The following is a 56030-nucleotide window of genomic DNA, read 5'->3' as shown; positions in this document are numbered from 1 at the left end:
GAGTTGCTGGTGTTCGTCCTGCAGGCGATCGATATGCTCTGCGGCAAGCTTTCGTTTTTTCTGCCCCCACAACGGCCCCAGAGCCCGCAAGGCGTTAAGGATAATCACCACGTCGATGCCCTCCTGCACCACGGCGCCAATCAGCGGCGGCAAGTAACCGATGGCCGCCACCGCCATGGCCAGCAACGACATCCCCATGCCGACCAACACACCCTGGCGAGCGATGTAGCGGGTGCGTCGGGCAATGTCCAGCGCCTCGACCAGACGGTCCAGACGATCCACCAACAGCACAACACCAGCGGCTTGTGCAGAAGCAGTGGCACCGCTGGCCCCCATGGCCACGCCGACATTCGCCGCCGCCAGCGCGGGGGCGTCGTTAATGCCATCGCCGACCATCAATGTGCTAGTGCGCAGGCAACCTTGCTGTACAGCACGCACTTTATCCTCAGGGGTCAACCCGGCACGCAGCTCGTCAATCCCGGCAGACAGCGCAATCATCTCGGCGGTTTCCAGGCGATCGCCTGTGAGCATGACGATCTTTTCGATGCCCCTATTGCGCAGTCGACGCAGAGTCTGTGGAGTTTCGCGCCGAACCTTGTCCGAGAAAACCAGCAGGCCCGCGAGTTTGCCATCCACGTCGATGAAGCTTCCACTGCACGCCAGGTAATCCATGTGGCGCAGCATGGCGGCGGCCCAGTCAGTTTCAGGGGTGTCTTTGTGAGCAAAAGACAACGTGCCGAAACGCACCTGCACGCCATCGACCTGCCCACAAAGTCCAGAGCCTGGGTTTTCTTCTACGTCCTGTGGGACGCTGAGAGGCAATTGACGCTGATGCGCCGCTTCAACAATTGCCTGGGAGACAGGATGCGTCGAGGCCTGCGCGAGTGAAGCAGCCAGGCCAAGCAAATATTGCGGATCGGCCAGCCCATTCACCTCAACCGACTGCAGACGGGCGTGGCCGCTGGTCAGCGTGCCGGTCTTGTCGAGGAACACCTGCTTGACTCCGGCCAACGCTTCCAGGGTCACGCCGTCCTTGATCAGGATCCCGCGCCGCGCGGCTCTCGAAATACCCGACATGAAGGAGATCGGTACCGCCAGAATCAAAGGACAAGGTGTGGCCACCACCAGAACCGCCAGCGCTCGCAAAGGATCACCACTCAAATGCCAAGCGAATCCGGCAAGCAACAACGTCAATGGGATGAAGAACAATGCATAGCGGTCGGCCAGGCGCACGAAAGGTGCGCGCGAACGACGTGCCTCCTCGGCCAGCCGCACGATGCCGGCATAGGTACTCTGCGCGGCCGTTCGCGTAGCGATTAGCAGGATGGGCGCACCGACATTGGAAACGCCGCTGGGCAGTTGCTCGCCCTCTCGACGGGTGACGGGCAACGACTCACCACTGAGCGCCGATTCGTCGAGAATGGCCGCAGGACTCAGCAGGCGACCATCGACCGGTATCACCTCTCCCAACCGCACCAGCAATGTTTGATTTAGCTGGACCTGCTCAACGGGGATCTCGCGCAAGCCACCCTCCTCCTGCAACCAGGCAAAACGTGGCGCCCGGTCGATGAGCGCACGAAGCTCGCGGTCGGCGCGTTGCTTGGTGAAAAATTCCAGGGTGCGTCCGGTCGCCAGCATCAAGGCAATCACCGCCGCCACCAGTGTCTGCTCAAAGACCAAGGCGGCAGTGATCGACAGCAGCGCGATCAGGTCGACACCGGCCTCGCGCCGGGCCAGGCGCCTGACGATTTCAACGAGCAGCACTGCGGACATCACCAGACTTCCTGCGGCCCAGCACCTCGAGGCCCAATCAGGTGCTTGCGCAACATACGCAATGCCGCCGGCCAGCAGCGTCAGTGCGGTGAGCAGCAACAGAACGGGGTCCAGCCACTTACTGAGCATCGAAGTGAGTTCCTTAAAAAAGCGATTTGCAGGCCTCGCCGTAAAAACATCTGTCGCTCATCGAGGTTGAGCTTAGGACTTGAATGTCTTTCGTGTCCGCCGGGGCGCCGCAATTTCGGCGTTGGATACAACAGAAGTCACGGTGGTGCCCGTGCAAACCAGGTGTTTGCCTTCTTTCTGATCTAAATCAATCAGGCGTTGGACGGACATGTAGAAATTAGAGTCAGCATTCGCACCATCGCCTTCGATGAGTGCAGAAACTCTCGTTTCGTGGAGGCTCCCATGGCTACGCACCTGCAAGGCACCCAGCCGGTCATCCCGCCGACTGCCCACCCACTTGCAGGCAGTTTGCGAAAGGTGGAACCCAAACGCTTGTCCTTGAGCCTGCTGATTGCCCTGGTGGTCGGTTCGATGATTGGCAGCGGCATTTTCAGCCTGCCGCAAAACATGGCGGCCAGCGCGGGTGCCGGGGCGATCCTGATTGGTTGGCTGATCACCGGCGTCGGCATGCTGTCGCTGGCACTGGTCTATCAGACCTTGTCCAACCGCCAACCGGCGCTGGACAACGGCGTGTTCGCCTACGCCCGCGCCTTGGGTGGCGAATACCTCAGCTTCAATTCAGCCTGGGGCTACTGGATCAGCGCCTGGATCGGCAACGTCAGCTACCTGGTGATTTTGTTCGCGGCCCTGAGTTATTTCTTCCCGCTGTTCGGTGAAGGCAATAACAAAGCAGCGATTGCCGGCGCGTCCGTGGTGTTGTGGTCGTTGCACTGGATGATCCTCAGAGGGATGCGCACCGCGGCCCGGGCCAACGCGTTGACCACGGTAGCCAAGATCGTACCGTTGCTGCTGTTTATCGGTCTGGTGATCGCGGCCTTCCAGCGTGAAACCTTCACTGTCGATTTCTGGGGCTCGCCCGCGCTGGGCAGCACCCTCGATCAAGTGAAAAGCACCATGCTGGTCACCGTTTGGGTGTTCATCGGGATCGAAGGCGCCAACGTGTTCTCCGCCCGCGCCGCAGAACGCGCCAATGTCGGCCGCGCCACGGTCATCGGCTTTGTCATCACCCTGTTGCTGTTGATTGCCGTGTCGTTGCTCTCGCTGGGCATTCTCAGACAACCTGAACTGGCCGCCCTGAAAAACCCTTCGATGGCCGGTGTGCTTCAGGCTGCCGCCGGGCCGTGGGGCGCGGTGCTGATCAGCATCGGCTTGATCATTTCGGTGGGTGGCGCCCTGCTCGCCTGGACGCTGCTGGCGGCGGAATCGGTGTTCACACCGGCCAAGGAAAAGGTCATGCCAGGCGCGCTTGCCGTGGAAAACACCCAAGGTGTACCGGCCAATGCGCTGTGGATCACCAACGGCTGCATTCAACTGTTCCTGTTACTGACGTTGTATTCGAGCGCCAGTTACCTCGCGCTGATTTCCCTGGCCACCTCAATGATTCTGCTGCCGTACCTGTTCAGCGGTCTGTATGCGCTGAAACTGACCTGGCAGGGCCAGACCTATGCCGGCCACCGCGCCCTGCAACTACGCGATATGGCCATCGCCTCGGTCGCCACGCTGTATTGCCTGTGGCTGCTGTATGCCGCCGGGCCTAAATACATGTTGCTCAGCGCTTTGCTCTACGCCCCCGGTTCATTGATTTACCTGGTCACTATGAAGACTCGTCAGGGGCAACCGCTCAGCGGCCCCGAGACGGGACTGTTGATCATCATCTGGGTGGCGGCGGCCTTCGCCGGCTGGATGTTGTGGTCCGGGACACTGTCCTTGTAGGGGCCAGTGTGGCGTGTTTGTTCTGTCGTGGTGGGCCGCCAAACGGGTGTTTGCGATCCATCTCTATTACCCAAGAGGAGGAATCAAAATGAGCAACAGCGAAAAAAAAGTGCCGGTTCATAGCGACGACAAAGCCAGTCAGCATCCAGTGGTAACAGACCTCTGGCGCCCCTTGGAAAAACTTCGGCAACAGGTCGATCACCTGTTCGAAGACTTCAATCGCGGCTCTGGGCTGTCGCCATTCGGTCGCGGGCTGTTCGATGTCGAGCCGCTCTGGCGTCGGGAACTGATCGCTCACAGCCTGCCTGCCGTGGACATCACCGAGAAAGACAAAAGCTTCGAAATCACAGCTGAGCTGCCCGGCATGGATCAGAAAAACATTGAGATCAAACTGTCCAACGGCAGCCTGATCATCAAAGGTGAAAAGAAAGAGGACAAGGAGGAAAAAAGGAAGGGCTATCACCTCAGCGAGCGACACTACGGTTCCTTCGAGCGGGTGTTCAACCTGCCCAAAGGGGTCGATGCCGATAAGATCGACGCGAGTTTCAGCAAAGGCGTGCTGAGCATCTCGCTGCCGAAAAAGCCCGAAGCCATGAAAGCGGATAAGGTCGTGCCGATCAAAGGCGAGTGAACCCCAGACCGCCCTGCCCCTTGCCGGGAAACCGGCGGGGGCTTTTTTTTCATTGAATCAGCCGATCTTGCGACCTTGTCATTGGTTTCAGTTCAAGCTCATTACAGACACCTCGGAGACCACTATTTTTTGGCCCCGAGTGTCGCCATGTAATGAGCGACAGATTCGGCATCCGCATCAGACAGTGCGTGAGCAATCTGCTTCGTCAGGTCACCCCGGGGACGCTGGTTGGCTTGTTGAAAAACCTTGATCTGGCGAATCATATAATCGGCATGTTGACCCGCCAGGCGGGGAATCTCGCCACTGCCCTGACCGTCAGCACCATGGCACGAACTGCACTGCGCGATGCCCGCACCAGGCGAGCCCTGGCGAAAGATCAATTCACCGCGGGCATCAGGCGTGTCGGCATCCGCCTTCATGGGGCTCTGACTTGAAAAATAGTCGGCCAGCTCGGCAATCTGGGTCTCTGTCAGATGGGTAAAACCCCACATGTACTGAGTCCCGGCTTTATCGTTGCGTGCATGGCTCTTGAAGTCAGCCAGCTGCAACTTCAGGTACTCTTTTTGCTGCCCGGCCAACTTGGGAAACGTTGGCGAGATGGATTCCCCTGTCAGCCCATGGCATTGGGCGCAAACCTGGTCCGCCATGGCGATACCGGACATGGGCGAGGTTGTTTGCGATGTCTCTTCGCTCGTACGGGTACAGCCCATGAGCGCTGCTACGCAGAGGGCAAGAGTAAGATGTGATCGGTTGAAAGAACTCTTCATGCCAAATGCTTCCATGATCTACGCCCCTGTGTTCAGCGGATCAATACGCGTCCTTCACTTACCGTTCAATGCCCTGCCCTGATGACCGCCCTAGGCTGGAGCCTAGCTAGACGCAGACCATTTACAAGGTCAAAGGAAAATGAGCCTTCCAAGCCTGCATTCGGAATAACGCCCATCGCGTCAGGTCATATTCAGCAGCCAACGAATACTGGATCCCGGTACCTACGCTTAAGGCATCGCGCTCTTTATTGACGAATCTCAATTGTTCGTCTGGTTCAAGGTGTAGGAATAATCAAACAGGTGACGAAGCGACACAAAGGTTTGCGCAAACACAATGTGTCGAGCCCCTGCCGATTGATTTCGGGCGGTTGAGCGCAAGCGCAATACCGCTGGCGGTAACCCACCCTTATGGGGATGACGGTCATGAACACACCCTCCCAAGACATGCTGGATAAACTGTATGGCTCACCTCGGCACATTGACCAGGCCGCCATCGCACCTCTTCTGCGCCAATACGCTGAGCCTCTGCCGGCGCTGGATTCATCCGCGTTTGGTGAAATGTTCGATCGCTACGCGGATGCGCGCGTGGTGATGATCGGTGAGGCCAGTCATGGCACCAGTGATTTTTATCGAACCCGGGCGGCGATTACCCAAAGGCTGATCGAGCGGCACGGGTTCAATATCGTGGCGGTTGAAGCAGACTGGCCGGACGCCGGCCACGTCGACCAGTACGTCCGGGGGTTGGCGCATTCCGCGTGGAAGCGCCACATTTTCAGCCGGTTCCCGACCTGGATGTGGCGCAACAGCGAGGTAAAGGCATTCACCCACTGGCTGCATCAGTACAATCACCAGCACGCCGCTGACCGTCGCGTTGAGTTTCGCGGCCTGGATGTCTATAGCTTGCGCAACTCCATTCATGAAGTGCTGGCCTATTTGGACCGGGTCGACCCGCCTCTGGCCCATGAAGCCCGGCGGCGCTATGGCTGCTTGACCCCGTGGCAGGATGATCCCGCGCTGTATGGCCACTTCGTCGAACGTGGCGGTGTGATGCCCTGTGAACAAGCGGTGATCGAACAGCTCAACGCCATGCTGGCCGAACAACTGGCGGGGCTCATCCAGAACGACGAGGCGTTCTTCAATGCGGCGCAAAACGCCCGCGTGGTGCAGGCGGCGGAGCAGTATTACCGGGCGATTTATCGAGGGTCGACCGCCTCGTGGAACCTGCGTGACCGGCACATGTTCGACACACTACGGGCCCTCCTTGAGCACCGGGGCCCGCAAGCCAAAGCTGTGGTCTGGGCGCACAATTCTCATATCGGCAACGCGGCCGCCACGGAAATGGGCTGGAAGGGCCAATTCAACATCGGTCAGCTGTGCCGCAGCGCCTATGGACGCGATGTCGTTCTGATCGGTATGAGCACCGACCGTGGCCAGGTGGCTGCGGCCGATGACTGGGACGGTGACATGCTGATCAAGGACATCCGGCCCTCTCGCCCGGACAGTTGGGAGCATCAGTTCCTCAAGGCGGGTGTGCCGGCGTCATTGACCGACTGGCGAGACCCAACGCGCAAAGAGCTGCGCCGGGTGTTGTCCAAACCGTTGCTGGAACGGGCCATCGGGGTGATTTACCGCCCCGAAACCGAGCGTGGCAGTCACTACTTCGAAGCAATGCTGGCCGAACAGTTCGATGCCATGATCTGGATTGAACAGACCCAACCCGTAACAGCACTGGCGCTGCCGAAAAGCCAGAAACTCGAACCGGAAGACGAAACCTATCCGTTTGGCGTGTGAGGCCGATCAAGCGTTTTCAGTCGGGGCCGTGCAGATGCTTCTCGAACCAGTCGCCAGCGAGTCTGGCGACTTCCTCAAGGGCCCCCGGTTCTTCAAAAAGATGGGTAGCGCCCGCCACGATCTCCAGATGCTGCTCACACCGCAAGGCATGACAGCTTTGGTCATTCAGTTCGAGTACCACCGGGTCCTGGGCGCCAACGATCTGCAGAGTGGGCGCCCTCACCTGCGACAATGCCGCACCCGCCAGGTCGGTACGCCCTCCTCGGCTAACCACCGCATGCACCACCTCCGGGCGCACGGCCGCCGCCAACAACGCCGCCGCCGCACCGGTGCTGGCGCCGAACAGACCGATTCGTAGCGAGTGCAATTCCACGTCGCGACCGACCCAGTCGATGACCTCCACCAGTCGCCTGGCGAGCAAGGCGATATCGAAACGTAGCTCCCGGGTGAGGTTGTCCAGGCGTTGCTCTGGCTCCGTGAGCAGGTCGAACAGCAGCGACGCCAGCCCCCTGCTGGCCAGCGACTCTGCAACATACTGATTACGCGGGCTTGTACGACCACTGCCGCTGCCATGCACGAAGACCACCAGAGCGCTGGCGTTGGTCGGCAGACGCAAATCGGCTGATAACTCAACGTCCCTCAGGTCCAGCTGTCGATATTGCGACTCAGTCATCGACGTTCCCCTGAGTCGAGGCGCTGGTGGCAGACTCTCGCTGCCAGGACCGCATCAATAAATCTATGACCTCTTCGTCTGAAGTCTGGGGAAATCTCAAGTACCAATAACCGATCGACATCATCCACTCGGGAATCAGTGGGCAGATCACCTCATTGACTTCACTGCGCAGTGCCTCCACCGTTTCCAGCGGCGCAACCGGCACGGCGACGACGATGCGAGACGGTGCTTGTATCCGCACGGCGTGGATTGCCGCCATCATCGAGGCCCCGGTTGCCAGGCCATCGTCGATCAGGATCACCACCTGATCCTTCAGTCGCACGGGAGGGCGGGTTCCGCGGTACACCTGCTCACGACGCAACAGCTCCTGTGTTTCGCGCGCGAGCACGGCATCGAACGCGGCCGGGGTAATGGGGTGCGCCCGCAAGGCGTCTTCATTAATGATTTGTATACCACCACTGGCAATGGCGCCCATGGCGAACTCCGGCTGGGACGGAACGCCCAGCTTTCGGACCAGCATCAGGTCCAGGCGCACGTCCAGGGCCTTGGCCACTTCATAGGCGACCGGAACGCCGCCACGGGGCAAGGCGAGGACGATGACATCGGGTCGATGGGCGTATTTGAGCAACGGTTCCACCAGACGTCGACCGGCTTCTGCCCGGTCCTCCAATGTGGTTTGCAATGAGGGGCTTTGACTCATGAAAAACCTCCTCAGGCAATGACGCCTGTCGTTTCGTTACAACATGGCCTTGTCCGTTCTAGACCGCCAGAACACTGCAAGGCACCTGGTACAGAATATGTTCGGTCGTGCTGCCCAGCAGCTTCTCCAGGCCGTGGTACTGGACTCTGCCCATCACGATCACATCCACCTGCTGCTCGTTGGCAAAATCGCTCAACGCCGAGACCGGGTGTCCGAGAACGAAATGCCGGCGGTCAGAGGGTACGCCGTACAGACCGGCCAGTTTGATGAACGATTGTTCCTCGGTTGTGCGCAACTCTTTGGTGATGTCTGAAAGCGCGAGACCACCCATGTCCGCCAGATACACCCCCGAAAGATCGCAGGCATACAGCAGGTGCAACTCGGCATCACACTGCAACGCCAGGTTGGTGGCTTGTTGAATGATCCGCTCATTCAGTTCGCTGTTTGCAGGCTCGGTGCCCGAAGCGTCAACCGCCGCCACGACCTTGCGTGGCAAGGCATGACCGCCGCCGCCCACCAGATAGACCGGTATCGGGCAGTGGCGCAACAAATGCCAGTCCAGCGGGGTGAAGAATGCGCGTTTGAGCGCTGATTCGTGCTGCACTTCCTTGATCAACAGGTCGGGCTGCAGTTCCTTGACGTGATCCAGGATGTCTTGCTCCATGTCATCAGCCCAAGCCACCTCGGTGGTCACCTCGATCCCTCTGCCACGCAGAAGTTTGGACTGGTCCTCCAGCCAATCGCGATGGTCCTGCAGGTAACGCGCCCGAGCCTTTTCCCGGTCGCCTTCTTCGAGCAGCGACAACAGTTTCAACGCAGGAATCAACGTCGCAATATGCAAACGTGCACCGCTGGCCTTGGCGAGCGCTGCTGCATGGTCGATTGCCGGAGAATGGCGCAGGGCCAGGTGGATGATGAGTAACAACTGTTGATACTGGCTCATGGTCTGACTCCAGGCAGAGGGCTTCAACGCCTGCCGTTGGCCTCGTAGGGCTCAGCCGTTGCGTCCACGCCGGACCAAGCACCAGCGTTGATTCAGGTTGCTCCTCTGGAAAGTGCCTGACGTTGATAAATATCAACTACCGGCGTGAGCCCCCGTAAGAGGAGCAGCCTTTCATTCCACCGTACTTGATCACTATCAATCGGAGCGGGCCTTACCTTCTCACACTGCCGAAAAGTCCGCAGATGGCGTAGAGGCGAGAGTGAACAACCTGCAAAACGAGGTCATTGCCTTTCTCTCCAGACCGTCCAGCTATGGCACGTCAAACCAGCCAGTGGAGCGTATCGAGACCCCACACTCTTCGATGGCATCGAGTTCAGTGAGCGGCTTGCCTGCATTGATGTGCTCTACGACCTGGCTTTTGTGCTGATGGACCTGCAACACCATGGCCTGAACAGGTTAGGTGCGCGTCTGTTGTCCCGTTACATCAACCACTGCGTTTGGAAGGAAGATTGCAAACCCTTGGCGTTTTTCCTTTCTTTGCGGGCTGCCACGCGCTGCTTCTCCCTCGCGGGTGCAGCGCTACGTCATGCCGATCCGGCCAAGCGATACGAAAAAAAAGAAAAAGCTGTGCAATTGATGCACCAGGCACTGAATTACCTGCACGGCGAAAACCCGCAGCTCAGTCACCTGGCGTTGATCGAGACGTCCTCGTATACGTGAGCGTTACCCCTTTCACAGCCATCACTCAGGGAACGGTGGCTGGCCAGGTGATTCCTTTTCCGGAATATCAGTCATGGTCGCCTCGGTCAGCAGCAAGATACTGGCGACTGAAACAGCATTTTCGAGGGCAATACGCACCACCTTGGTCGGATCAATGATGCCGGCTTCATACATGTCGACATAGCAATTGGCGGACGCATCGAAGCCAATGTTCCCAGGTTCCGCAAGCATCCGTGCAACCACGACGCCGGCATCCACTGCCGAATTTTCAGCGATGAGTCTGGCCGGCGCTTCCAGCGCCCGGCGAAGAATCTGCAAGCCGGTCCTGGCATCACCCTCATAGCGGGCCTCTTCGGCGGCGATAATCGGGACGGCCTTGAGCAGCGCAAGACCCCCCCCCGGAACAATGCCTTCGGCGATCGCCGCCCGGGTCGCTGAGATAGCATCATCCAGTGCATCCTTGCGCGCCTTCATTTCGGCTTCGGAAGGCGCTCCGACCCGGATCACCGCGACACCACCAGACAGCCTGGCCAGTCGTTCCTGGAGCTTTTCACGGTCGTAGTCGCTGGTGGTGCTGTCTACTTGCGCACGGATCTGCTGCAAACGCGCCTCAATGGCCTCGTGTGTACCGGCGCCCCCGATCAGCGCCGTGCTGTCTTTTTGCACCACGACTCGATGTGCACGTCCCAACTGGTTCAGTTCCACCTGTTCGAGGGTGACGCCCAGGTCGTTGGAAACCACCGTTGCCCCGGTCAGAACGGCCATGTCCTGAAGCATTTCCTTGCGCCGATCCCCAAAGCCTGGCGCCTTGATTGCCACCGCTCGCAGAACACCTCTTATCTGGTTGACGACCAGCGTGGTCAACGCCTCACCTTCGATGTCGTCTGCGATCAACACCAGCGGTTGCCCGCTTTTGGCAACGAGTTCGAGCAAGGGCAGTAAGTCTTTGAGTGCACCGATCTTATGGTCACAGAGCAACAAGTAGGCGTCATCGAGTTCGACCTGCATCTTCTCGGCATCGGTGACGAAATAGGGTGAGACATAACCCCGGTCAAACCGCATGCCTTCCATGACTTCGACCACTGTTTCGGTGGTCTTGGACTCCTCGACACTGACGACGCCTTCAACGCCGACCTTTTCCAGGGCGTCTGCCACCAGCTGACCGATGACGGCATCGTTATGCGCCGACAGCGTGGCGACCTGGGCCTTTTCCTTGGGCGTGCTGACCGGGCGCGACTGGGCGGCGAGGGATTCCACGACCAACAACAGCCCACGATCCAGGCCGCGCTTGAGGTCGATCGCACTGGCACCCGCAACGACGTTGCGGATGCCATCGGCCAGGATTGCATGGGCCAGCACCGTTGACGTACTGGTCCCGTCCCCTACCGCATCGCCTGTGCGCTCGGCCGCCTGACGCAGCATTTGCGCGCCCAGGTTTTCCTCGGGGTCGAGCAGGTCAATGCGTTTGGCGATCGTGACACCATCATTGCAAACCGTCGGATTGCCCCACTTATTCTGGATCAATACCGATTTTGATTTCGGCCCCAGCGTCACGCGCACGGCATCCGCCAACTGTGTGGCGCCACTCAGGATTTTCTCGCGAGCTGCAGCACGAAACACGATTTTAGTGTGAGCCATCAGGGTGCTCTCCTGGCCAGTTTTACAACAAGTACGTTTTCTCAGCTTCTATGAACTGGCCCGTGCGACGTTGACTTTTATCAACAAACTCACAACGCCACCGCGCCCCAAATCGCCCAAAGAATGCGCGCACCCTCGGGATGACCGACTGTCAGTTCACGTCCCGGAATTGACAACGATCAATTCGCGCAGCAAGAAACCGAGTCCAAATGACGGTGTGTGTTCAGCAGGCTGAAAGGAGAAGGGATCTGTTTTTCGGTCACGGTTTCACGGTTATAGGTGAGTTTTTTTCCCATTTGATGCGCGAGGAAAAAAGCCATGGACAAGTTTCAGCAAAGTCAAAAAAGCAAGCTGTTCAAAACATCCACTCATGATCCGTATTGCTTGCAGCGGGTTGCGGGTTGAGGGTTCAGCCATCTGCCCGCAGTGTGACGCGGTCTATCAAGCCGGGAACCGGGCTTGGAAACACCCTGAAAAACGACTGGACACGTGACGAATAGAACCGGGCGCGGTTGTCTCAATATGGAAAGTTGAGGGGGACCAGGACACCCAGCTCACCTTCTTGTGCTTCCAGAAGGAGTACGACCATGGTCATCAATGAATCAGCCATGCCGCATTCAGCCAACCTTGAATCGAGCAGCCGCAGCAGGGCGTTGTTTTTTGAAGCCGACCGTTTGAACGATCAAGCCTACGCACTGTTGAACGAGCCCGTTTCGACGCAAACCATCCATAAGTTTTCTGACGCGAAAAAACGGGCGGATGAAAAATACCGACAAGCCTGGCAGGAATGGTTGCATACCAGGGACAAGAACAACCGATGACAGCACGTGAATGCTTGTGCCACGCCCTCCCCATCATCCAGAGACAGGCGTGACGGATCTGCGATGGCGCTTCGAACGCTGACGACGGTAGAAAATACGCTTCACACATTCAGCTGACACCATGTACACCAGGCTGATCGTCAACACCGGCAAAGTGGCGGCCATCGGCTCATTGGCCGACATTGAAGGCCTCGTCAACGGCGCCGCTGGCACTCAGGTCAGTACAGCCGAGGAAGGTATCCGTTTTCACTCACCTCAAGACGGCTTCCATCCCCGCTCGCCAGGACCGGTTTACTGGGTCAGCTCAACACTGTCGCGATACTCCGGCACCGAGACCGACCACCCCAGCTCCAGGCTGATACGTCGACGCAGCACATCCGAGGCATTGGGTTCGCCGTGCACCACGTAAGTGTGTTTCGGCGGCTGCTTGAACCCGCGCAGCCATTGCATGATTTCATCGGCGTCGGCGTGCGCGGACAGGGTTTCCATCGGCACCACCTCAGCCCTGATCGGCACATCCTTGCCGTGAATGCGCACCGAAGGCGCGCCCGCGACAATTTGCGCGCCACGGGTACCGCCGGCCTGGAAACCAGGTACGAGTAACGTATTGATCGGGTTGGGGGCCAGCGCCTTGAGGTGGTGGATCACACGCCCCCCCGTGGCCATGCCGCTGGCAGCAATAATCACCGCCGGGGTGCGCTGCTGATCCAGCTTGATCGAGTCTGCGGTGGTGCGCACGAACTGCGCGATGTGACACATGCCTTCGCATTCTTCGGGGGACAAACGGTGCTCGCTGCGAAAACGCTGGTACAAACTTGTGACGTCGGTGGCCATCGGGCTGTTGAGATAGATCGGCACATCGGGAATCGCGTGTCGTTGTTTCAGCCGATACAGGTGGTACATCAACAGTTGGGCGCGCCCTACTGCGAACGACGGAACCAAGGTGATGCCATGACGCAGCGTGGTGCGGGTGATGACTTCAGCCAATTGCGCCTCCGGCGACTCGACTGGATGCTTGCGATCACCATAGGTCGATTCCACGAGCAGATAATCAGCCTGCTCGACGGTTTCTGGCGCGAACATCAATGGATCATCCGGCCGCCCCAGATCCCCTGAACAGACCAGCGTGATGCCATCGGCGATCACCTCCACCGTAGCCGCGCCCAATATATGCCCCGCGCAACGAAGCTGGATGGTCATGCCTGGGACAATTTCGACCCTGTGATGCAACTCCACGGGCCGTAACAGTTTCAGTGCCCGTTCGGCATCTTGCTCGGTATAAAGCGGCAACGCCGGGTTGTGCCGGGAGAAACCATGCCGGTTGGCGAACTCGGCGGCCTCTTCCTGCAAGCGGCCGCTGTCCAATAGCAGAATCCTCACCAGTTCACAGGTGGCGGGCGTGGCATACACCGGCCCACGGTAACCGCTACGCACCAAGACGGGCAGGTAGCCGCTGTGATCCAGATGGGCATGGGTCAGGACGATAGCGTCGAGGTTCTCAACCGGAAGCTGGAACGGGTCCCAGTTATGCAACCGCAGTTGTTTATAGCCCTGGAACAGGCCGCAATCGATCAGTACGTGTTGGTCGCGGTGTTCCAGCAGGTATTTGCTGCCGGTGACCGTGCCTGCTGCACCGAGAAATGTCATTCGCATGGCCGCCTCCTTGAACATTCATGGGAGCGCTATTGATCGCTCCTTTTGGCGCAAGAGCCGTTGATTTTTATCAACGACGGGTGCGACCGGGTCGTCGTTTCAGTCAACCCAAGGCAATGGCTTGACGATCGTCAAGCTGCACGGGGCCCTGTTCAGTACGCTCTCGGCAGTACTGCCGATCAACCTGTCGATCCCGTGGTGATAGACCGTACCCAGCACCACCATGTCGAATGCATTCTGTTGGGCGAAAAGTCCGATCACCTTGTGGGGAATGCCGGTCAGTAGATGCTGGCATTTTTTTTCAATGCCATAGCGTTCGACAAGTACCTCAAAAGCTTCCTCCTGGGCATCGTTGACTGCGTCTCTCAAACTGTCATCCAGACTCGGTGTCGGCACACTCCTCGTCGCGTCGCCCATCACCGACCAGTTGTTGACATTCAACACGTGCAAGGCGGCGTCACAGGAGGCCGCCAACGTTGAGGCGAGGTCGAGAATCCGGTCATTGAGCCCTTGGGTCAGTTCCTCCAGATGGGACAGATCGATGGTCGCGAGAATTTTCAACGGTTTGGGATTTTTGGCTTCAGTAACCAGATGCAAGGGGGCCGGACAGTTGCGCAGCAACAGCCAGTCCAGAGGACGATGGAATGCGCGATCGAGTGCCGGTACGTGCTGGGTGTCTTTGATCACCAGATCCGCATGGAAGTCATTGACGTACTCAAGGATATTCGCCGGGGTGGATTTGGCCCAGACAACCTCTGTGGTTACCGGCAACCCGATGCATCGTTGAAACCGGGCTTGTTGCTCCAGCCAGTGTCGATGCACCTGCAAGTAGCCCTCCCGTGCCTGGGCCATCGCATCGTGATCAAACAGCCCGGCCACCGCCAGCGCCTGCACATAGTCGAACGCGACGATGTGCAACAAGGCTCCAGTGGTACAGGCCAGTGCATGCGCCCGGTCAAACGCCGGGGTGCGGGTCATTTCGGTGGGGGCAATCAATAGGATACGTTTAAGTTTCAACATCATAGACCTCGTCCTTGGAACGCGTTACCTGGCGGACTGCAAACCCGACTTCCTGTCAGGAATTCGTACAATCGCTCGTTACTTGCGAGTCGCCTTATTGGTCATCCGACTGGCGCGCACCTTCTCTTCATCGGCCGTGCGTAGCGCCTGACTGGCCGTTGCCTGCGCCTGTTCCGCCTTCATGTAGGCCTCATCGGCCCTGAGCCTCGCCGTTGCGGCATTGTTTTCGGCGGCCTCCAATCGGGCGTCGAATTCCTGAGTGCGCTGATGACTGCAACCGGCAGTCGCTGCCAACAGAACGCTCAGCAATACAAAGGGCAAGCGCTTATTCATGACTTTTTCCTCTTGGTCTATCTCAACTGGAAAAGCTTCAGATCGTTGCCCCAAGTATCTGACTCCATCACCTGCACACTCTGATTTTTGTCAACTAATGGCCCGCTGGCGATTAATGAGGAACTCACTGAAGCCTTGTTGATTTAGCTCAATGTCTTGGCGCCGTTCGGGCGTAAAAAAAACCAACCGGGCGCGTGCGACCCATCAATTGCGCATCAAACAGAGGACACCGTCATGAGCGACTTGAGTCTGCGTAAGACCATTTTGGAAGAGCTTGAATTCAAGCCTGAAATCGACGCTGCCCACATTGGCGTTGCCGTGGACAATGGCGTTGTCACCCTCTCCGGTCACGTCAACAGCTATGCACAGAAAGTCAGTGCAGAGCGCGCGGTAAAAGGCATCAAAGGGGTGCGCGCTGTGGCCGAAGAAATCCAGGTCAGGCTGGAGAAAGGGGCCGGCACAGCGGACGACACCATCGCGAGCCGCGCCTTGAACATCATCAAATGGAGTGCCGACGTTCCCGACGGTGAGATTAAAGTTATCGTGCAGAACGGGCGGATCACCCTTGAAGGCGAAGTGGACTGGCAGTACCAGAAAGAAGCCGCCGAGCGCGCTGTGCGCAAGTTGTCCGGCGTCGTCGGTGTGGACAATCGACTCACCCTCGTCCCCCGAGTGGATGTGGTCGATATCCAGCATCGCATTGAAGAAGCCCTCAAGCGCAACGCCGAAGTCGACGCCAAGGAGATTCACGTCAGGGTCGATGGGGATGTGGTGAGGCTGGAAGGCAAAGTTCATTTGTGGCGCGAGCGCCGAATAGCGGAACGGGCGGCCTGGTCGGTGCCCGGGGTGAGGGAGGTGGAGGACCGTTTGCTGCTTGCTTGAGCCGATCACCCGGGAACCTGCGATCTGCCTGTTCGACCCATGCCTCCTTTCTGAGCGAAGGTCATGAAAAAAAATCACCAATGGAACCTGTCTTACTTCGCGATCGCGTTTGTCGTACTCACCCTCGTTCAATTTCTGTTTATTGATCGTCGTGTCGTGCAGAGCATTCCATACAGTCAGTTTCTGCAATTGCTGAACGAGCAAAAGGTCAGCGATTTACGGGTCGAGAAGGATCAGATCAGCGGCAAACTGCAGGAACCCATTGACGGGCACAACCTGTTCTCCACCGTGCGGGTCGATCCGGCGCTGGCGACGGATCTCGCGCAATCGGGTGTCGGCTTTACCGGGGTTAACGAAAATACCTTTTTGAATGGACTGCTGGGCTGGCTGCTGCCGTTTTTCCTGATCATGGTGATCTGGCATTTTCTGTTTCGCGCCATGGCGGAAAAACAAGGCATAGGCGGGTTGATGAACATCGGCAAGTCTCGGGCCAAGGTGTTCGTCCAGCGCGATACCGGGGTGACCTTCGCCGATGTCGCGGGTATCGATGAAGCCAAGGCCGAATTGGTAGAAATCGTCTCTTTTCTCAAGGACAAGGCCAAATACGCACGCTTGGGGGCGCACATTCCCAAGGGCACGTTGTTGGTCGGTCCGCCGGGAACCGGCAAAACCCTGGTGGCCAAAGCCATCGCGGGTGAAGCCGGTGTGCCGTTTTTCTCGATCTCTGGATCGGAATTTGTCGAAATGTTCGTTGGCGTGGGTGCCGCCCGTGTGCACGACTTGTTCGAGCAAGCGCGGCAGGCGGCGCCCTGCATCATCTTCATCGACGAACTGGATGCGCTGGGCAAAATGCGAGGCGTTGGCACATTTGGCGGCAATGACGAAAAGGAGCAAACCCTCAACCAGTTACTGGCAGAACTGGACGGATTCGATCCCCGTGAGGGCGTTGTATTACTGGCCGCGACCAATCGGCCAGAGATCCTGGACCCGGCGCTGCTGCGAGCCGGCCGGATCGACCGTCAGGTGCTGATTGATCGCCCGGACCGTAAAGGCCGGCAAGCGATCCTCAAGGTCCATCTTCAAAAAATCACTGTGGAGCCGGGGCTGGATGGCGAGCGTATTGCCGACATCACCACGGGCTTCACGGGCGCTGATCTGGCAAACCTGGTCAACGAAGCGGCAATCGTGGCCACTCGTCGTGGCGCCGAAGCGGTCAGCCTGAATGACTTCACGGCGGCAGTGGAACGTATCGTCGCGGGGGTTGAACGCAAGAGCAGCGTGCTACATCCCGACGAGCGCCAGGTAGTGGCGTATCACGAAATGGGGCATGCCCTGGCCGCCAGTAGCCTGCCCGCCATGGACCCCGTCCATAAAGTCTCAATTGTGCCCCGCTCCATTGGCTCTCTGGGCTATACGCTGCAGCGACCGACCGAAGATCACTTCCTCATCAGTTGCCAAATGCTCAAGGACCGGATCGTGGTGCTGATGGCCGGACGCGCCGCCGAATACCTTGCTTATGGCCAGATTTCTACCGGGGCTGCCGATGACCTGGCCCGCGCCACTGATATCGCCCGACAATTGATCACCCGGTTTGGCATGAGTACCGAACTCGGACAGTCGGTGCTGGAGCGGCAAAGCGCGACTTATCTGGGCGAACGTATGCAGGGCGTTGGCGAGAAAGACTATTCGGAACAAACGGCCAGGGAAGTTGACCTGGGTATTCGTGCCCTGCTCGATGAAGCCTTTGGGCGGGCAAAGGCCCTGCTCGCCAGTCGCCGTGGAGATCTGGACGCTGGTGCACACCTGTTGGTGGAGAAAGAAACCCTGACGCCCGAAGAGTTTCCACCGCTCATGCCGATCAAACCCGCCCCGCTATCCACCCCACTGACCGTGACGCCACCCTGAGGAGCGTGTCCTGTTGTCACCCCTTAGTGCGGAACACCGCGCATCCGCTACCGCCGGAGGTTCGCCATGCTGGCAGTCACCTTGATCAACACACTGGTGGTCATCATCGCCGTGGTGATCCACTACGAATGCCTGTTACGTCTGAACGATTGGCTGCCGCGGCTCAAGCTTTGGAGCCGTTTCAGGATTGTCGTCGGGGTGTTCGGCGCCCTGCTGGCCCACGCGTTAGAAGTCTGGTGCTTCGCGCTGGTCTATTACCTGATGGTGCGCTCCGGCGAATGGGGCGGCCTGACCGGCAACTTCGATGGTTCGCTGCTGGACTGCGTCTATTTTTCCTTCACGACCTACACGACGATCGGTTTCGGCGATATTTCACCCGTGGGTAATCTCAAGTACCTGACCGGCCTGGAAGCGCTGACTGGTCTAGTGCTCATAACCTGGACGGCCTCGTTTCTATTTCTCGAAATGCAGAAATACTGGAAGAGCAAATAGCACGCGCAGGCATCGGACGCTCTCTGCCAGATCCGCCTGGCGGTCTGGCATAAACGGCCTGAGTCTCTTCAGACTCAGACCGCCAGGACGCTGCAAGGCACCTGATACAAAATATGCTCGGTTGTGCTGCCCAGAAGCTTGTCCACTCCATGGGACTGGACTTTGCCCATCACAATCACATCCACTTGATGATCGTGGGCGAACTCGCTCAGCGCCGTGACGGGGTTTCCTAAAATGAAATGTCGATGATCAGAGGCCACACCATACCGGCCGGCCAACTTGAGGAAAGACTTCTCCAGGTCTCGGCGTAGCGCTTTGGTGAGGTCAGCCAGCGTCAGCCCTCCCATGTCCGCCAGAAAGGCGGCGGAAATGTCGCAGGCGTACAGCAAATGCAACTCGGCATTACATTGCATGGCCAAAGCGGTAGCTTGCTGGATAATCCGCTCGTTCAACTCGTTGTCTGGCCCTTCGGTGTCCGACACTTCGACCGCCGCCACAATTTTACGCGGCAACACGAAGCCGCTTCCGCTCACCAGATAAACCGGTACCGGACAGTGGCGCAACAAATGCCAATCCAGAGGCGTGAAAAAGGCGCGCTTGAGCGCTGATTCATGCTGAACTTCCTTGATCAAAAGATCGGGTTGCATTTCCAAGACGTGATCAAGAATGTCCTGCCGCAGGTCATCAGCCCAATCCACCTCTGCGGTCACGTCCAGCCCCCTGCCACGCAGATTAGTTGTCTGAGCGTTCAGCCAATCGCGATGGTCCTGCAGGTAACGCTCCCGAGCCTTTTCCCGTTCGCCCTGTTCGAGCAGCGACAACATTTTCAACGAAGGAATCCAGGCAGCAATGTGCAAACTCGCGCCGCTGGCCTTGGCCAGAGCGGCAGCATGGTTGATTGCCTGGGAATGGCGCAGGGCCGGGTTGATGATCAGTAACAACCGCTGATACTGGCTCATGATCTGTCTCCAGTCAGGTGGGTATTCGGCGCCGCGCGGCCCTGTCGGACCTCAGCGACCCGCCACTGGCGTCCATTGCCAGTTCAGTACTTCGGGCATGTCCTGCCCGTGCTCAATGAGGTAAAGCTTGTGTTTCTCCATGGTCGACCAATAGCGCGACCGTGCGGTTTGCAGCTGATCGTGCAACCGGGGCACGCGCTCGATGACGTCCAGCGCCAATTGATAGCGATCCAGGTTGTTGATCACCGCCATGTCGAACGGTGTTGTGGTCGCGCCCTCCTCCTTGAAGCCACGGACGTGGAAATTCTCGTGATTGTTGCGTTTGTACAACAGTCGGTGGATCAGTGCAGGGTAGCCATGGAAGGCGAAGATCACCGGTTTGTCGACGGTAAACAATTCATCGAACGCACTGTCCGGTAAGCCATGGGGATGCTGGTAAGAGGGCTGCAGCACCATCAAGTCCATGACATTGACCACCCTCACCCGCAGATCCGGCACGTACTCACGCAACAGGGTCACGGCGGCCAGGGTTTCCAGGGTCGGGACGTCACCGGCGCAGGCCATGACCACGTCCGGGTCTTGATCATCCTGGCACGCCCAGTCCCATCGACCGATGCCCGTCTGGCAATGACCGATGGCGGCATCGATATCCAGCCACTGCCATTCCGGTTGCTTGCCGGCGACGATGACATTGATGTAGTTGCGGCTGCGCAAGCAGTGATCGGCGACCGATAGCAGGCAATTGGCATCGGGCGGCAGGTAGATCCGCACCACGTCCGACTTTTTATTCGCCACCAGATCGATGAACCCCGGGTCCTGGTGGGAGAAACCGTTATGGTCCTGGCGCCAGACATGGGACGTCAGCAAATAATTGAGCGAAGCCACGGGTTTTCGCCACGGCACCTCGGCAGCGGTTTTCAGCCATTTGGCATGCTGATTGACCATCGAATCGACGATATGAATGAACGCCTCGTAACAGGACAGCAAACCATGGCGGCCTGTCAGCAAATAGCCTTCGAGCCAACCCTCGCACACCTGTTCACTGAGGATTTCCATCACTCGGCCATCGGCTGCCAGGTTGAGATCATCGGGCTCCAGCGGTTCCATCCATGCCTTGGCACTGACCTCATAGACTGCATCCAGTCGGTTTGAAGCGGTTTCATCCGGGCCGAACAGACGAAAGTTGCTGGCACCCAGACTGTTTTTCATCACGTCGCGCAAAAACGTACCCAACACCCGTGTGGCCTCGGCGCGCAGGCTGCCAGGCACCTCGAGTTTCACCGCATAGTCGGCAAATCGCGGCAGGCCCAGCGGCTGCAATAACAACCCTCCGTTAGCGTGGGGATTGGCGCTCATGCGCCGGTGCCCGGTGGGGGCCAACGCGGCGATCTCTGGCAGCAAGGCGCCATTGGCATCAAACAGTTCGTCGGGACGATAGCTTTTGAGCCATTCCTCCAATTGCCGCAGATGAATCGGCTGCTGGAAATCGGCCAGCGGCACTTGATGCGCGCGCCAGGTGCCTTCGACGCGATGGCCATCGACGAATTTCGGGCCGGTCCAGCCTTTGGGCGTGCGCAATATCAGCATTGGCCAAAGCGGACGTTCTGGCGCTCCGGACTGCCGAGACTGGCGCGCTTCGCGCTGAATCTCGCGGATTTTCAGCACCATCGTATCCAGAGTCCGGGCCAGGGCCTGGTGCACCTGCGCCGGATCATCGCCTTCAACAAAATACGGATCGTAACCATAGCCATACATCAGCGCTGACAGTTCATCCTCACTGATTCTGGACAGCACCGTGGGGTTGGCGATTTTGTAGCCGTTGAGGTGCAGTATCGGCAATACCGCCCCGTCACGCACCGGGTTGAGGAATTTGTTGGAATGCCAACTGGCGGCCAGCGTACCGGTTTCGGCCTCGCCATCACCGATCACGCAGGCGACGATCAGGTCAGGGTTATCAAACGCGGCCCCGTAGGCATGGGCCAGGCTATAGCCCAGTTCGCCGCCTTCATGGATCGAGCCCGGAATCTGCGCCGAGACATGGCTGGAGATCCCGTATGGCCAGGAAAACTGCCGAAACAGGCGAACCAGACCGTTGGTGTTGCGTTCCACCGATGGACAAAATTCGGTATAGGTGCCTTCCAGGTAGGTCTGCGCGACAACCGCTGGCCCACCATGACCGGGACCGGCGACGAAGAGCATGTTCAAGTCGTACTGGTTGATCAGTCGATTGAGGTGCGTGTAGATCAGGTTAAGCCCCGGCGTCGTGCCCCAATGACCCAGCAACCGCGGTTTGATGTGCGCCAGGGTTAGCGGTTGCTTCAGCAGCGGGTTGTCCTTGAGGTAAATCTGCCCGACGGCCAGATAATTGGAGGCCCGCCAATAGGCATCCAGCCCTTCCAGTTGCTCATCACTCAGAAAATCGCTCATGAAGTTCTCCCCAACGGTCCGACCTACCGATAGTCATTCGTGGATTCTGGGAGTCTGAAACGCTCAAGACTTGATTTACATCAAGTCTCACCGCCGCCGATCAAGTTGAATGGCGTGGGACGCTATGAACATCGACCCACAGGATGCGGGTTTTCCCCGTTCGTCGATTACCCCGGCAAACGCCCGAATGAGGTGCGCGCCCCAAAGCCCCCCATCTATGCTTAGAACATCCCTAGATGGCGTCCCCTCTCATGCCTGAAACTCGCCCACTTCAAGTTCATTACCTCAAGGCCGCGTGCTCCAACTGCAGCGTGTTGGAGTTGTGCCTGCCGATTGGCTTGAGCGGCGCGGAAGTCGAGCGACTGGATACGCTGATCGTGCAGCGCTTCAAGGTTAAAAAGGGGGCCGCGTTGTACCGCACAGGTGATCCATTGCGCTCGCTGTACGCCGTGCGTATCGGCTCGTTCAAAACCAGTGTGCTCTCGGTGGATGGTCGTGAACAGGTCACGGGTTTTCACATACCCGGCGAGATGCTCGGTCTGGACGCCATCAGCGCCGATGAGCATGCCTGCAATGCGTTTGCCCTTGAGGACAGCGAAGTCTGCCCCATCCACTTTGCGCAACTGGAGAAACTCGCGCAAAGCCTGCCGTCGCTGCAACACAACCTTAACAGGCTCCTGAGCCGTGAAATCGTGCGTGATCACAGCATGTTGATGCTCATGGGCAATATGAACTCGGATGAGCGGCTGGCGGCTTTTCTGCTGAACCTGTCGCAACGTTTCAGTATCCGTGGCTATTCCTCCAAGGAATTCGTGCTGAAAATGCGTCGTGAAGAAATCGGCTCCTACCTGGGGCTGCGACTGGAAACCATCTGCCGTGGTATTGCGCACCTGCGGGATCAGGGACTGGTAGAAATATCGGGCCGAGACGTCAAAATCCAGAACATGGAAGGGCTCAAGCAACTGGTCGCGGGCTGTCATCGCTCCCCACGCTGACACCCGCACGTCTGGAGAATCCTCATGCGTGCCATGGTTCTGCATATTCCCGGCCAGCCGTTGCAACGGGAAGAGCGCCCCATCCCGACACCCGGCCCATACCAACTGCTAATCAAAGTCCTGGCTTGCGGCGTGTGCCGCACCGACCTGCACCTGGTGGACGGTGAATTACCACAAGCGGTACTGCCGCGGGTGCCGGGACATGAAATCATCGGTGAAGTCACCGCAGTGGGCGCCGAAGTTACACCCGACTGGATCGGCCAGCGGGTGGGCGTTCCCTGGCTTGGCTGGACCTGCGGCCAGTGCCTGTTCTGCCGCTCGGGCCGGGAGAATCTGTGTGATCAAGCGCAGTTCACCGGTTGTCATCTGGACGGTGGTTACGCCGAATACACCGTTGCCGACAGGCGTTTCTGTTTCCCTATTCCCGAGGTGCTCTCGGACATTCAAGCGGCACCGCTGCTGTGTGCCGGGCTGATCGGCTTTCGGGCCCTGCAAATGGCCAAAGGCGCACGCCACCTGGGCCTTTATGGTTTCGGGGCAGCGGCACATTTGGCCATTCAGGTGGCGCGCGGTCGAGGGCAGCAGGTGTATGCCTTCACCCGACCGGATGACAACGAAGGTCAGGCCTATGCCCGATCACTGGGCGCCCAATGGGCCGGCCCTTCGGATCAGCCTCCGCCACACCTGCTCGATGCCAGCCTGATTTTCGCCCCCGTAGGCGCGCTGGTGCCGGCGGCGCTGGCCGTCACAGTCAAGGGCGGCTGTGTGATTTGCGCCGGTATTCATATGAGCGATATCCCCGCTTTTCCTTACCGCCTGCTGTGGGGCGAGCGCAGCGTCCGTTCGGTGGCCAACCTGACCCGCGAAGACGGCACGAGGTTTTTTGAAGAGTTGCAGCGCACTCCCGTGCACTGCGACATCACCCGTTTTGCTCTGGACGACGCCAATCAGGCACTGGCGTACTTGAGGGCAGGTCGGTTCAATGGCGCGATCGTGCTCACTCCCTGATGCGCGACCTGACCGCCAGAATACTGCCCGGCACCGAATACAGCGCCCGTTCGGTATTGCTGCCGATCAAGCGGTCGATCCCCACCCGGTGCACCGTGCCCATCACCACCACATCGGCCAGGTATTGCTCGACAAACTCACTGATCACCGGCACCGGCAGGCCCATGACGAAATGCCGACGCTCCGGTGGAACGCCGTAACGATCGGCCAGGGTGACGAAGGCCAGATGCAGGGATTCACGCAGCTCCTCAACGTAGTCCACGCTCCAGCCACCGCCGACCAGCGGCGCATCGCCATTGAAGGCTGGCGACAAGTCATAGGCGTAAAGCAGGTGCAGCGGCGCGTCGCATTGCAAGGCCAGTGCGTTGGCGGTCTGAATGATCGTGTCGTTCAGGCCACTGATCTGGGTTGAGGGGTCGAACGGGTCCACCGCGGCGACGACCCGGTGCGGCAAACCGTAACGGGCCTGATTGACCAGGTGCACGGGGATCGGGCATTCGCGCAGCAAGTGGCAATCGAGCGGAGTGATGAACACCCGCTTGAGCGCTGGCTCCAGGGTGACATCCTTGATCAGCAGGTCGGGCTTGAGGTCTTCGACCGCGTTCAATATATCCAGCAGCGGATGGGTCGTGAACACGACTTTGACCGTCACCTCCAGCCCCAGGCCACTGAGTCGCTCGAGCTCTTCGGCCTCCCAGCGGCGATAGCGGCGCAGATAGCGCTGATACCCTGCGTCGTCGATTTTCTCTTCCCACACATGCACGATCGGCGCGGGTTCGACAAAAGCACGCACCTCCAGCACGGCGCCACTCGCCTTGGCCAGCGCGACGGCACGCAGCATGGCTGGGGACTGATGCAGGGTTTGGTCGGCGATCAGCAACAAACGTTGATATTGACCCATCACACACCTCAGCTCGACACCGGTCATTAAGCGCCGGAGGTTCCAAGATGCGCTCGTTGCCCCCTCCCCCAGGTTGATTTACATCAAACACGCGTAAATGAATGCCACGTTACGTCTCTCTGATCCAGATCAGATTCTGACGCCGGCGGCAGCGTAGAAAGGAACGAACCGCGGAATTTGTCACCGCGCGCCAATCTTTCAAACCGGATGGAGGACCACCCCATGCTCACTGTCAAAGACCACAATGATCGGGCCGCTGCCGCCTACGCCGCGGTGACCGGACAATACTGGATTGAAGCGCTCAAGGATGGTCGTCACGTGCTGATCCGGCCGCTGGCGGAAAAAGACCGCGAGCGTGAATACGCTTTTATCAAACGGCTGTCACCCGAGTCCCGGCACATGCGTTTTCTTGGGCAAATCAACGAGCCCGGCGCCGCCATGCTCAATCAGTTGATGGACACCGACAACAAACAGCGCATGGCCTATATCGCGCTAGTCCACGAAAACGGCCAGTTGATCGAGATTGGCGTCAGCCGCTATGCGGCCACAGCCGAACATGAATGTGAATGCGCCGTAACGGTCGCCGATGAATGGAAGCACCTGGGGCTTGGCACGTTACTGATGGAGCATCTGATCAAGTCCGCCCGCAAGAACGGTTTTCGTCAGATGTATTCGGTGGACGCCTCCAGCAACGCGCAGATGCGCGACCTGGCCAAGGCCTTGGGTTTCGAGAGGCATAATGATCCTGATGACAGCCGTCAGGTCATTCATCGTCTTTACCTGTAAAAAAATCGCCCCGCAATGTTCCGGCCAACGGTTCATTGCGGGGCGATTCAAGCGCTCAGGATTGCAGCATCTTGCCCGGTTTTATCGCCAGCACACTGCATGGCGCCCGATGCAGGAGTTGTTCGGCGGTGGTCCCCAGTAGCTTGTTCAACCCCTTGTGCTGCACCGTCCCCATTACGATGACATCGGTGCGGTGGTCGGTGGCGAAATCACAAATACTCGACACTGGTGCGCCCTCGATGAAGTGCCGACATTCCGGTGGCACGCCGTGACGCTCTGCCAGGGCCGCAAATGCCTCGGCCTGAGCCACGCCCAACGCTTCATAAACCCCGACGGCCAGCGGCAGCGCACCGAATCCCATGTCCTGCGCATACACGGCCGTCCAGTCAAAGGCATGCAGCAGTTCCAGCCGGGCATCGCACTGTTCAGCCAGCTTGGTCGCAGCGTCGATAATCTGGTCGTTGAACACATGGTCCTGGTCTTCGCTGCGCAACACATCGACGATGGCCAGCACGTTGCGGGGGCGTGGGTTGAGGGCATTGGTCACCAGATGCACCGGCACCGGACAATCGCGCAGCAACTGCCAGTCCAGCGGCGTAAAAAACACCCGTTTCAATGCCGATTCTTCCTGGGCATCCTTGACGATCAGCGCCAGCGGCATCTCGTTGACGAAGTGCAGGATTTCCTCATAAGGATGTTGTACCCACACCACCTCACTGGTGACCTCGACCCCGTGTTTGTTCATCAGGCCGGCTTGCTCCGCGAGCCATTGCCGATGGGTTTGCAAATACCCGTCCCGGGCCAGGCTGATTTGTTCAGGGGCGAACAGGCCAGCCACCGCCAGGGCCTGCAAATAATCGAACGCCACAATATGCAACGGCAGTTGCATGGCGAGCGCCAACGCGGCGGCCCGGTCGAACGCGGGCGTGCGAGTCATGGCTGAGGGGGCTATTAACAGTAAACGCTGAATCTGCGACATGGGGCACCTCGGCACGCGGCCATCTGGATGAAGTGAACAGGCATCCAGATTGAGCGTTCCTGTCTGGGACGACTTGATCTTTATCAGGAACTAACCGCATGTCGGACGGTTTTTTCCGTTCCCCGCCTGTTTGACAAAAATCAATCCTGCCTCCCCGGCCAGCGGCAGGATGAGCCTAAGGTTTCACTGCCCAAACGCACCGTTGCCATTGAGCGCAAGCGTTTCTGGATTACCCACGGGAGATTTGTCATGTCTGAGCAATTACGTTTGATGCTGGTCGTCTCGCCCTTGATGGAAAACAGCCCCGCGTTCGACCGGGCCGCAGCGTTGGCCAAGGCTTCGGGTGCGGCACTGCATATTGTGGCGTTCGACTACCTGGAAGGGTTGGCAACGGCCGGCATGGTCAACGAACAAGCGCTGGAGCAGATGCGACTCGGGTATGTCGAGCGCCATCGCCAATGGCTGGAAGAGCAGGCCCGTCCCTTACGAAAAATCGGAGTGCACGTCACCACTGAAGTGATCTGGGTGGAAAGACCCTTGCAGGAAATCCTCATTCACCTCAAAGAACAGCCGATGACCGCACTGATCAAGGCACTCGAATACGAATCGCTGCTATCACGCCTGATGTTCACGCCCCTCGATATCCATTTACTGCGCGAATGCCCCGTGCCTTTGCATTTTGTCAGTCACGTGCGGCACCCCCTGCCACGCAAGATTGTCGCCGCAGTTGACCCTTTCCATCGCGATAACCAATACGAAGGTTTCAACGACCGGATTCTGCGCGAGGCCGCAAAACTGGCGAGCGCCTGTAACGCGACGCTGGATGTGATCTATGCCCATGACCTGTCTTCCATCAGCACCGACGAATTCGGCTTCGACAACGCCTCTGCATTCTTTTCCTCAGGTACCGCCAAGACGCTGTTCGATGCACAAAGCGATGCCTTCCGCGAGCTGGCCGAGCGCAATGGTGTTCCTCCGGAGAACCAGCACGTGATCATGGGCAATCCGGCCAAGGTTCTCTCCAGTTACGCGGATGCCTATGACATCGACGTCATCGTCATGGGCCGGGTCGGCCATCGGGGCATTGGTCGATTGGTCGGCAGTACGGTGGAACATCTGCTGTACAAAATGCCGTGCAGCGTATGGGTGATTTCACCGGAAGAACTGGCTGAGTGAAAGAAGCCCACGAATCAGAAAGAACGAGATGCGGGGCCGCAAATGGATGGGTGCGAGGTATTTTCTGACGCGAAAGCTGGCCGGGTTAAGTTCAACCGAAGGCGTAATGCTGTTCACTTAAGCGCGGCGCTCACATTTGTGGCGAGGGGATTTATCCCCTCGCCACAGGCTCTAGCTCGACTGAAGAATGTCTTAAGTGAACAGCATTGAACCGAAGGCGGGGCTTTTGATCGGGCTGGCGTCACTTCATATCGGTTACATCGCGGTATGGAAAATCTGCTCGATCTCGTCCTGATTGGCAGGACGCGGATTGGTAAAGCCGCAGGCATCCTTCATGGCATTGGTTGCCAGGATCGGGATGTCGTCGGCCTTGGCGCCCAGTTCGGCGAGGCCGCTCGGAATACCGACATCCGAAGACAGTTTACGGATGGCGGTGATGGCCGCGGCGGCGCCATTTTCCGCATCCAGATGCTGGGTGTCGACCCCCATTGCATTGGCGATGTCTTTAAACCGGGCCGGGCATACGCTGGCGTTGAAGCTGGCGACATGGGGCAGCAGGATCGCATTACAGACGCCGTGAGGCAGGTCGTAGAAACCACCCAGTTGGTGCGCCATGGCGTGGACATAACCCAGCGAAGCATTGTTGAAGGCCATGCCGGCAAGAAATTGCGCGTAAGCCATATTTTCCCGGGCGGTCATGTCGTCACCCTGGGCAACGGCAGTGCGCAGGTTGGCCGAGATCAATTCCACGGCCTTGAGTGCGCAGGCATCAGTGATCGGCGTTGCCGCAGTCGACACGTAAGCTTCGATAGCGTGGGTCAGCGCGTCCATGCCGGTGGCGGCGGTCAGGCCTTTGGGCATGCCTGCCATCAGCGAAGGATCGTTGACCGACAACAGTGGGGTGACGTTACGGTCGACGATGGCCATTTTCACGTGCCGGACTTCGTCGGTAATGATGCAGAAACGGGTCATTTCACTCGCCGTGCCAGCGGTGGTATTGATCGCGATCAACGGCATCTGTGGCTTGGCGGATTGATCCACGCCTTCGTAATCACTGATGTGCCCGCCGTTGGTGGCGCACAGGGCAATGCCCTTGGCGCAGTCATGGGGTGAACCGCCGCCCAGGGAAATAATGAAATCACAGTCGCTGCGCCCCAGCAGCTCAAGACCTTTCTCGACATTGCTGACCGTCGGATTCGGTTTGGCGCCATCAAACAGGGTGGAGTTGATGTCCTGCTGGTCCAGAAGGCTGGCTACCTTGGCGGCCACGCCGGCTTTGGCCAGGCCTGCATCAGTGACGATCAAGGCTTTACGGAAACCATATTTGCGGATGGCGAGCATCGCTTCGTCGAGACTGCCAATGCCCATCATGTTCACGGATGGAATGAAGAAAGTGCTGCTCATGATAAATCCTCTTTTACTCTGGAAACCCGGAAATCAGGTGAGGTCTTCTACTCATATCGCAGGCTGTGAGGCGGGTCTGATTGTCGTCATTGACGAGCTCAGCGGGAGACGTGCTGCATCAAGTGTTCAGGCGAACAGTGTTTTAAGATGCAGAGGTGGATGGGCCATCGCAGCCGGTATCTTTTGATCATGGGATTGAGCCTAAACCTGTGACGCCAGACTGGAATGATCCTTTAGCTTTCATTGGCACCTCCTTTAGTACTGAGAGGTCATGCGCACCGCCAAGTCCGGCGCGAGATCTGTGGAAGCCGGGCTTGCCCCAATGTCAGTCGGTTAAGGATGTTCAGGTGAACTTCACACCTGTGGCGAGGAAGCTTGCTCCCGCTGGGGCGCGCAGCGGCGTTTCTTGGCTTTGCGAGATTGGGTAGATGACTTGGTCGGACGCATGCGGATCAATCGACAGGCTGAAATCGGCCAAGAGCAGACTGTGGACAGGTAGCCGCTGATGTCTCTACGCTGGTCGATCCAGTGACAGCACAGCGGTAAAAAGGAGTAGGCATGTTGGAAGTTGTCATTGATCGAGATAGCGTGCATGCAGGAGACGATATGCACAGTCATGAAACGTCAATTAACGTCGAAGCCACCGCAACGCTAAGTGTGTTGTTAGATAAGGTGCAAACCTTGGGCTACTTGCCAGGCATCAGGGGTGGCGAGGCTACCTGGATAATTTGTACGTCTGAAAACCCAATAGGCGTTTTAGCTCAGCAATGGTCAGAGCCAAAACTGACGGTGCCCGCCGACAGTATGGTAAGTGAATATTTCGCAGGCATCGAACCTCGCCTTTTGTTCAGATATTGGTGCCAGAAAAATCCAGATCAGGTTTTCGACCATATCAAGGTCGGTAATGAGCCACCTCCAGTTTATTAGTGGTCAATGGCAACCCTAGCTGTAGTCCTGGACTCGAGGTCCGCTTGGGGTCGTTTTCAGTCGGTCACGACAGGCAGAAAACGGCCAAGAGCCGCCAGTCGACTTCCCTTAAATAAGCGCTAAGCAAGGTAAATTTCGCGATGAAAAGCTGGATAGCTAATACGAAAATTAATGCCCTGTTAGGGGCTAGCTCTCAAAAAATTGATGGCGTGAAGGTTAGGCGGACCCTTATAGAGTACTGCGACAGGTATCAAAAGATTTATCCTTTTGCAATTCTGGAAGAGCCACTTGAACTCCTGAAAAACAATGTAAATTCAGATGATAAATATAGGGAAATGCGAGCACTGCTTAGGGTTGCGACTGAAGAATACTGCATTAGTTTAAACGAGATAGCCGATGCTCTTCTTGACCTGATAGACACTCGTGTCCTTACTACGGACCAAGCAAAAAAAATTATCAATCACGTTTTCGAAGCATTTTCCTGCAATGAAAGCCCCGAAGATTTCATTCCAAGAGAGGATGCCTATTTGTGCAAAAATCTGTTTGCGATTACCTCCAACTAGCAAATGGTTGAAACCGCTCGCCTTGCTCGCTAGGACGGGCCCGATTGGGGTGACTAGTTACTCGCCTCGGGACATTTTTGGGCCTTTGATGACCGGCCGCTTCTGGCCGTAAACACCCTTTCGCGAAGGGCTGCTATGGGTCGATTTCGGCAAGAATCATATGCGCTTCAGGACAGCTTACAGTCACTTGCACTCATCACGACTGATGTAACCGGCATCATGTCTCGGCCTAAATAGTTATAGCGGTAGGTTCCGCCAAGTCTCATAACGCGCAAAATCTGCGGTTGGGTACAAATTGCGGCCAGTGTCGACCTGAAATACTGGTAGGTTTTAAGCGTGTTGAATTCAGCCGCATCCGCTTTTACCAATCGCACCCAATAGGTGAACTGTCTCCCGGAGCCGGAAACGTCGTACAGTTCCATCCCATCATTCAGCTTTTCCGGGAGCTTGGCCTTCATCGGTCCAATAGCCTTGTAAAAGATCTGCGCAAACAGATCATCCAGCGTCATGCCCGAGGCCGCTAACTCGTCCAGCAGGGGCTGAGTACTAGCATCCGCGGCAGCGCCTTCTGGCATTTTTGTCTTAACAGACTCGACTTTCGGCACCACAGCGGCACATCCCGTAACCATCAATGACATGGCAACTGCCACGATGCGAATTATCCTGGGCAATTTTTTCACAATCCTTGAAATTCAAAGTGCATGATCTTATCGCAAACGGCCATTAGCCATCACGCTGAGCGAGTATGAAAGCGGGATGGGCTTTCTGTTTTTGCGTCAGCTCAGCCTTGGGCGACCGGCAGAAATGGGTCGATTTCGGTCGGTCGTGACAGACAGAAAACGGCCAAAAGCTGAAGTAGCCTGTTTGGGGGGCAGACATTCAAGATCTGGCCTAACCCGGCGCTACGCGGTTTTTTAGTCCGGCGCCCATATCGATCAATACGTTAAGACCCGGGCTTTAGATGCGTCTAAGTGTCAGCGAAACATCTTCCCTCGTTTCCGCGACCCCAAATACTCCAACGGTAGCGTGGCGTCTTAAGCGCAAGAGCCAGCGATCCGTCGCGATGGAATTTGTGCGACTTCGCACATTACTCGGTTTTCTGATCTGGCTCAAAGTATCTACCGTCCCTGGGCGTAGTGTTTGCAATAACGTTTCGTAAACACGCCTGAAATGGGGTGCTCATCCTTCACGTTTTTCAGTGTGTTTTTGAGATGTTTTTGCCTTTTTCATACTTCAAAGGGTGTCCGATGAAAACCTCATATTTCGTAGCAACGACAATCCTCGCCGCAGGCTTGTCTGCCGTTGCATCTCCTGCCAACTCGCAGACACTCGAAAAAGTTGCCGATAATAACAAAATCACCGTGTCTTACCGGGAGGCATCGGTACCTTTCAGCTACTTGATCAGTCCTACCGAAGCCGTGGGTTTCTCAGTCGATTTAACCGATGCCATCGTTGATGATGTGCGCAGGAAGCTCGACAAACCGAACTTAGAAGTGGCTTACATTCCTGTGTCTTCGCAAACCCGCATTCCGTTGCTTGTCAACGGCACATACGATCTGGAGTGCGGTTCGACCACCAACAACGCTGCGCGTGGCAAGGACGTGGCTTTTGCAATTAGCCATTTCTACACCGGCACGCGCCTGTTGACCAAGAAGACCTCAGGCATAAAGAACTACGCCGATCTCGCAAAAAAGACTGTCGCCAGCACGGTCGGCAGCACGAACGAGAAGGTCCTCCGCCAATACAGTACCGACAACAATTTAGATGTACAGGTCGTCTTGGGTAAAGACTATGACGACTCCTTGGCGCTGGTTGAAAATGATCGTGCCGTAGCGTTTGCCATGGACGATATCCTGCTTTATGGCCTCATGGCGAACTCCAAAAATCCCGGTTCGCTCGAAGTCGTGGGTGATGCGCTGCAAGTCGAACCCTATGGCTGCATGCTTCGCAAAGATGATCCCGAGTTCAAGCAATTGGTCGATGGCACCATAACCCGTCTCATGGAGTCGGGCGAATTCGCAAGGCTATACACCAAGTGGTTTGAATCACCGATTCCTCCAAAAGGAACGAATCTGAATATGCCGATGAGCGAGCAGCTCAAAGCCAATCTCAAGGCGCGCAGTGACAAACCAGTGCTGTAAAGCTTAACGAGTAACTGAGCAAATGACATATAGAAGAAAAAGGACTCCGCTAGGAGGTATGGATCACGATTGATTACTCCGCCGGAGTACGTACATGGATTGCCTGATATGTGGAAACAAGCTTGCTCGTATTGCGTCTTCTGGCGTATGGATGGAGTTTCATTGTCCTGAGTGTGGTTCCGGTCGCGTAACCATGGAGCTTCTTAGCTTAATGATGCTGATGCGAGCTCGGTTTGATGTGTCGCTGAGCCGAAAATGGCTTGCAGAACAACGGAAGTTCGACCCGCTCCCTATTATGCAAACCTCAGATCTCCCATTTTTGACAATCCACTGACTTACTGACTCATTCACTGAGTGCTGTTGGCCGTATTCCGCTTGTGACCAAGGCCGCAGTCGGCCATGAGCGGACATTGACCTGGGACTGCTACCGGCCAGAGCAGTCATTCGTGTTGGCGTTCAATAACGACGCTTTTATCTATGACGCCGCAAAACCGAATAGATTTATCCAGCTGGCGAGACGCTCATTTTCACTATGAGTGCCAAACGAATGCAGATGAGCTACTACAATCCTTAGAACTCCGGGGCCTGACAGAAAGCGAACGAATGTGGATGAAACACAAACTCTACCTCGTCTGGCTGATTCGGTTCGCATCCGCTTCGCTCATCATCGTAACCTGCGGTGCAGGCGCAGAAGATCTCGAACCAAGGTCCTACGCCAATACGCCGGTCGGTATCAATTTCCTGCTCATGGGCTATAGCGATCTGCATGGCAACGTAACGGCCAACCCCTCAATCCCGCTTCAGGACGCCAAGCTCAACATCAAGACGGTCGTGTTTGCCTTTGCCAGGTCCCTGGACGTCTGGGGCCGCTCCGGGAAGTTCGATATTGTCGTGCCTGAGGCAAGATTGACCGGCTCCGCCCTGTTCGACGGTGAACTCAAGGAGCGTAATGTGACCGGGTTGATCGATCCGAGATTCCGCTTCTCGGTCAACCTGTATGGCGCCCCGGCGCTGTCCCTGGCTGAATTCCCCGGCTATCAACAGGATGTGATTATCGGCACCAGCCTGGCGATCACGCCCCCCCTCGGGCAGTACGACGAGAACAAGCTGGTAAATCTGGGTAACAATCGCTGGTCATTCAAACCCGAGCTCGGGATTTCCAAGCGCCTGGGGCCAGTGACCCTGGAATTATCCGGCGCGGGCACCTTTTACACCGACAATAATGAGTTCCTCGGCAACCACACACTCTCCCAGAACCCGATTTACCAGGTACAGGGGCATCTAATCTATGCCTTTAACAATGGAGTTTGGGTTGCGCTGGATACGACCTACTTCACTGGCGGAAGTAGTTCAGTCGATGGAGTCGGTAATCACGACTACCAGGAAAACACACGTTACGGATGCACTCTGACGCTGCCATTGGACCGAAACCATTCACTAAAGCTGAGTGCGAGTAATGGCGGACATACCCGCACGGGCAGCGAATACGACGCCATTGGAATAGTCTGGCAGTATCGCTTCGGCGGCGGGTTGTGAAACTTGGGACTTGCTTTAAATACCCTTCATTGATCCGAGCTTTCCCAACGTCATAAGTCGTTGACGGCAGGGGTAGTCACCCAGCCGGCCTCCAAGCCTCCGGGCAGCATTTGCCCAACTTCTTCTCCAACCTCCGAGTCAATCAGCTTGTTTAGCTTGGCGTTCATGGTCATGAGGAGTCGGCGTTATTTGTCGGATCCAGCGCGAGGATTAGCTCGGCAGCATTACCGAATGTGGCATTGAGTAGCCCACCCACGCTCTCGCCCAGATGTGCGGCCAATTGCTCGGTGGCGCATCCCAGCCAGCCTGCCAGCGGCAAGATGGCGAGCGCACGTCAAGTAACCGACCTGATGATGCCAGCCACTCGACAGAAGTCGAAAATCAATCCCGAGCAATCTTGTCATTTACCAAGGCTTAGGGCAGGGTCGATACCACTGAGATCTCTGTCAAAGGAGTCACCCCATGTCAAAGCTATATCCCAGTATCGATCCCGAGGGGCTGGTCGAGTACTCAGTGGTCTACACCGACCGCTCGCTCAACCACATGTCGCAGTCATTTCAAGACGTGATGAAGAACATTTCCAGGACTCTGAAACAGGTCTACAACGCCCAGGCTGTTGCGGTGGTCCCGGGCAGCGGCACATTCGGCATGGAAGCGGTGGCGCGACAGTTTGCCACCGACCAGCAATGCCTGGTGATACGCAACGGCTGGTTCAGTTATCGCTGGAGCCAGATCCTTGAGATGGGCAACATCCCGGCGGCCACCACGGTGCTGAAAGCCCGACCGGTCGACACGGGTCGCCAGGCTGCCTACGCCCCACCCCCTCTGGACGAAGTGCTGGCAGCCATTCAGGCGCAGAAGCCGCAGATTGTCTTCGCTCCCCACGTTGAAACCTCATCAGGGATTATCCTGCCCGACGAGTACCTGCGGGCCGTCGGCGACGCCGTGCATGCGGTAGGTGGCCTGTTCGTGCTGGACTGCATCGCCTCAGGCACGCTTTGGGTTGATATGCACAAATGCGCAGTCGACCTGCTGATCAGCGCACCGCAGAAAGGCTGGAGCGCCTCCCCTTGCTGCGCCCTGGTGATGCTCAGCTCTTTGGCCCTCGAGCGCATCGAACACACGCATAGCAGCAGCTTCGCCTGCGACCTGAAAAAGTGGCTTCAGATCATGCAGGCCTACGAACAGGGCGGACATGCCTACCATGCGACCATGCCCAGCGATGCCCTCGCGCGATTCAACGAAGTGATGAAAGAGACGCAAGCCTACGGTTTCGACAAGGTCCGCGGCGAACAACAGGCTCTGGGCGATCGGGTGCGCGCAATGTTGACCGGCAAAGGCATCAAAAGCGTGGCCGCAGCCGGCTTTCAGGCCCCTGGCGTGGTGGTGAGCTACACCGATGATGCCGACATCAAGAGCGGTAAGAAATTTGCCAACCACGGCCTGCAGATCGCCGCCGGAGTGCCGTTGCAATGCGACGAGCCGGCCGACTTCCAGACCTTCCGCATCGGTCTGTTCGGGCTCGAAAAGCTGCACAATATCGAGCGCACGGTCAGCACCCTCGAACAGGCACTGGACGAGGTGATGGTTAACTAAGCCCTCATCTTGCCCGCAGCACGTGCGCCCTTCAGCGCTATCAGAAAAGGTTTCCAACGAAGCCTTTCACGGGGCGTGATGATTGGCGGCTGTATGACTTGGATCGACCCAAAGCTGACGATGGCGACAGGCAGAAATCGATCAGATAGCGACCACGCCCCCTGACTACCCCATCCCAGTCCTCCCTCAACGTGGAGCACAAAAAACCGGCCAAAAGGACACTCAGAAACTCAACCGTGCACCAGGTAGGCTCCTGACGGAACCCGATATCGCAGCTTCTTGCATTTGCCGGGTTTGGGCTGATGCCCGGGCGGGCGATCAGGAAACCAGATTCGGCATTTCCCCGGAGGCGGCCAATGGCCGCGGGGAATCTCAATCTCATCGTACGCGGGCTCTGGCACGACGGAAGCCACTGGCAATTCTCCTTCGGGCCCTGGCCCGCCAGCCGTCGGCGAATCCGATACCCTCTGCGCCTGTGCGCTAGCGAAGTTGCCAGCGTTGGCTTGTTCAGCAGCGGCCATTTCTGCCTCGCGGCGCTTTTGGACCTCCTCTTTGAGCCCCTCCTGGACTGCGACCAGGTCCTCTTTGGCGTTGGGTGAAGTACTTGAAGCCTTGGCCTGCTGCGCCGCCTGGATCAATTGGAAGTTGCGGTTGCGTAACTCGACGTTGCGACCAACCCGCATGTTCGAGCGCGCCGCCAACGTTTCAGCCTGCTCGTACTGCCCCTGCTGAAGACGCAACACACCAAGGTAATGCAGCGTCGCGGGATTGTTCGGCTGGATATGCAGGGCACGTTCCAGCGTGGCAGCGGCTTGGTCCAACTGGCCATTTTCATACTGCCCAGAGGCGGTTTCGATTAGCGTGGTTGATGCGCTGTTACTTTGCGAGGGCGCCTTTCGCTCGGCAGCAACCGAGCAAAGCGACACGACGGCGCAGAACGCCAGGATAAGACCCGGCAGAAAACTCTTGGTTGGCATCAAGGGGCGGACTCGGCGGATCTAGGACGGCACTGCCGCAAAGCAGGCCACCAGCGCTGCTCGGCGTCGCCGATACAGGGCCCCTGTTGACCTGGCCATTACCCCGAAGTTCCCGCTGCAACGGGCACATCGGCACCGGATCTTCTCATGCGGATTGTCTGCGCCAGGTGCCAGGTGATGTGCCGAACTGGCGTTTAAATGCGCGGCTGAACGCTGCTTCGGATTCGTAGCCCACTGCAAAGCCGATTTGCGCCACATTCCCGCGACCTTCGCGCAGGTGTTGAGCCGCCACGTGCATACGCCAAAGCGTCAGGTATTGCATCGGTGGCTGTCCGACCAATGCCGTGAATCGCTCCGCGAATACCGAGCGCGACATGCCCACTTCAAGCGCCAGGGCTTCTGCCGTCCAGCCCTCGGTTGGACGAGCATGGAGCAGCGCCAATGCGCGCCCGATATGCGGATCTCGCAAACCCGCCAGCCACCCGCGCCGTTCAGCGGGGAGGTTCGCGACATACTGGCTGACGGCTTCGACGAACAGCAACTCGGATAGCTTGGCGATGACCGTTGCCGAGCCGACGCGCCCCGCCGCGATCTCACTGACAGCGAAACGGAATGAGCTTTCAATCCAGGCCCCCGAAGCCGTCGTGCGGACATCTAGCTTCAATAAGGATGGCAGCGACGAAAGCAACGGACTGAACGGTGTTTCAGAGCCGAGGAATCCGCACAATAACTGTGTGATCTCGCCGCCCCCGCCGTACTTGATTCGTGAAATGCCGCCGACTTCCGGCGGCTGAATAACTTCGCGCGCCGACATGGGCGCAATGCTCAGATCACTGCCAAAAGTATGAACGTCATTGCGAGGCAGCAGAATGAGTTCGCCTGCCCGCACGTCGAGGGTGGCGCCATCGTCGATTCGCAACTGCATGTGCCCCGCCGCGACAAAATGCGACGCAATGACATGTCGAGGTGCCGCCAGGAACGGTTTGCAATCGTCTGCAGAGATTCTTCCGCTGATGCACCAGGGCGCAGTGAGCTCCGCCTCGAGGAAGACCCCTCCAGACAGCCGAATCACACGCAAGACATCAGAAAGCGCATCCAACAATTGCCAGCCCTCCTTTCCGGAGTCCGGAGCATGTAATCAGGCGCACTGGTCATTCGCCGCCTGAACTGCGAGGCCTAGATTAGCACCAACGTGGACTCAGTGATCGAGACGCTCCCCAGACACTTCACCAATGGTCATTGCCCCCGCGTTAACCGTAATTGGCCCATTCCAACTCGACCACGCAAGCCGGAGATCAATATGAACACCGCAGCTACCCTACCCCGCTCAGATTCAGGCAACGCCGACCGTTATGCTCAAATCGTCAGATCATCGAAGAAAGCGGAATGGCAGATCGATCGTGATTTGCTACAGGACCGTAGCTTCGACTTCTCGCGAAAATTCTTGCCCGACGGACTATCGCGGATCGACCGCCTGACCTTTCTCACCGCGGACGAGGCGCGCCTGCTCAGCCAGATTCAGGGCCGAACCTATGCGTATATCTTTGGCCTGGTCGAGCGTTTTATCAGTGCCAAAATGCTCGATCAAGGCCGGGCCCATGTGTTTGACGATCAGCTCGCACTCGAAGCGCTGGTGCGCTTTTCCAACGATGAGATCAAGCATCAGGAACTGTTCCGGCGCATTGAGACGATGATGAGTACGCAATTGCCGGCGGGATATCGTCAGGTTGCCGATCCAAACGATGTGGCGCGCGCGGTACTGGCGGCCAGCACCTGGTCGGTGCTGGCGCTGACCTGCCATATCGAGCTGTTTGTTCAGACGCACTACGTGCAAAGCATCGCCCCGCGCGAGGAGTTGTGCCCACTGTTCAAGGATGTCTTCAAATTTCACTGGAAGGATGAAAGCCGGCACGTCGTACTCGATGAACTGGAGTGGGAGGCGGAGCACGCGAAACTCTCCCCGGCCGACCGCGACCAGGCAGTGACCGATCTGATTGCGCTGGTGGCCGCCGTCGACGCCATCCTGCAGGCACAATCGGCATCCGATGCCGACTACTTCATTCGAAATGCGTCACGATCGTTCAGTGTCGATGAGACAGCGCAAATCAACGCCTGCGTGCTGAGCGCCTACCGCTGGCAATACATCATCTCGGGCGTGCAGCACCCACACTTTGGCCAGCTGCTTACGCGCATGACAACACCTACACAGATGTCCAGGATTCAGACCGCACTGGCACCCATCATGAGCAATTGATCGACAGGTGGCGACCGACCGCGCGTCGGTCGCACAACGCTGGGATGACGTACTGAAAATGATTGATTGAGGATGGCAGCCATGACGATTCCGATGTGGATGCTGCTTGGATTTGCAACCTGGACTTTACTGTTGTTGATGGCAACCGTCGGGGTGTATCGCTGGGTCAGAATCTTGTTCTCGAGTGTTCCGATTGCTTCTTTCCGAAGCGATCAGCTCGAAGGCGAGGATTGGTATCGGCGCGGGACACGAGCACACGCGAACTGTGTGGAGAATCTGCCTGTCTTTGGCGTCATCGTGTTGGTGATTTCAGCCCTGGGTGTCGACGGCCTTGCGGTGAACTACTTGTCCATCATCGTACTGATCGCTCGTGTGTGCCAGTCGCTGGTTCACGTATCCCATGTGCAAACCGATACGTTCGTGGCGGTTCGATTTACCTTCTTTTGCGTGCAGTTGGTCTGTTTTCTCGCACTCATTGTGATAGCCGCTTGTTACGGCGCCTGAATACTCAAATAGAGGGATGAATTCAGGCCTGGTCCTGCCAATCAACATTTCGTTCGGACGCGCCCCTGGCAAGTCAGAGGTTAGATTCGATCCAGACTATCTTCGGCGCGACCGGTTGAAAACGGCTGTCGATTCACGCCCCGCCGGCGACAAGTCTCACTCTGTGGCAGTCAGACGGTCCAAGTTTTCGACCGCTTGATGAGCGAACATCAATTGGCATCAGAGACTGTCCGGATTCGTTGTCCAACAGCACAGAACGTGTCTCTTGCGGCTTGAACAGGAAGCGTTCGCCCCACTGCCTCATACTGACCACAACCGGAAAGATCTCCCGTCCTTTGTCCGTTAGGACGTACTCCTTGTAGGCGCTTCCATCCGACGCCGGTCGAACGTCGAATACACCGACTTCAACCAACGTTTTTAGTCGCGATGCCAGAATATTTTTGGCCACGCCCAAGCTCTTTTGAAACTCGCTGAATCGGCGAATGTCGTCAAATGCGTCGCGGATAATCATGAGCGACCAGCGATCCCCAATTGCCTCCAGTGTTCTTGCTACCGGGCATTCGCTGCTTTGCGGTGAAGTGCCTTTGACCATCGTATTTACCTTTTGAATAAGGGTGCCAAGTCTGTCGATAAATCTGGATCAATGTGGTTGCAAATTGAAACCTAGCTCAGCAATAATTAAAACCAGTTCTTAATTGAAACCAGTTTAACGCCATGGAGGCGTGCATGACAGCAGATGCCGACTCAACCACCGAACGTTTCTCCAGGCGGCCTTCGGGATTGCCGCATACGGATATCGGAGAAAGCAGCAGGATCGACCGGTCTCCGGGGCTTTCTTCCTCGCTCACGTTATTGTTTTCCGTCACCTGCGCACTTGCAGTAGCCAACGTTTATTTTGCCCAACCCTTGCTCGCCTCAATGGCTGAGAGCCTGGGCGTCACCTCAGGATTGATCGGGGTCGTGGTGACGGCCACTCAGGTTGGATACGCGCTGGGGTTGCTGTTCATCGTACCGCTGGGCGATATGGTCAACCGTAAACGGCTGATTTTGACTCAAGTGACGCTGTCTGCAATTGCGCTGGCGGCAGTCGGCGCATCACAGCAATGGCTGGCCCTGCTGGGAGCCATGAGCATGATGGGCTTACTGGCAGTGGTCGTTCAGGTGCTTGTGGCATATGCCGCCGTGTTGGCAACGCCATCACAACGTGGACAGGCAGTGGGAACCGTAACCAGCGGAGTTGTCCTGGGCATTCTTCTGGCGCGGTTTACCTCTGGGCTGATCGCAGATCTAGCGGGCTGGCGCGCCGTTTATTTCGTTTCATCAGGATTGATGCTGACCATCGCGGCGGTGCTCTGGAAATTGCTTCCTGCCGCAGTGTCGCCGCGCAATCAACACGCCTACCAAGCTCTCATCCGGTCGTTCTTCAAGCTGTTCATGACCGAGCCGGTTTTGCGTATCAGGGGCCTGTTGGCCTTACTGATCTTTGCCGCTTTTTCCGTGCTATGGACATCCATGGTGCTGCCGTTGAGCGCTCCGCCGCTGTCGCTTTCACACACTGCCATCGGCATGTTCGGCTTGGCTGGCGTCGCCGGTGCCCTTGCTGCCAGAAGAGCCGGTCGCTGGGCCGATCAAGGTTTGGGACAAAGAGTCACCGGCATTTCGCTGGGGCTCCTGACGCTTTCCTGGTTGCCCATCACTTTTGCCGAGACGTCCCTGATAGCACTGCTCTGCGGAGTGGTCTTGCTCGACTTCGCGGTGCAAGCAGTACACGTCACCAACCAGAGCCTCATTTTTGCTGCTCGACCCGACGCCCAAAGTCGCATGGTCGGCGCATACATGTGCTTCTACTCGGTCGGTAGCGCGCTGGGGGCGGCAGCCGCGACCCAGGTTTATGCGCTCTGGGGCTGGATGGCAGTAAGCCTGCTGGGCGCCTTGATCAGCGCTACAGCTTTGGCGCTGTGGGTTCTCACAAGACATTTCTCAACGACCATTCAAGGAAGATCAGTATGAAAGCCGGGCACCTGCTACTCGCAATCTTGATTACTGCCATATGGGGCGTGAATTTCTCGGTTATCAAACTGGGCCTCACCACCGTTGACCCGCTCATTCTTGCTGGCATTCGCTTCACGCTTTGCGCACTTCCAGCGATCTTTTTCATTCCGAAACCTGATGTGCAGTGGCGCTACATCATTGGTTACGGTCTGGTCTTCGGTATCGGACTTTGGGGCATCGTTAACCTTGGCATCAAGTCTGGTCTTTCAGCAGGCATCGCTTCGTTGGTGCTTCAGTTCAGCGCGTTTTTCACCATCCTGCTGGGCTCATGGATTTTCAAGGAAGCGATTTCCCGCTACCAACTTGCGGGTATAGGTATCGCCTCCTGTGGCTTGTTGAGCATCATCTCAATTGTTGATGGGACAGTAACGACGGCCGGGCTGATCCTGGTGCTGCTGGGAGCGGTCGCCTGGAGTGTGGCCAACGTGATCAACAAAAAGGCCAAGACCACCCAGGTCTTCGCTTTCCTGGTGTGGTCCAGCGCGTTTTCGCCCATCCCTCTTTTCGCGCTTGATTACGCTGTTAACGGCTCGACGGGTTACAGCGCATTGGTGAATCAACTCGACTACCGCGCCGTCCTGTCGATCCTGTTCCAGGTATACCCCAATACACTGTTCGGCTACTGGGTGTGGAATTCACTTCTGAAACGATATCCAGTGTCTACCGTCGCGCCATTGTCGTTATTGGTGCCGGTATTCGGCCTGCTCGGTTCAGTCATGATTTTTAATGAGACCCTGTCACTTAACAAAATCGTTGCAGTCGTTTTCATCGTGTCGGGTCTTGGCGTCGGCTTATACGGACAGCGCGTCCTCAGTACGTTGTTCAAGCGATCTGGCCGATGCCCATCGTGATGTAACAGCACGGGCTGGAGACCTTCTGAACACTGCAGAAGGGACATCGAGATAACAAACCTCTAAGGGTGCCGAATACTGAAGCCATTGGCTATTTAAGCAGCGGCTCCCTAGAACTTTTCCCTATTAATCTGTCTATGTGGATAGGCACATTCGTTCGGTAAGCGCGAACCCGCAGGCTTCGCGCAGCCAGATGGCCACACGTCCAATTGTCAATCAGAGGTTGCCTTCTCTCATGAAATTCCATGACCCACGGATGGTGCTCTTCGCCCTGTTCGCGTTCGCGGCAGTTGGCTCGGCATCAGCAACACAGATGAAGACCTCAACCCCTGTTTTCCCAACTGAAGTCGCAGCCGTTCAGGCTCCTGTCCAGGCCGCCGGCAACCCTTGGCCGACCTTGGCCAGTATGGCCGGAAAGCAGCCAGGGTCGTTGCTTGCCCATGACGACCGATACTGGCATGACGGCCGCTGGCACAATCGCAGAGACGATTGGCGCCGAGACGACTGGCGCAGAGATAATTGGCGTAGAGAGCAAGCCCGCCGAGAAGCTGAACGTCGCGATTGGGAGCGCCACCAGGATCGGGCCATGCGGCACCGCTACGAGGACGATCACCGCTACTATCGTCGCTAGTGCGAAGCCACGGGAATCCAGACTCGCTCATCCCGCCGCCCTGCCATACTGTTCAACATGACTCGTGCAACCTTCCGCTTCTACGAGGAGCTCAACGATTTCCTGCCGGCCGAACGGCGGCGGCAGTCCTTCACCTGCGAGTGCGCGCGAGGGGCGACGGTCAAGCACATGATCGAGGCGCTCGGGATCCCGCACACGGAGGTCGAGCTGGTGCTGCTCAACGGCGAGTCGGTGGGCCTGGAGCGGATGATCTTCGACGGTGACCGGCTGGCGGTGTATCCCAAGTTCGAAGCGCTGGACATCAGCCCGCTGCTCAAGGTTCGTGCGCAACCTTTACGGGTGCTGCGCTTCGTCGCTGATGCGCACCTGGGCGGGCTGGCCAGCCTGCTGCGCATGAGCGGCTTCGACACCCTCTACGACAATGGCTTCGAGGATGGCGAGATCGCCGAGATCGCTGCGCAGCAAGGACGCATCGTACTGACTCGCGACCGCGAACTGCTCAAGCGGCGGATCATCAGCCACGGCTGTTACGTGCATGCCCTGAAACCGTCGCTGCAGCTGCGCGAATTGTACGAACGCCTCGACCTGGCGCGTAGCGCGCGGCCATTCAGCCTGTGCCTTCATTGCAACCTGCCGCTGCACGAGATCAGCCCGGAACTGGCCCGGTTGCAGGTGCCGCCACGCGTGGGCGCCCTCTATTCGCACTTCCTGCGCTGCGACGCCTGCCAACGGATTTACTGGGAGGGTTCGCACTGGCGCGGCATGTGTGCCCTGCTGGCACCTCTGCTGAACCGATAACCGAGCGCATGGGATCGGCTGCGGGAAAAGCGCCTCACAAACCCTGGATCAGCCTCAAGCCAGCAGTTCGGTGATCCACCGGGCCTGCCGGGCGATGTCTTGCACTTTCTCCTCGGGCACGGCCTGCCGCGCATGGGCGAATTGGGTCAGGGTCTTCTGCTTCTCGCGCAGGATGCGCTGCCACTTGATCAGGAACGCCGGGCTGCGCGCCTGCATCTGCAGCGGGCCGAAGTAAAGCTCCTCGGCGGTGTACATCACCGGCCCGGCGCGCTCGGCGACGATGATTTCGTAGTCGAAGCGATTTTCCCGCAGCAGTTCCTCGCAAAGGATGCGGTAGCCATTCTCCATCAGCCATTGGCGCAGTGGCTGCTCGCCGCCGTTGGGCTGCAGAATCAGGCGTTCCTGGCCGCTCAGGCGCGCCTTGCCGCTGTCGAGGATGTCGCGGATCGTCTCGCCGCCCATGCCGCAGATACTGATCGCGGTGATCCCGTCTCCCGGCTCGATCGCCGCCAGGCCACTGGCCAGGCGCACGCTGATCCGCTGGTCCAGGCCGTTTTCGCGCACGGTGCGTTCGGCCGAGTGGAACGGCGTCAAGGCCACCTCGCCGGCCACCGCCGCCGCGATGGCGCCACGGCGCATCAACGCCACCGGCAGGTAGCCGTGATCCGAGCCGATATCGGCCAGGCGCGCATCTGCGGGCACATGCGCCGCCACGCGCTCCAGGCGCTGGGACAATGTCTGTTCGTTCAACTGCAGTTCCTTTTCACCACGAACGTCCGGCACCGTTGGCCAGATCGGGACGCGATTCTGTCGAGCAACGCCGTGCATTTCAAATTTATATGACCAGGGCCATGACTCGCATCAGCCAGCACAAAAAAAGCCCCGCCACCGAAAGCGGTGCGGGGCAAAAAATTGGTTGGTTGCGGCCAACCAAAGGAGCTCGATGAAAAGCGTCTACGGGCAGAGTCAGATGCAATCCTGTGCGGCGCGCTCAAAACTCGAAGGCAGGAAGTTCGAGGCCAGCAAATGCCGCTCGTAGATGAACACCTTGCCGCCGCTCCCGGCCTTGTAGGCTTCCAGCACGTTGTCCGCCGAGACTTTGCTCGGCACCACGATCCGGTAGCTGCGCTGGGTCTGCGAGACAGTCGGGTTCAACGCTTTGCCCTGCAATTTCGGTACGACACAGTCGGCGAATTGCGCAGGGGTCTTGTTGGTCTGCAAGGTCAGGGTCGGATCGTTCGGCGCGGAGGCACAACCGGCGAACAACAAAGAGGCAAACGCCATGACGGGCGCGAATAAAGGACGCATCGGTTTCATCCTGAAAATAAAGTTCGATGGCGGCGATTTTCCGCTGATTGCCGACAAAGAAGAACTTGCGTTTCGTAATGGTCACTATTACTTCTAGCAATAGTTGCGCGCCGTGTAGACGGACCCACACTCAATCACGACTGGAAATAATTAATGAGGATCTCTCCTTGAGAACTTTTGACCTGATCCGCGACGCCGTTTTGCCCGACTTCCGTGAGCGGGTGGCCGAGTACCTGATCCAGTACGAAACCGTACTGTTGTGCGAAAACGCACCCGACCCGGAGCTTGCGCGGGCCACTGCCAATCAGTTGCGGGGGTATCTGCGGGGATTGAACACCACACGGGTGTTGGGCATGGCGGATTGGGAGGAGCTGGATCGGCGAGTGGTGAACACGTGGCTTTAGCGCCCGACCAGCGAAGTTTCCAACAACGCCTCCAAACTCATCGGCTTGGCAAAATAATAACCCTGGGCCTGCCCTGCACCCATCTCGCGCAGCAAGACCAGCGTCGCTTCATCTTCGACCCCTTCGGCCACCACGCTGAGGTCCAGCGATTCGGCCATCCGCACAATCGCCCGGACGATCGCGCGACTGCGTGGACTGGTGGTCAGTTCGAGGATGAACGACTTGTCGATCTTCAAGCCGCTGAAGCGGTATTGATGCACATAGCTCAGGGATGAAAATCCTGCACCGAAGTCATCGAGTACCACCGACATGCCGTTGTCGGCCAATTGCTGCATGGTCAGTCGGGCAATGGCTGGCTCAGCCACCAGCGCACCTTCGGTCAACTCCAGGCAGATCCGTGATGGCTCGACCCGGTGCCGGGCCAACAGCGCAAGCACATCGCTGGCGAAGTCCGGACGCGCCATGCTGTAACTGGAGCAATTGACGTGCACCGCAGGCCAATTGGCGTGCTGGGGCTGTGCGAGGATCACTGCAATGCTGTTGAGCATGTACAGGTCCAGTCGACCGATCAGACGCAAACCTTCGACATCCGGCAAAAACTCGCCCGGCGCGATCACCCGGCCGCCCGGTTGATGCCAGCGGATCAGCGCTTCAAGGGCCAACAGTTCGCCGCTTTCGACGCTGACAATCGGCTGGAAATACGGCAGCAGTTCGTCGGTACGTTTGAGCGCGTTGCGTAAGGCCCCTTCCCGCTCAACCTGGTCCGAGACCTCACGGCGCACTTCCTGATTGAACACCGCGTAGCTGTCACGCCCGGCACTCTTGACCCGGTACATCGCCGCATCGGCGTCGCGCAGCAAGTCGGCTGGTTCGTGATGGAACTGACTGTCGGCGCTGACAATACCGATACTGCAGGACGAAAACACTTCATGACCATTGATGGAAAACGGCAGGTCGAACGCCACCAGGATCCGTTCGGCGATTTCGATCACCACGTCCAGCGGCGCCTCGGGGACGAGCACTGAAAACTCATCGCCGCCCAGGCGCGCCAGCATGTCGGTGTCGCGCAGACACCCGCGTAAACGGTGGGCGGCCTGCATCAGCAGCAGGTCGCCAAAATGATGACCGAGGCTGTCGTTCACCATCTTGAAACGGTCGAGGTCGATGAACATCACCGCCAGGTGCCCGCCTTCGCTGCCGAACCGCGACCAGGCCAGATTGAGGCGCTGTTGCAGGTAGGTACGATTCGGTAGCCCGGTCAGCGCATCGTGGGAGTTTTCGTGTTGCAACTTGGCATTGGCGTGATCGAGCTCGCGAGTGCGGTTCTGCACCCTGGCTTCCAGCATGAGGTTGGCAGCATGGATCGCTTCGGCGGCGGTGCGTCGCGACAACGCGGTGTCGATGTGCCGCGACACGAATGTCAGCAGTTCCTGGTCCCGCAGGGTATAGCGCACCTGCGAGGTATAACTTTGCACCGCCAGCACGCCACGCACCACATCGCCATCGAACAATGGAATGCCCAGCCAGGAATAGGCTTTGACAGACTCATGGGCCATTGCGATTTCACCGTGCGCAGCCAATCGGTCAGCTTCGCCTGCATCAATCAGGCAAGGTCGGCGCTGACGGATAACGTACTCGGTCAAGCCCCGGCGCCCACGCCGCGCCTCCGGGCAGGTTGTCTGCCGCTCATCGACGTAATACGGAAAGGTCACTTCACTGGTCGCGTCGTCGAACAGTGCAATGTAGAAGTTCCGCGCGAACAGCAGATCACCGACGATGCCATGCAACGTTTGAAACAACTCAGCCATGTCGCCAGGCTGGCTCGACAGTTCAGCGATCTGGAACAGCGCGCTCTGCAGATGTTCGGCGCGCTGTCGTTCTGCCACTTCCTGCCTCAATGCATCGTTGACGGCTGAAAGCTCCAGGGTGCGACGCATCACCGTCTCTTCCAGATCCTCGCGGTGCAGAATCCGGTCCAGCGCCATGGCCACGTGGCGGGCCACCACCAGAAACAACGCGCGGTCTTCAGCGCTGTAAGTACGAGAAACGTCGTAGACCTGCATCGCAAGCATGCCAAACACGTCATCCGAGGCATTTTTCAACGGTGCGCCCATCCAGAACTCGGGACGATCACCCACGCAGTAGAAACGATTCTCGGCCTGAGCCGCGAGAATGCCGGCGGCGTCGATCAGCAACGGCTGGCCACTGGTCAATACCTGGCCGGTCAACGACAAGTGCGAAGGGTCAAGGTATTCGTAATGCTGGGACTCCACGGCATCAACGTCGATGATGTCGACGTAATACGGGTAGTCAATCTTTCCACTGTGCGGGTCATACAGTGCGAGATAAAAGTTCTCGGCGTCGATCAGACTAGCCAGCAGCTGGTGAACCCCCACCAGAAACACTGACCGGTCGCGGGTCGAACTGGCCAGGTAGGTAATTTCATACAACACACGCTGAGTAATCTGCGCACGGGCCAGGGTATTGGTCTGTACCTCAATGCCCAGGCGCTGGGCAAACTCGGCGAGCGCCGGCTCCGCGGCATTGTTGGCTGGCGCGAGTAGCCAACCCAGCACCGTTTCGCCTCTGCCGGTCGGCCAGCGGTGCAGGTGCCGGGTCAGGCAAAAGGCTTCAAATTCTTCATTCGCAACGATTGACGGCCACTGCACCCTCGGGTCGCCCTGCCCGACCAAATGCATTTGTTCGCCGGCGCGGTAAACCACCCACGCGGTGGTATGGGCCCAATTACGCGCTGAATCCAGTAAATGTTCGAGGGTGTTCTCGTTACCAGCGCAGGCCATTGCGACCGTATCCCACTTCCCGTCGGGTTGAGATGCGACAACGTCGCAATCGTTCGATTGCCGCGGGGAGTGTGTCAATGGACAAAAACTCATCAGCGCTCCCAGAGCCAGAACTGGCGATACTCACTTACTGAACGCAAACAATGTGCCAGTGATCCTCCCGTTTAAAGCGTATAGAGGTTTTTTTCAATAGTTTTATTCGCTAAGTGCCAACAAGGGACGGACAACGAGTGACTCGTTACTTGTTGTACTGGTCGCTGATCGCCGTGCAGTTTCAGACGCGGATTTCGCTGGTCGGCATCACGTCGATCCGCGCCACGGGTCCCGTCAAGTGTGCCAAGTCTGCGTTGTGCTCGGTGATGATGTCTTCGGCGGCGAGGTTGCCGTTGTCGACAGTGGAATGCGCGTCGGCGGCGAGCACGACGTCATAGCCCAGCTTCAGGGCCTGGCGGACAGTGGCGTTGACGCAATAGTCGGTTTGCAGCCCGCAGATGATCAGGCGGTCGGCGCCCAAATCCTGCAATTGGGCTTGCAAGTGGGTCCGGTAGAACGAGTCTCGATTGGTTTTTCGCACGCGAAGGTCTTGCGGCGACGTCTTCAGGCTTTCGGCCAGTTGCCAGCCTTCGGAACCGTATTGCAGCTGGTCGCCCTGTTCTTCGTGCTGGATGAGGATGACCGGGATGCCTGCTTCGCGAGCCTTGGCACTGAGGCCGTTGATGTTCTCGATAACGCGCTTGATCTCAAAACATTCGTATTCGCCAGTGCACAAGGCACGCTGGACATCGATGATCAGCAGTGCGGTAGCCATGAGCTTCCTTCCTTGATAGGTCGGTGAATCGGCAACGAATATCGAATCCGTTCCCCTTTTAACGTGTAGGGATCGGGGGCCACCCTCAAGAATGTGGATGGCCCCAGATCTGCCTCAATAACCGAGCGACAACCCGGTGTTTCGACGTGGATCGTTCGCCCCATAGAAGCGGTTTTTGCCCACCGGTTTGCCTTCCAGCGAAGGCGCGCCGACCAGAATTGCCGCCACATGGTTGGCATCCTGTGGCCCGGCAAACTTGTGCCCCCAACTTTCGAGCATCTTCACCGTATCAGGGCTGGTAGTGAAGGTCTCAAGGTTGGTCTCTTCCGGCAACCACTGCTGGTGGAAACGCGGTGCATCGACCGCTTCCTGGATGTTCATCCCGTAGTCGATCACGTTGAGCATAGTCAGTAAGGTCGCGGTGATGATACGACTGCCGCCGGGGGTCCCGACGACCATCACCACTTTGCCGTCCTTGGTGACGATGGTCGGGCTCATGGACGACAGCGGTGCCTTGCCGGGAGCGATGGCGTTGGCCTCCCCTTGCACCAGACCGTACATGTTCGGCACGCCGATTTTCGAGGTGAAGTCATCCATTTCGTCGTTGAGGATGACCCCGGTTTTGCTGGCCATGACGCCGGCGCCGAACCAGTCGTTCAAGGTGTAGGTCACCGAGACCGCGTTGCCCCATTTATCGACGATGGAGTAATGGGTGGTGTTGCTGCCTTCGTGTGGCGCTACGCCGGGTTTGAGCTCGCGGGACACACCGGCTTTTTGCGGATCGATGGCGGTGCGGATTTTGGTGGCGTAGTTTTTATCCAGCAGATGGGCGATCGGGTTCTTCACGAAATCCGGGTCGCCCAGGTAACTGTTGCGGTCTACGTAGGCGTGACGCATCGCTTCGATCTGGTAGTGCATGCCCTGGGCCGAGTGATAGCCCAGGTCTTTCATCGGATAGCCTTCGAGAATGTTCATGATCTCGCAAATCACCACGCCGCCAGAGCTGGGCGGCGGTGCCGAGACCACATGGTAGCCGCGGTAATCGCATTCAATCGGGGCCAGTTCGCGGGTCTTGTATTTGTCGAGGTCGGCCTGAGTGATGATGCCTTTGTTGGCCTGACTGGAGGTAACGATGGCATCGGCCACCCAGCCTTTATAGAAGCCGTCGGCGCCGTTCTCGGAGATTTCCCGCAGGGTCTTGCCGAGGTCTTTTTGCACCAGTTTCTGACCGACTTGCATCGGCTCGCCGTTGCTCAGGAAGATCGCACCGGAATCCTTGATGTCCTTCTTGAACACGTCAGTGGCGTATTCCAGCAATTCGACATCGCCCTGCTCCAGCACAAAACCGTCTTCGGCGAGCTTGATGGCCGGGGCGATCACTTCCTTGCGCGGTTTGGTGCCGTACTTCTTCAGCGCCAGTTCCATGCCCGACACGGTGCCCGGCACGCCAACGGCCAGATGGCCACGGGTGCTCAGGTCAGGGACGACGTTGCCCTCCTTGTCGAGGTACATGTTTGCAGTAGCGGCTAGCGGGGCTTTTTCGCGGAAGTCGAGGAAGGTCTTGCGCCCGTCCGCCAACTGAATGGTCATGAAACCGCCGCCACCCAGGTTGCCCGCCGCGGGATAAACCACCGCCAGCGCATAACCGACCGCTACCGCGGCGTCGACGGCGTTACCGCCGTTCTTGAGCACATCGACGCCCACGTGACTGGCCAGATGCTGGGCGGTAACAACCATGCCGTTTTCGGCCGCGACCGGCGCCACGGAGGCCGCGTAAGCACTGAGGCAGCTGAGCGCCAATGAGGTCGCAATCAGCGATTTGGCAAAAGGTTCGAACTTCATGAGTCGGTCTCTTTTTGTTTTTAGGCTCTGTACAAAAACAGAGGGAAGGCTTCAAGAGCAGAGGCAAGTATGGCTGGGATTGCGTATTGCGCCTCCCCGTCGAGGCAGTATGCTTGGCCTCTGCTCAGCACCTTTACGGAGTCCACCGGCATGAGTTACACCTTCATCACTCTCGTATCTCCGGTGGGTGAGTTGAAGCTGGTCGCGAACGGCTCACGACTGGCAGCCATCCTCTGGGAAAACGACAAGCCCGGCCGGGTGCGGCTTGGGCCGATGAGTGAAGCGCCGGATAATCCGATCCTGATGCGCACCGCTCAGCAGCTGCGGGAATACTTTGCGGGCAGGCGCAATCGTTTCGACCTGGATCTGGATTTTGCCGGGACGGAATTTCAGAAGAAGGTCTGGGCAGCGCTGCTGACCATTCCGTTTGGCGAGACCCGCAGCTATAGCGAAATAGCCCGGCAGATCGGCAACCCCAGTGCAGTGAGGGCGGTGGGCGCTGCGAATGGCAAGAACCCGATTTCGATTGTTGCGCCGTGTCATCGGGTAATTGGCGCTTCGGGGAAACTCACCGGATTCGCCGGTGGGCTTGAGGCGAAGGAGCAGCTGCTGACGCTGGAAGGATGCGAATGGTCAGGGGCCGGCAGGACAGGCGATTTGTTCTGACGTGACAAGCCCCCGCGCCACAGGGGACACAGGGGACACAGGGGACACAGGGGACACAGCTTAAGCGGTGAAGATGTTTTTCATCGCCGCATACTGCAGCAACATGATGGTCTTCGCATCGCAGATTTCCCCGCGATAAAACGCCTCAAGCGCGTCGTCGAATTTCCATTCCAGCACTTCCAGCTCCTCGGTCTCCTCCTCCAGTCCGCCGCCCTCGCTGACCTTGGAAGCGGCATCGTACTCAGCGATGAAGAAGTGCAGCTTTTCGGTCACCGAGCCGGGGCTCATGTAGGCCTCAAACACCTTGTGCACATGGTGCACGCGATAACCGGTTTCTTCCTCGGCTTCTTCGCGGATGCGTTCTTCAGGCGCCGCACCTTCGAGCAGCCCCGCCGCCACTTCGATCAGCAACCCATCGTGGCCATTGACGAACACCGGCAATCGGAACTGCCGGGTCAACACCACGGTTTTCTTTTCACGGTTGAACAGCAAGATCGCCGCGCCATTGCCACGGTCGTAGACCTCGCGGGTCTGGCGTTGCCATTCGCCGTTGTTGCGCAGGTAATCGAAGGTGATTTTCTTGAGCAGGTACCAGTCGTGGGACAACACCTGAGACTCGATGAGGTTGACCCGCTCGGCTGTGTTCGACATGGCAATGCATCCCTTTTTTTCGTCAGAAGGCGCACATCTTAGGCGAAAACGAAAGCCTGGCGCTAAGACAGCTGAGCCTTGTATTCCTTCTCATACTGACCCGCCAGCGTCTCTTTCTGTTTGTCGTCGAGTAACTTGCCGGCCATCTGGAAGAACTTCTGCTCTTCCTCTTCCAGGTGGTGATTGACCTTCTCGGCGAGCTTCTTCGCGGCGACCAGCCAGGCCGGGCTGGACATCTCGGTCTCGTCCAGTTCTTCCATCATTTCGTCCATCTCGTGATGTTCTGAAATGGCATGACGGCTGAGGTCGACGCCGTTATCGAACTCCATCAGCGGGATGTAGAAATGCCGCTCTTCAGCGGTTGCGTGGGCCTGAAGTTCGGACTTGAGCTGCTTGTAAGCCTCGACCCGCTCGGGAGTGTCGCCGCTGGTCTGAATCAGTGCATCGGCGTAGGTGCGTTGGCGGTCATGGCTTTCGCGCAAGGCTTCAAAAATATTCACGGATTGTCCTCATAGGCCGCGTTCAGGAATGACGCTGTTTAGGCTAGACATCTGCGCGATAACGACGGTTCCACTTGTTCTCAGGGGATGGAACCAGGCTCGCGATCGAGATAGGCTGCCATTTCACCGCCATGCCATAAGGATATAGCCATGCCCCTGCGAATCGAGTTGTCGCAAAACCCCACGAATGAAGACCGCGAAGCGATCCTCACGCCGTTGCGCGCCTATAACGCCTCGCAGGCGGGAGAGGCGAACTCGCAGCCGATTGCCTTGCTGGTGCGCGATGACAACGACGAAATCCTCGGCGGGCTCTATGGCAGGTTCTTTTACCGATGGTTATTCATCGAATTGCTGTCGTTGCCTGAACAGGCCCGGGGACAGGGCATGGGCACGCAGCTGATGCAGATGGCCGAAGACCTGGCACGGGAAAAGGAATGCATCGGAATCTGGCTCGACACCTTCGACTTCCAGGCGCCGGAGTTCTACAGGAAGCTCGGTTACAACGAGCTAGGCCAGATCGCTGATTACCCGCCAGGCCACAAGCGCTTCTTTTTCCAGAAGCGCCTGATGAACAACACCTGACCCGGCGGGAGCAAACCCCATTTTCATAATCAACACAGAACAACTGTGGGAGCGGGCTTGCTCGCGAAGGCGGTGTGTCAGTCAACAGAGATGTTGAATGTACCGGCCTCTTCGCGAGCAAGCCCGCTCCCACAGGGGTATGCGTCAATCCAAAGAATCAGAGGCAGGTCGCCAACGCCGCCAGTCGGCGCTTGGCCACAAAGTCGTCATGCTGCGCGTAATAATTCAGCACGGTAGCGGAAGCGTCAGTTTTCACGTCCACAAAGGACTCCGCCGAGCGCGTGTAAACGGTCGTGCCGCCCTTCTCGCCAGGCTGCAAATACGCGCCAGCATCGACACCGAACACCGCCTCATCCTGCCAGGAAAACTGCACACACTGGGCGACGACTTTTTCCGGTTTGTCCGACGTCAGGGTTTTGTACGGGGTTCCAGTGCGGGCGTCGTTCATCGCCGAGCCCGCGCATCCCGCCAGCAACGTTACGGCCAGCGCCACCATCAGAATTCGCATTGCGTTCGCTCATCAAGAAAAAGCGGACTGTATCACCGCGGCACGGCGTATCGTTCTGCTTTACTTCATTTATACCGCGACACCGAGTGACGATTCGCGCACCCTGTCGCGCCATTAACACTGCATCGCCCGTTTTTCCGGGCTCATTTTCTGGAAAGGTCATGACACCCAACGCCGAATACTACAAACCGACCGCTGAATATGCCGACAAACTGATCAGCCAGATCGGTCAGACGCCGTCCTGGATTGCCAAGCGAATTGGCGTTACCGACAAGCGGATTCGTTACATCCTCGACGGCGAAAGAACCGTCAAAGGTGAAACCACGCCAATTCAAATGACGTACCCCGAGCAGTTTGCCCTCGAGTGCCTGGCAGCAGCGGCCAAGGCCAGCAAGAAGCAGTCTTCGTAATCCAGCCTCAAGGAGCGACCATGGCGGCAACCGAACAACAACACGAGCAAGCGCTGAAGAAGTTTCTCGATGAGCGCCCTGAACTGCGCGTCGAACTCGACAACCTCAACCCGCTGTTGGCTCAGGCCAAGGGCGAGACCGCTGCGCAGTACCGCGACGAACGCTTGCATGAAGCCTTCGAAGCCGAGGCCGAGCGCCTGGGATTGTTTGCCTGGGAGCTGACGCTGCAACTGACCGCAGCGACGTCCGAGGACTATCAGGCACAGCGCCTGGAAGTGCACAAGGAAGTGGCCGAGATGGCCGGTATGGACTGGCTGGAGTATTGCGAGTTATATGGATTGAGTAAGTGACCCTTTCGGTCGCTGCCTGAGGACGACCTTCGCTGATGTTGCCATCCCTCTCAACTGACCGCGCCAGCCCGGGCCATCTGCATACCCGCAAATGGCGCGGTCGCATCGGTATGTCGCTGGTGGCCAGCCTCTCGGTGCTCGCCGGCATGACCGACGCCATCGGCTTCATGGCCAGCGGCGATTTCGTTTCGTTCATGAGCGGCAACACCACCCGCCTCGCCGTCGCTATCAGCGACGGCGACCTGGGCCTGACCTTACGCCTGATGATCCTCGTCGGCACCTTCGTTGTCGGCAACGCCTTGGGGATTGTCGTCAGCCGCCTCGGCGGCCGTCGGGCGCTGCCCTTGCTGCTGTGCATCGCCACGCTGCTCTGCGGCGCTGCTGCCTGGCCCTACGACGAACAATTGCCAGCGCTACTGGCGACGATCATCGCCATGGGCATGCTCAATGCCGCCGTGGAAGAAGTGAACGGCCTGCCGGTCGGCCTGACCTACGTCACCGGCGCCCTGTCGCGCTTTGGCCGTGGGCTGGGACGCTGGATGCTCGGCGAACGGCGCAACGGTTGGCGCGTGCAATTGATTCCCTGGACGGGGATGTTTGCCGGCGCGGTACTCGGCGCCTTGCTGGAACATCACTTGGGGCTCAGGGCCTTGTTTGTCAGCGGCCTGCTGGCCGGCGTGGTCGGGTTGATGTCGCTGAAAATCCCTCAGCGCTGGCAGTTGGGCTACATGCCGCGCTGAATCTTGTTTGGCCTGTGTGGGCCCTATCGCGAGCAGGCTCGCTCCCACAGGGGGTTGGGTGATGCCGAAGATTGTAGCTTCACCGCAAAACCCGTGGGAGCGAGCCTGCTCGCGATGGGGCCAGCACAGACAACATCGATTTAGCCGCCCCCGCGATAAAGCTTTATCATGGCCGCAGTTTTGCTGATCGAGTCCGTCATGAAGTTCGCCATCGCGCTGTTTTCCGCTGCCCATGCGCCCTCCTCGCGCCGCGCCCTGCTGTTTGCTCAGGCTGCGCTGGCCGGTGGGCATGAGATTGTCCGGCTGTTTTTCTACCAGGACGGCGTCTACAACGCCTCCGGCAGCGTGGTC

At 58.0% G+C, this 56030-nt stretch carries 57 protein-coding genes and 1 pseudogene (2 of these 58 cut by a window edge); 32 read left to right on the top strand and 26 right to left on the bottom strand.

The window, feature by feature from the left end; translation table 11 throughout:
• A protein-coding gene (locus tag IB252_RS25030) for a heavy metal translocating P-type ATPase (RefSeq protein ID WP_192410595.1) crosses the window boundary here: on the bottom strand, positions 1-1902 show its 5' portion. The gene continues 381 nt to the left of window position 1, outside the view; 1902 of the gene's 2283 nt are visible here — the first part of the coding sequence; it begins with the start codon at positions 1900-1902; the stop codon falls past the left edge of the window.
• 282 nt (positions 1903-2184) lie between these two features.
• Here IB252_RS25030 and arcD point away from each other — a divergent pair, with 282 nt between their 5' ends.
• Complete coding sequence (arcD, locus tag IB252_RS25025) at positions 2185-3675, top strand: arginine-ornithine antiporter (protein WP_192410594.1); 1491 nt, start codon at positions 2185-2187, stop codon at positions 3673-3675.
• Positions 3676-3763: 88 nt separating this feature from the next.
• Complete coding sequence (locus IB252_RS25020) at positions 3764-4306, top strand: Hsp20/alpha crystallin family protein (RefSeq protein ID WP_192410593.1); 543 nt, start codon at positions 3764-3766, stop codon at positions 4304-4306.
• Between the two features lie 122 nt (positions 4307-4428).
• On the opposite strand, the gene IB252_RS25015 is transcribed toward IB252_RS25020, so the two are convergent.
• The gene (locus IB252_RS25015; RefSeq protein ID WP_192410592.1) at positions 4429-5088 is read right to left on the bottom strand and encodes a c-type cytochrome; all 660 of its coding nucleotides are present in this window, start codon (positions 5086-5088) and stop codon (positions 4429-4431) included.
• Between the two features lie 408 nt (positions 5089-5496).
• Between IB252_RS25015 and IB252_RS25010 the strand changes: the two genes are divergently transcribed.
• Positions 5497-6864 carry an erythromycin esterase family protein gene (locus IB252_RS25010; RefSeq protein ID WP_111448905.1) on the top strand — a complete coding sequence of 456 codons (1368 nt, stop codon included), beginning with the start codon at positions 5497-5499 and terminating at the stop codon, positions 6862-6864.
• A gap of 16 nt (positions 6865-6880) precedes the next feature.
• On the opposite strand, the gene IB252_RS25005 is transcribed toward IB252_RS25010, so the two are convergent.
• From IB252_RS25005 to IB252_RS24995, 3 genes are read right to left on the bottom strand one after another with little or no spacing between them, the layout of a single operon-like run.
• Positions 6881-7537 (bottom strand): dienelactone hydrolase family protein, encoded by a 657-nt coding sequence (locus IB252_RS25005; RefSeq protein WP_192410591.1) that lies wholly within the window; start codon positions 7535-7537, stop codon positions 6881-6883.
• Positions 7530-8237, bottom strand: a complete 708-nt coding sequence (locus tag IB252_RS25000; RefSeq protein ID WP_192410590.1) for a phosphoribosyltransferase — start codon at positions 8235-8237, stop codon at positions 7530-7532. The genes IB252_RS25005 and IB252_RS25000 overlap by 8 nt, the downstream gene beginning before the upstream one ends.
• A 58-nt stretch (positions 8238-8295) precedes the next feature.
• On the bottom strand, positions 8296-9180 hold the full coding sequence (locus tag IB252_RS24995) for a universal stress protein (RefSeq protein WP_192410589.1): 885 nt from the start codon (positions 9178-9180) through the stop codon (positions 8296-8298).
• 426 nt (positions 9181-9606) lie between these two features.
• Here IB252_RS24995 and IB252_RS24990 point away from each other — a divergent pair, with 426 nt between their 5' ends.
• Entirely contained in the window at positions 9607-9900 is a 294-nt protein-coding gene (locus IB252_RS24990; RefSeq protein ID WP_225607572.1) for a hypothetical protein, read from the top strand.
• Between the two features lie 21 nt (positions 9901-9921).
• On the opposite strand, the gene groL is transcribed toward IB252_RS24990, so the two are convergent.
• A complete protein-coding gene (gene groL / locus IB252_RS24985) occupies positions 9922-11538 on the bottom strand; it encodes a chaperonin GroEL (protein WP_192410588.1) in 1617 nt (538 codons plus the stop codon).
• Positions 11539-12125: 587 nt separating this feature from the next.
• On the opposite strand from groL, the gene IB252_RS24980 reads away from it, so the two are divergent.
• Together IB252_RS24980 and IB252_RS30230 are read left to right on the top strand one after the other, a co-directional pair.
• Positions 12126-12359, top strand: coding sequence for a hypothetical protein (locus IB252_RS24980; RefSeq protein WP_111448910.1), 234 nt, complete (start codon positions 12126-12128; stop codon positions 12357-12359).
• A gap of 142 nt (positions 12360-12501) precedes the next feature.
• Positions 12502-12606, top strand: a pseudogene (locus IB252_RS30230) (carbamate kinase); the annotation flags it as partial.
• A gap of 44 nt (positions 12607-12650) precedes the next feature.
• Here IB252_RS30230 and IB252_RS24975 read toward each other — a convergent pair.
• The 3 genes from IB252_RS24975 to IB252_RS24965 form a co-directional block, all read right to left on the bottom strand.
• The gene (locus tag IB252_RS24975; RefSeq protein ID WP_225607571.1) at positions 12651-14012 is read right to left on the bottom strand and encodes an MBL fold metallo-hydrolase RNA specificity domain-containing protein; all 1362 of its coding nucleotides are present in this window, start codon (positions 14010-14012) and stop codon (positions 12651-12653) included.
• Positions 14013-14111: 99 nt separating this feature from the next.
• Positions 14112-15032, bottom strand: coding sequence for a universal stress protein (locus tag IB252_RS24970; RefSeq protein WP_192410755.1), 921 nt, complete (start codon positions 15030-15032; stop codon positions 14112-14114).
• 78 nt (positions 15033-15110) lie between these two features.
• Positions 15111-15365, bottom strand: a complete 255-nt coding sequence (locus IB252_RS24965) for an Lpp/OprI family alanine-zipper lipoprotein (protein ID WP_192410586.1) — start codon at positions 15363-15365, stop codon at positions 15111-15113.
• A 234-nt stretch (positions 15366-15599) separates the two neighbouring features.
• On the opposite strand from IB252_RS24965, the gene IB252_RS24960 reads away from it, so the two are divergent.
• The 3 genes from IB252_RS24960 to IB252_RS24950 all read left to right on the top strand — a co-directional run bounded on the left by IB252_RS24960 (position 15600) and on the right by IB252_RS24950 (position 18644).
• Positions 15600-16247: a BON domain-containing protein gene (locus tag IB252_RS24960; RefSeq protein WP_192410585.1), complete on the top strand. Its 648-nt coding sequence runs from the start codon at positions 15600-15602 to the stop codon at positions 16245-16247.
• A gap of 63 nt (positions 16248-16310) precedes the next feature.
• On the top strand, positions 16311-18152 hold the full coding sequence (gene ftsH, locus IB252_RS24955) for an ATP-dependent zinc metalloprotease FtsH (protein ID WP_192410584.1): 1842 nt from the start codon (positions 16311-16313) through the stop codon (positions 18150-18152).
• A 66-nt stretch (positions 18153-18218) separates the two neighbouring features.
• On the top strand, positions 18219-18644 hold the full coding sequence (locus tag IB252_RS24950) for a potassium channel family protein (RefSeq protein ID WP_111448914.1): 426 nt from the start codon (positions 18219-18221) through the stop codon (positions 18642-18644).
• Between the two features lie 74 nt (positions 18645-18718).
• On the opposite strand, the gene IB252_RS24945 is transcribed toward IB252_RS24950, so the two are convergent.
• Both IB252_RS24945 and IB252_RS24940 read right to left on the bottom strand, forming a co-directional pair.
• The gene (locus IB252_RS24945; RefSeq protein WP_192410583.1) at positions 18719-19603 is read right to left on the bottom strand and encodes a universal stress protein; all 885 of its coding nucleotides are present in this window, start codon (positions 19601-19603) and stop codon (positions 18719-18721) included.
• 51 nt (positions 19604-19654) lie between these two features.
• Positions 19655-22030 (bottom strand): phosphoketolase, encoded by a 2376-nt coding sequence (locus IB252_RS24940; protein WP_192410582.1) that lies wholly within the window; start codon positions 22028-22030, stop codon positions 19655-19657.
• A gap of 251 nt (positions 22031-22281) precedes the next feature.
• Here IB252_RS24940 and fnr point away from each other — a divergent pair, with 251 nt between their 5' ends.
• Complete coding sequence (gene fnr, locus IB252_RS24935; protein WP_192410581.1) at positions 22282-23025, top strand: fumarate/nitrate reduction transcriptional regulator Fnr; 744 nt, start codon at positions 22282-22284, stop codon at positions 23023-23025.
• 24 nt (positions 23026-23049) lie between these two features.
• Positions 23050-24033, top strand: coding sequence for a zinc-dependent alcohol dehydrogenase family protein (locus IB252_RS24930; RefSeq protein WP_192410580.1), 984 nt, complete (start codon positions 23050-23052; stop codon positions 24031-24033).
• On the opposite strand, the gene IB252_RS24925 is transcribed toward IB252_RS24930, so the two are convergent.
• Positions 24023-24934, bottom strand: a complete 912-nt coding sequence (locus IB252_RS24925; protein WP_192410579.1) for a universal stress protein — start codon at positions 24932-24934, stop codon at positions 24023-24025. The genes IB252_RS24930 and IB252_RS24925 overlap by 11 nt on opposite strands.
• A gap of 222 nt (positions 24935-25156) precedes the next feature.
• Here IB252_RS24925 and IB252_RS24920 point away from each other — a divergent pair, with 222 nt between their 5' ends.
• Complete coding sequence (locus tag IB252_RS24920; protein ID WP_192410578.1) at positions 25157-25720, top strand: GNAT family N-acetyltransferase; 564 nt, start codon at positions 25157-25159, stop codon at positions 25718-25720.
• A gap of 55 nt (positions 25721-25775) precedes the next feature.
• Here IB252_RS24920 and IB252_RS24915 read toward each other — a convergent pair whose 3' ends face one another.
• On the bottom strand, positions 25776-26699 hold the full coding sequence (locus IB252_RS24915) for a universal stress protein (RefSeq protein ID WP_192410577.1): 924 nt from the start codon (positions 26697-26699) through the stop codon (positions 25776-25778).
• Between the two features lie 249 nt (positions 26700-26948).
• On the opposite strand from IB252_RS24915, the gene IB252_RS24910 reads away from it, so the two are divergent.
• Positions 26949-27875, top strand: a complete 927-nt coding sequence (locus IB252_RS24910; protein ID WP_192410576.1) for a universal stress protein — start codon at positions 26949-26951, stop codon at positions 27873-27875.
• Between the two features lie 255 nt (positions 27876-28130).
• Here IB252_RS24910 and yiaY read toward each other — a convergent pair whose 3' ends face one another.
• Positions 28131-29279 carry an L-threonine dehydrogenase gene (gene yiaY / locus IB252_RS24905; protein ID WP_192410575.1) on the bottom strand — a complete coding sequence of 383 codons (1149 nt, stop codon included), beginning with the start codon at positions 29277-29279 and terminating at the stop codon, positions 28131-28133.
• A gap of 558 nt (positions 29280-29837) precedes the next feature.
• Between yiaY and IB252_RS24900 the strand changes: the two genes are divergently transcribed.
• Together IB252_RS24900 and IB252_RS24895 are read left to right on the top strand one after the other, a co-directional pair.
• Complete coding sequence (locus tag IB252_RS24900) at positions 29838-30206, top strand: hypothetical protein (protein ID WP_223527808.1); 369 nt, start codon at positions 29838-29840, stop codon at positions 30204-30206.
• A gap of 140 nt (positions 30207-30346) precedes the next feature.
• The gene (locus IB252_RS24895; RefSeq protein WP_192410574.1) at positions 30347-30769 is read left to right on the top strand and encodes a hypothetical protein; all 423 of its coding nucleotides are present in this window, start codon (positions 30347-30349) and stop codon (positions 30767-30769) included.
• Positions 30770-30936: 167 nt separating this feature from the next.
• Here IB252_RS24895 and IB252_RS24890 read toward each other — a convergent pair whose 3' ends face one another.
• Complete coding sequence (locus IB252_RS24890; RefSeq protein ID WP_192410573.1) at positions 30937-31419, bottom strand: hypothetical protein; 483 nt, start codon at positions 31417-31419, stop codon at positions 30937-30939.
• Between the two features lie 597 nt (positions 31420-32016).
• On the opposite strand from IB252_RS24890, the gene IB252_RS24885 reads away from it, so the two are divergent.
• The 3 genes from IB252_RS24885 (at position 32017) to IB252_RS24875 (ending at position 36042) form a co-directional block, all read left to right on the top strand.
• A complete protein-coding gene (locus tag IB252_RS24885) occupies positions 32017-32910 on the top strand; it encodes a transporter substrate-binding domain-containing protein (RefSeq protein WP_192410572.1) in 894 nt (297 codons plus the stop codon).
• Between the two features lie 609 nt (positions 32911-33519).
• Positions 33520-34446: a transporter gene (locus IB252_RS24880; RefSeq protein ID WP_225607570.1), complete on the top strand. Its 927-nt coding sequence runs from the start codon at positions 33520-33522 to the stop codon at positions 34444-34446.
• A 462-nt stretch (positions 34447-34908) separates the two neighbouring features.
• The gene (locus IB252_RS24875) at positions 34909-36042 is read left to right on the top strand and encodes an aminotransferase class V-fold PLP-dependent enzyme (protein ID WP_192410570.1); all 1134 of its coding nucleotides are present in this window, start codon (positions 34909-34911) and stop codon (positions 36040-36042) included.
• Between the two features lie 230 nt (positions 36043-36272).
• On the opposite strand, the gene IB252_RS24870 is transcribed toward IB252_RS24875, so the two are convergent.
• Both IB252_RS24870 and IB252_RS24865 read right to left on the bottom strand, forming a co-directional pair.
• Positions 36273-37019, bottom strand: coding sequence for a tetratricopeptide repeat protein (locus tag IB252_RS24870; RefSeq protein WP_192410569.1), 747 nt, complete (start codon positions 37017-37019; stop codon positions 36273-36275).
• 145 nt (positions 37020-37164) lie between these two features.
• Positions 37165-38121 carry an AraC family transcriptional regulator gene (locus tag IB252_RS24865; protein WP_192410568.1) on the bottom strand — a complete coding sequence of 319 codons (957 nt, stop codon included), beginning with the start codon at positions 38119-38121 and terminating at the stop codon, positions 37165-37167.
• 198 nt (positions 38122-38319) lie between these two features.
• Here IB252_RS24865 and IB252_RS24860 point away from each other — a divergent pair, with 198 nt between their 5' ends.
• Positions 38320-39273 (top strand): diiron oxygenase, encoded by a 954-nt coding sequence (locus IB252_RS24860; protein ID WP_192410567.1) that lies wholly within the window; start codon positions 38320-38322, stop codon positions 39271-39273.
• A gap of 81 nt (positions 39274-39354) precedes the next feature.
• Entirely contained in the window at positions 39355-39777 is a 423-nt protein-coding gene (locus IB252_RS24855; protein ID WP_111448931.1) for an MAPEG family protein, read from the top strand.
• Between the two features lie 133 nt (positions 39778-39910).
• On the opposite strand, the gene IB252_RS24850 is transcribed toward IB252_RS24855, so the two are convergent.
• On the bottom strand, positions 39911-40369 hold the full coding sequence (locus IB252_RS24850) for a winged helix-turn-helix transcriptional regulator (protein ID WP_192410566.1): 459 nt from the start codon (positions 40367-40369) through the stop codon (positions 39911-39913).
• 134 nt (positions 40370-40503) lie between these two features.
• Here IB252_RS24850 and IB252_RS24845 point away from each other — a divergent pair, with 134 nt between their 5' ends.
• The 4 genes from IB252_RS24845 to IB252_RS24835 all read left to right on the top strand — a co-directional run bounded on the left by IB252_RS24845 (position 40504) and on the right by IB252_RS24835 (position 44109).
• The gene (locus IB252_RS24845) at positions 40504-41787 is read left to right on the top strand and encodes an MFS transporter (protein ID WP_192410565.1); all 1284 of its coding nucleotides are present in this window, start codon (positions 40504-40506) and stop codon (positions 41785-41787) included.
• Entirely contained in the window at positions 41784-42680 is an 897-nt protein-coding gene (locus IB252_RS24840; RefSeq protein WP_192410564.1) for an EamA family transporter, read from the top strand. Before IB252_RS24845 ends, IB252_RS24840 begins: the two co-directional genes overlap by 4 nt.
• A 235-nt stretch (positions 42681-42915) precedes the next feature.
• A complete protein-coding gene (locus IB252_RS30225) occupies positions 42916-43311 on the top strand; it encodes a hypothetical protein (protein ID WP_225607569.1) in 396 nt (131 codons plus the stop codon).
• Between the two features lie 57 nt (positions 43312-43368).
• The gene (locus tag IB252_RS24835) at positions 43369-44109 is read left to right on the top strand and encodes a Mut7-C RNAse domain-containing protein (protein WP_192410563.1); all 741 of its coding nucleotides are present in this window, start codon (positions 43369-43371) and stop codon (positions 44107-44109) included.
• 54 nt (positions 44110-44163) lie between these two features.
• Here IB252_RS24835 and IB252_RS24830 read toward each other — a convergent pair whose 3' ends face one another.
• Positions 44164-44859 carry a tRNA (adenine(22)-N(1))-methyltransferase gene (locus tag IB252_RS24830; RefSeq protein WP_318652739.1) on the bottom strand — a complete coding sequence of 232 codons (696 nt, stop codon included), beginning with the start codon at positions 44857-44859 and terminating at the stop codon, positions 44164-44166.
• A gap of 216 nt (positions 44860-45075) precedes the next feature.
• A complete protein-coding gene (locus IB252_RS24825; protein ID WP_192410561.1) occupies positions 45076-45417 on the bottom strand; it encodes a hypothetical protein in 342 nt (113 codons plus the stop codon).
• On the opposite strand from IB252_RS24825, the gene IB252_RS30380 reads away from it, so the two are divergent.
• Complete coding sequence (locus IB252_RS30380; protein WP_263864883.1) at positions 45392-45514, top strand: hypothetical protein; 123 nt, start codon at positions 45392-45394, stop codon at positions 45512-45514. The two genes, IB252_RS24825 and IB252_RS30380, sit on opposite strands and share 26 nt — an antisense overlap.
• A 70-nt stretch (positions 45515-45584) precedes the next feature.
• Entirely contained in the window at positions 45585-45821 is a 237-nt protein-coding gene (locus IB252_RS24820) for a hypothetical protein (protein ID WP_008154805.1), read from the top strand.
• Here IB252_RS24820 and IB252_RS24815 read toward each other — a convergent pair.
• The 3 genes from IB252_RS24815 to ggt form a co-directional block, all read right to left on the bottom strand.
• Positions 45818-48715: an EAL domain-containing protein gene (locus tag IB252_RS24815; protein ID WP_192410560.1), complete on the bottom strand. Its 2898-nt coding sequence runs from the start codon at positions 48713-48715 to the stop codon at positions 45818-45820. The two genes, IB252_RS24820 and IB252_RS24815, sit on opposite strands and share 4 nt — an antisense overlap.
• 181 nt (positions 48716-48896) lie before the next feature.
• Positions 48897-49430, bottom strand: a complete 534-nt coding sequence (locus IB252_RS24810; protein WP_192410559.1) for a cysteine hydrolase family protein — start codon at positions 49428-49430, stop codon at positions 48897-48899.
• A gap of 114 nt (positions 49431-49544) precedes the next feature.
• Positions 49545-51272 (bottom strand): gamma-glutamyltransferase, encoded by a 1728-nt coding sequence (ggt, locus tag IB252_RS24805; RefSeq protein ID WP_192410558.1) that lies wholly within the window; start codon positions 51270-51272, stop codon positions 49545-49547.
• A gap of 150 nt (positions 51273-51422) precedes the next feature.
• On the opposite strand from ggt, the gene IB252_RS24800 reads away from it, so the two are divergent.
• Positions 51423-51938, top strand: a complete 516-nt coding sequence (locus IB252_RS24800; protein ID WP_192410557.1) for a methylated-DNA--[protein]-cysteine S-methyltransferase — start codon at positions 51423-51425, stop codon at positions 51936-51938.
• A 60-nt stretch (positions 51939-51998) separates the two neighbouring features.
• Here IB252_RS24800 and IB252_RS24795 read toward each other — a convergent pair whose 3' ends face one another.
• Entirely contained in the window at positions 51999-52589 is a 591-nt protein-coding gene (locus IB252_RS24795) for an NUDIX domain-containing protein (protein WP_111448943.1), read from the bottom strand.
• 62 nt (positions 52590-52651) lie between these two features.
• A complete protein-coding gene (locus IB252_RS24790) occupies positions 52652-53089 on the bottom strand; it encodes a hemerythrin domain-containing protein (RefSeq protein ID WP_111448944.1) in 438 nt (145 codons plus the stop codon).
• A gap of 150 nt (positions 53090-53239) precedes the next feature.
• On the opposite strand from IB252_RS24790, the gene IB252_RS24785 reads away from it, so the two are divergent.
• Positions 53240-53671 (top strand): GNAT family N-acetyltransferase, encoded by a 432-nt coding sequence (locus tag IB252_RS24785; RefSeq protein WP_192410556.1) that lies wholly within the window; start codon positions 53240-53242, stop codon positions 53669-53671.
• 157 nt (positions 53672-53828) lie between these two features.
• Here IB252_RS24785 and IB252_RS24780 read toward each other — a convergent pair whose 3' ends face one another.
• Entirely contained in the window at positions 53829-54179 is a 351-nt protein-coding gene (locus IB252_RS24780; protein ID WP_008154821.1) for a hypothetical protein, read from the bottom strand.
• Positions 54180-54340: 161 nt separating this feature from the next.
• Between IB252_RS24780 and IB252_RS24775 the strand changes: the two genes are divergently transcribed.
• From IB252_RS24775 to tusD, 4 genes are all read left to right on the top strand, one after another.
• Positions 54341-54589: a hypothetical protein gene (locus IB252_RS24775; protein ID WP_008154823.1), complete on the top strand. Its 249-nt coding sequence runs from the start codon at positions 54341-54343 to the stop codon at positions 54587-54589.
• A 20-nt stretch (positions 54590-54609) separates the two neighbouring features.
• A complete protein-coding gene (locus IB252_RS24770; RefSeq protein WP_129436888.1) occupies positions 54610-54939 on the top strand; it encodes a DUF6388 family protein in 330 nt (109 codons plus the stop codon).
• Positions 54940-54974: 35 nt separating this feature from the next.
• Positions 54975-55679: a YoaK family protein gene (locus IB252_RS24765; RefSeq protein WP_192410555.1), complete on the top strand. Its 705-nt coding sequence runs from the start codon at positions 54975-54977 to the stop codon at positions 55677-55679.
• Positions 55680-55877: 198 nt separating this feature from the next.
• A protein-coding gene (gene tusD, locus IB252_RS24760) for a sulfurtransferase complex subunit TusD (RefSeq protein WP_076031479.1) crosses the window boundary here: on the top strand, positions 55878-56030 show its start. 240 nt of this gene lie beyond the right edge of the window; only the first 153 of its 393 coding nucleotides appear in the window; the start codon lies at positions 55878-55880; the stop codon falls past the right edge of the window.

It is taken from the genome of Pseudomonas sp. PDM10, assembly GCF_014852295.1.
Taxonomy (GTDB): domain Bacteria; phylum Pseudomonadota; class Gammaproteobacteria; order Pseudomonadales; family Pseudomonadaceae; genus Aquipseudomonas.
The sequence above is the reverse complement of the archived record's forward strand: the minus strand, read 5'-3'. Positions and strand labels throughout refer to the sequence as shown.

Bases quoted from the DNA above. Each gene is read 5' to 3' on its own strand.
- ftsH (WP_192410584.1), top strand. From the start codon at position 16,311: ATGAAAAAAAATCACCAATGGAACCTGTCTTACTTCGCGATCGCGTTT.
- IB252_RS24960 (WP_192410585.1), top strand. From the start codon at position 15,600: ATGAGCGACTTGAGTCTGCGTAAGACCATTTTGGAAGAGCTTGAATTC.
- IB252_RS25005 (WP_192410591.1), bottom strand. From the start codon at position 7,537: ATGACTGAGTCGCAATATCGACAGCTGGACCTGAGGGACGTTGAGTTA.
- IB252_RS24880 (WP_225607570.1), top strand. From the start codon at position 33,520: ATGAAACACAAACTCTACCTCGTCTGGCTGATTCGGTTCGCATCCGCT.
- IB252_RS24840 (WP_192410564.1), top strand. From the start codon at position 41,784: ATGAAAGCCGGGCACCTGCTACTCGCAATCTTGATTACTGCCATATGG.
- IB252_RS24870 (WP_192410569.1), bottom strand. From the start codon at position 37,019: ATGCCAACCAAGAGTTTTCTGCCGGGTCTTATCCTGGCGTTCTGCGCC.
- IB252_RS24975 (WP_225607571.1), bottom strand. From the start codon at position 14,012: ATGCGAATGACATTTCTCGGTGCAGCAGGCACGGTCACCGGCAGCAAA.
- IB252_RS24775 (WP_008154823.1), top strand. From the start codon at position 54,341: ATGACACCCAACGCCGAATACTACAAACCGACCGCTGAATATGCCGAC.
- IB252_RS24915 (WP_192410577.1), bottom strand. From the start codon at position 26,699: ATGTCGCAGATTCAGCGTTTACTGTTAATAGCCCCCTCAGCCATGACT.
- IB252_RS24970 (WP_192410755.1), bottom strand. From the start codon at position 15,032: ATGTTGAAACTTAAACGTATCCTATTGATTGCCCCCACCGAAATGACC.
- yiaY (WP_192410575.1), bottom strand. From the start codon at position 29,279: ATGAGCAGCACTTTCTTCATTCCATCCGTGAACATGATGGGCATTGGC.
- groL (WP_192410588.1), bottom strand. From the start codon at position 11,538: ATGGCTCACACTAAAATCGTGTTTCGTGCTGCAGCTCGCGAGAAAATC.
- IB252_RS24850 (WP_192410566.1), bottom strand. From the start codon at position 40,369: ATGGTCAAAGGCACTTCACCGCAAAGCAGCGAATGCCCGGTAGCAAGA.
- IB252_RS24930 (WP_192410580.1), top strand. From the start codon at position 23,050: ATGCGTGCCATGGTTCTGCATATTCCCGGCCAGCCGTTGCAACGGGAA.
- fnr (WP_192410581.1), top strand. From the start codon at position 22,282: ATGCCTGAAACTCGCCCACTTCAAGTTCATTACCTCAAGGCCGCGTGC.
- IB252_RS24925 (WP_192410579.1), bottom strand. From the start codon at position 24,934: ATGGGTCAATATCAACGTTTGTTGCTGATCGCCGACCAAACCCTGCAT.
- IB252_RS24810 (WP_192410559.1), bottom strand. From the start codon at position 49,430: ATGGCTACCGCACTGCTGATCATCGATGTCCAGCGTGCCTTGTGCACT.
- ggt (WP_192410558.1), bottom strand. From the start codon at position 51,272: ATGAAGTTCGAACCTTTTGCCAAATCGCTGATTGCGACCTCATTGGCG.
- IB252_RS24860 (WP_192410567.1), top strand. From the start codon at position 38,320: ATGAACACCGCAGCTACCCTACCCCGCTCAGATTCAGGCAACGCCGAC.
- IB252_RS24785 (WP_192410556.1), top strand. From the start codon at position 53,240: ATGCCCCTGCGAATCGAGTTGTCGCAAAACCCCACGAATGAAGACCGC.
- IB252_RS24980 (WP_111448910.1), top strand. From the start codon at position 12,126: ATGGTCATCAATGAATCAGCCATGCCGCATTCAGCCAACCTTGAATCG.
- IB252_RS24835 (WP_192410563.1), top strand. From the start codon at position 43,369: ATGACTCGTGCAACCTTCCGCTTCTACGAGGAGCTCAACGATTTCCTG.
- IB252_RS30225 (WP_225607569.1), top strand. From the start codon at position 42,916: ATGAAATTCCATGACCCACGGATGGTGCTCTTCGCCCTGTTCGCGTTC.
- arcD (WP_192410594.1), top strand. From the start codon at position 2,185: ATGGCTACGCACCTGCAAGGCACCCAGCCGGTCATCCCGCCGACTGCC.
- IB252_RS24950 (WP_111448914.1), top strand. From the start codon at position 18,219: ATGCTGGCAGTCACCTTGATCAACACACTGGTGGTCATCATCGCCGTG.
- IB252_RS25015 (WP_192410592.1), bottom strand. From the start codon at position 5,088: ATGGAAGCATTTGGCATGAAGAGTTCTTTCAACCGATCACATCTTACT.
- IB252_RS24815 (WP_192410560.1), bottom strand. From the start codon at position 48,715: ATGAGTTTTTGTCCATTGACACACTCCCCGCGGCAATCGAACGATTGC.
- IB252_RS24910 (WP_192410576.1), top strand. From the start codon at position 26,949: ATGTCTGAGCAATTACGTTTGATGCTGGTCGTCTCGCCCTTGATGGAA.
- IB252_RS24765 (WP_192410555.1), top strand. From the start codon at position 54,975: ATGTTGCCATCCCTCTCAACTGACCGCGCCAGCCCGGGCCATCTGCAT.
- IB252_RS24895 (WP_192410574.1), top strand. From the start codon at position 30,347: ATGAAAAGCTGGATAGCTAATACGAAAATTAATGCCCTGTTAGGGGCT.
- IB252_RS24965 (WP_192410586.1), bottom strand. From the start codon at position 15,365: ATGAATAAGCGCTTGCCCTTTGTATTGCTGAGCGTTCTGTTGGCAGCG.
- IB252_RS24995 (WP_192410589.1), bottom strand. From the start codon at position 9,180: ATGAGCCAGTATCAACAGTTGTTACTCATCATCCACCTGGCCCTGCGC.
- IB252_RS24900 (WP_223527808.1), top strand. From the start codon at position 29,838: ATGTTGGAAGTTGTCATTGATCGAGATAGCGTGCATGCAGGAGACGAT.
- IB252_RS24770 (WP_129436888.1), top strand. From the start codon at position 54,610: ATGGCGGCAACCGAACAACAACACGAGCAAGCGCTGAAGAAGTTTCTC.
- IB252_RS24875 (WP_192410570.1), top strand. From the start codon at position 34,909: ATGTCAAAGCTATATCCCAGTATCGATCCCGAGGGGCTGGTCGAGTAC.
- IB252_RS24920 (WP_192410578.1), top strand. From the start codon at position 25,157: ATGCTCACTGTCAAAGACCACAATGATCGGGCCGCTGCCGCCTACGCC.
- IB252_RS24945 (WP_192410583.1), bottom strand. From the start codon at position 19,603: ATGAGCCAGTATCAGCGGTTGTTACTGATCATCAACCCGGCCCTGCGC.
- IB252_RS24825 (WP_192410561.1), bottom strand. From the start codon at position 45,417: ATGCGTCCTTTATTCGCGCCCGTCATGGCGTTTGCCTCTTTGTTGTTC.
- IB252_RS24855 (WP_111448931.1), top strand. From the start codon at position 39,355: ATGACGATTCCGATGTGGATGCTGCTTGGATTTGCAACCTGGACTTTA.
- IB252_RS24780 (WP_008154821.1), bottom strand. From the start codon at position 54,179: ATGCGAATTCTGATGGTGGCGCTGGCCGTAACGTTGCTGGCGGGATGC.
- IB252_RS25010 (WP_111448905.1), top strand. From the start codon at position 5,497: ATGAACACACCCTCCCAAGACATGCTGGATAAACTGTATGGCTCACCT.
- IB252_RS24940 (WP_192410582.1), bottom strand. From the start codon at position 22,030: ATGAGCGATTTTCTGAGTGATGAGCAACTGGAAGGGCTGGATGCCTAT.
- IB252_RS24845 (WP_192410565.1), top strand. From the start codon at position 40,504: ATGACAGCAGATGCCGACTCAACCACCGAACGTTTCTCCAGGCGGCCT.
- IB252_RS30380 (WP_263864883.1), top strand. From the start codon at position 45,392: ATGACGGGCGCGAATAAAGGACGCATCGGTTTCATCCTGAAAATAAAG.
- IB252_RS25000 (WP_192410590.1), bottom strand. From the start codon at position 8,237: ATGAGTCAAAGCCCCTCATTGCAAACCACATTGGAGGACCGGGCAGAA.
- IB252_RS25020 (WP_192410593.1), top strand. From the start codon at position 3,764: ATGAGCAACAGCGAAAAAAAAGTGCCGGTTCATAGCGACGACAAAGCC.
- IB252_RS24885 (WP_192410572.1), top strand. From the start codon at position 32,017: ATGAAAACCTCATATTTCGTAGCAACGACAATCCTCGCCGCAGGCTTG.
- IB252_RS24795 (WP_111448943.1), bottom strand. From the start codon at position 52,589: ATGTCGAACACAGCCGAGCGGGTCAACCTCATCGAGTCTCAGGTGTTG.
- IB252_RS24800 (WP_192410557.1), top strand. From the start codon at position 51,423: ATGAGTTACACCTTCATCACTCTCGTATCTCCGGTGGGTGAGTTGAAG.
- IB252_RS24990 (WP_225607572.1), top strand. From the start codon at position 9,607: ATGGACCTGCAACACCATGGCCTGAACAGGTTAGGTGCGCGTCTGTTG.